Annotated in this window: 49 protein-coding genes, 3 tRNA genes and 3 pseudogenes (1 of these 55 running past the window's edge); 19 read left to right on the top strand and 36 right to left on the bottom strand. The window is 54.4% G+C overall.

What is annotated here, in order from left to right:
• Positions 1–901, bottom strand: partial view of a dicarboxylate/amino acid:cation symporter gene (locus PLU01S_RS16180; protein WP_010794754.1) — the 5' portion only. 431 nt of this gene lie to the left of the window's left edge; the window shows 901 of its 1,332 coding nt (coding positions 1–901); it begins with the start codon at positions 899–901; its stop codon lies beyond the left edge, outside the window.
• A 385-nt stretch (positions 902–1,286) separates the two neighbouring features.
• Between PLU01S_RS16180 and PLU01S_RS16175 the strand changes: the two genes are divergently transcribed.
• Positions 1,287–1,997: a 4'-phosphopantetheinyl transferase family protein gene (locus PLU01S_RS16175; RefSeq protein WP_074824129.1), complete on the top strand. Its 711-nt coding sequence runs from the start codon at positions 1,287–1,289 to the stop codon at positions 1,995–1,997.
• A 44-nt stretch (positions 1,998–2,041) separates the two neighbouring features.
• Here PLU01S_RS16175 and PLU01S_RS16170 read toward each other — a convergent pair whose 3' ends face one another.
• The 5 genes and pseudogenes from PLU01S_RS16170 to PLU01S_RS16155 form a co-directional block, all read right to left on the bottom strand.
• Complete coding sequence (locus tag PLU01S_RS16170) at positions 2,042–2,257, bottom strand: hypothetical protein (RefSeq protein WP_074824126.1); 216 nt, start codon at positions 2,255–2,257, stop codon at positions 2,042–2,044.
• A gap of 192 nt (positions 2,258–2,449) precedes the next feature.
• Positions 2,450–3,061: a tRNA-uridine aminocarboxypropyltransferase gene (locus PLU01S_RS16165; RefSeq protein WP_074824124.1), complete on the bottom strand. Its 612-nt coding sequence runs from the start codon at positions 3,059–3,061 to the stop codon at positions 2,450–2,452.
• A 57-nt stretch (positions 3,062–3,118) separates the two neighbouring features.
• Positions 3,119–4,069: pseudogene (locus PLU01S_RS26630) on the bottom strand (methyl-accepting chemotaxis protein); the annotation flags it as partial.
• Between the two features lie 333 nt (positions 4,070–4,402).
• Positions 4,403–4,684, bottom strand: a pseudogene (locus tag PLU01S_RS26625) (PAS domain-containing protein); the annotation flags it as partial.
• Positions 4,685–4,779: 95 nt separating this feature from the next.
• The gene (locus PLU01S_RS16155; RefSeq protein WP_074824118.1) at positions 4,780–5,679 is read right to left on the bottom strand and encodes a LysR family transcriptional regulator; all 900 of its coding nucleotides are present in this window, start codon (positions 5,677–5,679) and stop codon (positions 4,780–4,782) included.
• Positions 5,680–5,818: 139 nt separating this feature from the next.
• Between PLU01S_RS16155 and speB the strand changes: the two genes are divergently transcribed.
• From speB to PLU01S_RS16130, 5 genes are all read left to right on the top strand, one after another.
• Positions 5,819–6,769, top strand: coding sequence for an agmatinase (gene speB / locus PLU01S_RS16150; protein ID WP_074824114.1), 951 nt, complete (start codon positions 5,819–5,821; stop codon positions 6,767–6,769).
• A gap of 192 nt (positions 6,770–6,961) precedes the next feature.
• Positions 6,962–8,470 (top strand): purine-cytosine permease family protein, encoded by a 1,509-nt coding sequence (locus PLU01S_RS16145; RefSeq protein WP_074824408.1) that lies wholly within the window; start codon positions 6,962–6,964, stop codon positions 8,468–8,470.
• A gap of 17 nt (positions 8,471–8,487) precedes the next feature.
• The gene (locus PLU01S_RS16140) at positions 8,488–9,213 is read left to right on the top strand and encodes an MBL fold metallo-hydrolase (RefSeq protein ID WP_074824110.1); all 726 of its coding nucleotides are present in this window, start codon (positions 8,488–8,490) and stop codon (positions 9,211–9,213) included.
• 50 nt (positions 9,214–9,263) lie between these two features.
• The gene (locus tag PLU01S_RS16135) at positions 9,264–10,661 is read left to right on the top strand and encodes a sodium:solute symporter family protein (protein WP_074824107.1); all 1,398 of its coding nucleotides are present in this window, start codon (positions 9,264–9,266) and stop codon (positions 10,659–10,661) included.
• Between the two features lies 1 nt (position 10,662).
• The gene (locus PLU01S_RS16130; RefSeq protein ID WP_074824101.1) at positions 10,663–12,267 is read left to right on the top strand and encodes a 5-guanidino-2-oxopentanoate decarboxylase; all 1,605 of its coding nucleotides are present in this window, start codon (positions 10,663–10,665) and stop codon (positions 12,265–12,267) included.
• Positions 12,268–12,289: 22 nt separating this feature from the next.
• Here the strand turns inward: PLU01S_RS16130 and PLU01S_RS16125 are convergent, their stop codons facing one another.
• From PLU01S_RS16125 to PLU01S_RS16110, 4 genes are read right to left on the bottom strand one after another with little or no spacing between them, the layout of a single operon-like run.
• Positions 12,290–13,471, bottom strand: a complete 1,182-nt coding sequence (locus tag PLU01S_RS16125; protein WP_074824099.1) for a vWA domain-containing protein — start codon at positions 13,469–13,471, stop codon at positions 12,290–12,292.
• Positions 13,472–13,495: 24 nt separating this feature from the next.
• On the bottom strand, positions 13,496–13,870 hold the full coding sequence (locus tag PLU01S_RS16120; protein WP_074824094.1) for a GFA family protein: 375 nt from the start codon (positions 13,868–13,870) through the stop codon (positions 13,496–13,498).
• 13 nt (positions 13,871–13,883) lie between these two features.
• The gene (locus PLU01S_RS16115) at positions 13,884–14,732 is read right to left on the bottom strand and encodes an AAA family ATPase (RefSeq protein ID WP_074824092.1); all 849 of its coding nucleotides are present in this window, start codon (positions 14,730–14,732) and stop codon (positions 13,884–13,886) included.
• A gap of 60 nt (positions 14,733–14,792) precedes the next feature.
• Complete coding sequence (locus PLU01S_RS16110) at positions 14,793–15,857, bottom strand: AsmA family protein (RefSeq protein ID WP_074824089.1); 1,065 nt, start codon at positions 15,855–15,857, stop codon at positions 14,793–14,795.
• 127 nt (positions 15,858–15,984) lie between these two features.
• On the opposite strand from PLU01S_RS16110, the gene cysK reads away from it, so the two are divergent.
• Complete coding sequence (cysK, locus tag PLU01S_RS16105; RefSeq protein ID WP_074824086.1) at positions 15,985–16,959, top strand: cysteine synthase A; 975 nt, start codon at positions 15,985–15,987, stop codon at positions 16,957–16,959.
• Between the two features lie 126 nt (positions 16,960–17,085).
• Entirely contained in the window at positions 17,086–18,369 is a 1,284-nt protein-coding gene (locus PLU01S_RS16100; RefSeq protein ID WP_074824083.1) for an NAD(P)/FAD-dependent oxidoreductase, read from the top strand.
• Positions 18,370–18,417: 48 nt separating this feature from the next.
• On the opposite strand, the gene PLU01S_RS16095 is transcribed toward PLU01S_RS16100, so the two are convergent.
• From PLU01S_RS16095 to PLU01S_RS16055, 9 genes are all read right to left on the bottom strand, one after another.
• Positions 18,418–20,280 carry a SurA N-terminal domain-containing protein gene (locus PLU01S_RS16095; RefSeq protein ID WP_074824080.1) on the bottom strand — a complete coding sequence of 621 codons (1,863 nt, stop codon included), beginning with the start codon at positions 20,278–20,280 and terminating at the stop codon, positions 18,418–18,420.
• A 194-nt stretch (positions 20,281–20,474) separates the two neighbouring features.
• Positions 20,475–20,747 carry an HU family DNA-binding protein gene (locus PLU01S_RS16090; RefSeq protein ID WP_010794772.1) on the bottom strand — a complete coding sequence of 91 codons (273 nt, stop codon included), beginning with the start codon at positions 20,745–20,747 and terminating at the stop codon, positions 20,475–20,477.
• Positions 20,748–20,880: 133 nt separating this feature from the next.
• Positions 20,881–23,280, bottom strand: coding sequence for an endopeptidase La (lon, locus tag PLU01S_RS16085; RefSeq protein ID WP_019365214.1), 2,400 nt, complete (start codon positions 23,278–23,280; stop codon positions 20,881–20,883).
• Positions 23,281–23,408: 128 nt separating this feature from the next.
• Positions 23,409–24,689 (bottom strand): ATP-dependent Clp protease ATP-binding subunit ClpX, encoded by a 1,281-nt coding sequence (gene clpX / locus PLU01S_RS16080; protein ID WP_010794774.1) that lies wholly within the window; start codon positions 24,687–24,689, stop codon positions 23,409–23,411.
• A gap of 104 nt (positions 24,690–24,793) precedes the next feature.
• Positions 24,794–25,435, bottom strand: coding sequence for an ATP-dependent Clp endopeptidase proteolytic subunit ClpP (gene clpP, locus PLU01S_RS16075; RefSeq protein WP_010794775.1), 642 nt, complete (start codon positions 25,433–25,435; stop codon positions 24,794–24,796).
• Between the two features lie 90 nt (positions 25,436–25,525).
• Complete coding sequence (gene tig, locus PLU01S_RS16070) at positions 25,526–26,836, bottom strand: trigger factor (RefSeq protein WP_074824076.1); 1,311 nt, start codon at positions 26,834–26,836, stop codon at positions 25,526–25,528.
• 215 nt (positions 26,837–27,051) lie between these two features.
• Positions 27,052–27,136 (bottom strand) — tRNA-Leu (locus PLU01S_RS16065).
• 51 nt (positions 27,137–27,187) lie between these two features.
• A tRNA-His gene (locus PLU01S_RS16060) sits at positions 27,188–27,263 on the bottom strand.
• Between the two features lie 30 nt (positions 27,264–27,293).
• Positions 27,294–27,370 (bottom strand) — tRNA-Arg (locus tag PLU01S_RS16055).
• Positions 27,371–27,621: 251 nt separating this feature from the next.
• Between PLU01S_RS16055 and folD the strand changes: the two genes are divergently transcribed.
• Positions 27,622–28,479: a bifunctional methylenetetrahydrofolate dehydrogenase/methenyltetrahydrofolate cyclohydrolase FolD gene (folD, locus tag PLU01S_RS16050; protein ID WP_026003862.1), complete on the top strand. Its 858-nt coding sequence runs from the start codon at positions 27,622–27,624 to the stop codon at positions 28,477–28,479.
• A 55-nt stretch (positions 28,480–28,534) separates the two neighbouring features.
• Here folD and cysS read toward each other — a convergent pair whose 3' ends face one another.
• Both cysS and PLU01S_RS16040 read right to left on the bottom strand, forming a co-directional pair.
• The gene (gene cysS / locus PLU01S_RS16045; protein ID WP_074824074.1) at positions 28,535–29,920 is read right to left on the bottom strand and encodes a cysteine--tRNA ligase; all 1,386 of its coding nucleotides are present in this window, start codon (positions 29,918–29,920) and stop codon (positions 28,535–28,537) included.
• A complete protein-coding gene (locus PLU01S_RS16040) occupies positions 29,920–31,590 on the bottom strand; it encodes a glutamine--tRNA ligase/YqeY domain fusion protein (protein ID WP_074824071.1) in 1,671 nt (556 codons plus the stop codon). Before PLU01S_RS16040 ends, cysS begins: the two co-directional genes overlap by 1 nt.
• A gap of 119 nt (positions 31,591–31,709) precedes the next feature.
• On the opposite strand from PLU01S_RS16040, the gene PLU01S_RS16035 reads away from it, so the two are divergent.
• Both PLU01S_RS16035 and PLU01S_RS16030 read left to right on the top strand, forming a co-directional pair.
• Complete coding sequence (locus PLU01S_RS16035; RefSeq protein ID WP_010794780.1) at positions 31,710–32,204, top strand: peptidylprolyl isomerase; 495 nt, start codon at positions 31,710–31,712, stop codon at positions 32,202–32,204.
• A complete protein-coding gene (locus PLU01S_RS16030; RefSeq protein WP_010794781.1) occupies positions 32,201–32,923 on the top strand; it encodes a UDP-2,3-diacylglucosamine diphosphatase in 723 nt (240 codons plus the stop codon). Before PLU01S_RS16035 ends, PLU01S_RS16030 begins: the two co-directional genes overlap by 4 nt.
• 23 nt (positions 32,924–32,946) lie before the next feature.
• On the opposite strand, the gene PLU01S_RS16025 is transcribed toward PLU01S_RS16030, so the two are convergent.
• Positions 32,947–33,555 (bottom strand): MiaE family protein, encoded by a 609-nt coding sequence (locus tag PLU01S_RS16025; RefSeq protein ID WP_010794782.1) that lies wholly within the window; start codon positions 33,553–33,555, stop codon positions 32,947–32,949.
• Between the two features lie 112 nt (positions 33,556–33,667).
• Positions 33,668–34,144: a DUF1289 domain-containing protein gene (locus PLU01S_RS16020; RefSeq protein ID WP_019365221.1), complete on the bottom strand. Its 477-nt coding sequence runs from the start codon at positions 34,142–34,144 to the stop codon at positions 33,668–33,670.
• 394 nt (positions 34,145–34,538) lie between these two features.
• Here PLU01S_RS16020 and acnB point away from each other — a divergent pair, with 394 nt between their 5' ends.
• Positions 34,539–37,142 carry a bifunctional aconitate hydratase 2/2-methylisocitrate dehydratase gene (gene acnB, locus PLU01S_RS16015; RefSeq protein ID WP_010794784.1) on the top strand — a complete coding sequence of 868 codons (2,604 nt, stop codon included), beginning with the start codon at positions 34,539–34,541 and terminating at the stop codon, positions 37,140–37,142.
• 53 nt (positions 37,143–37,195) lie between these two features.
• Here the strand turns inward: acnB and PLU01S_RS16010 are convergent, their stop codons facing one another.
• Both PLU01S_RS16010 and PLU01S_RS16005 read right to left on the bottom strand, forming a co-directional pair.
• On the bottom strand, positions 37,196–37,804 hold the full coding sequence (locus tag PLU01S_RS16010) for an START domain-containing protein (RefSeq protein WP_074824069.1): 609 nt from the start codon (positions 37,802–37,804) through the stop codon (positions 37,196–37,198).
• A gap of 51 nt (positions 37,805–37,855) precedes the next feature.
• Complete coding sequence (locus PLU01S_RS16005) at positions 37,856–38,110, bottom strand: YkgJ family cysteine cluster protein (RefSeq protein ID WP_010794786.1); 255 nt, start codon at positions 38,108–38,110, stop codon at positions 37,856–37,858.
• A gap of 285 nt (positions 38,111–38,395) precedes the next feature.
• On the opposite strand from PLU01S_RS16005, the gene PLU01S_RS16000 reads away from it, so the two are divergent.
• From PLU01S_RS16000 to PLU01S_RS25745, 3 genes are all read left to right on the top strand, one after another.
• Positions 38,396–38,935, top strand: a complete 540-nt coding sequence (locus tag PLU01S_RS16000; RefSeq protein ID WP_010794787.1) for a 3'-5' exonuclease — start codon at positions 38,396–38,398, stop codon at positions 38,933–38,935.
• 70 nt (positions 38,936–39,005) lie between these two features.
• Positions 39,006–39,287, top strand: a complete 282-nt coding sequence (gene ppnP / locus PLU01S_RS15995) for a pyrimidine/purine nucleoside phosphorylase (protein WP_074824066.1) — start codon at positions 39,006–39,008, stop codon at positions 39,285–39,287.
• A 117-nt stretch (positions 39,288–39,404) separates the two neighbouring features.
• Positions 39,405–39,572 carry a PA1571 family protein gene (locus PLU01S_RS25745; protein ID WP_162842011.1) on the top strand — a complete coding sequence of 56 codons (168 nt, stop codon included), beginning with the start codon at positions 39,405–39,407 and terminating at the stop codon, positions 39,570–39,572.
• On the opposite strand, the gene pdxB is transcribed toward PLU01S_RS25745, so the two are convergent.
• Positions 39,573–40,712 (bottom strand): 4-phosphoerythronate dehydrogenase PdxB, encoded by a 1,140-nt coding sequence (gene pdxB, locus PLU01S_RS15990; protein WP_074824063.1) that lies wholly within the window; start codon positions 40,710–40,712, stop codon positions 39,573–39,575.
• Between the two features lie 50 nt (positions 40,713–40,762).
• Between pdxB and PLU01S_RS15985 the strand changes: the two genes are divergently transcribed.
• Positions 40,763–42,205, top strand: a complete 1,443-nt coding sequence (locus PLU01S_RS15985) for an MATE family efflux transporter (RefSeq protein ID WP_233432128.1) — start codon at positions 40,763–40,765, stop codon at positions 42,203–42,205.
• A gap of 1 nt (position 42,206) precedes the next feature.
• Here the strand turns inward: PLU01S_RS15985 and tusA are convergent, their stop codons facing one another.
• Complete coding sequence (tusA, locus tag PLU01S_RS15980; protein ID WP_019365227.1) at positions 42,207–42,446, bottom strand: sulfurtransferase TusA; 240 nt, start codon at positions 42,444–42,446, stop codon at positions 42,207–42,209.
• An 86-nt stretch (positions 42,447–42,532) separates the two neighbouring features.
• Positions 42,533–43,588, bottom strand: a complete 1,056-nt coding sequence (rlmM, locus tag PLU01S_RS15975; protein WP_074824060.1) for a 23S rRNA (cytidine(2498)-2'-O)-methyltransferase RlmM — start codon at positions 43,586–43,588, stop codon at positions 42,533–42,535.
• 343 nt (positions 43,589–43,931) lie between these two features.
• Between rlmM and acnA the strand changes: the two genes are divergently transcribed.
• The gene (gene acnA, locus PLU01S_RS15970) at positions 43,932–46,670 is read left to right on the top strand and encodes an aconitate hydratase AcnA (RefSeq protein WP_074824058.1); all 2,739 of its coding nucleotides are present in this window, start codon (positions 43,932–43,934) and stop codon (positions 46,668–46,670) included.
• 37 nt (positions 46,671–46,707) lie between these two features.
• On the opposite strand, the gene PLU01S_RS15965 is transcribed toward acnA, so the two are convergent.
• Positions 46,708–47,364 (bottom strand): alpha/beta family hydrolase, encoded by a 657-nt coding sequence (locus PLU01S_RS15965; RefSeq protein ID WP_083397854.1) that lies wholly within the window; start codon positions 47,362–47,364, stop codon positions 46,708–46,710.
• Between the two features lie 185 nt (positions 47,365–47,549).
• On the opposite strand from PLU01S_RS15965, the gene hemN reads away from it, so the two are divergent.
• Positions 47,550–48,932 (top strand): oxygen-independent coproporphyrinogen III oxidase, encoded by a 1,383-nt coding sequence (gene hemN, locus PLU01S_RS15960; RefSeq protein WP_074824053.1) that lies wholly within the window; start codon positions 47,550–47,552, stop codon positions 48,930–48,932.
• A 74-nt stretch (positions 48,933–49,006) separates the two neighbouring features.
• Entirely contained in the window at positions 49,007–49,744 is a 738-nt protein-coding gene (fnr, locus tag PLU01S_RS15955) for a fumarate/nitrate reduction transcriptional regulator Fnr (protein WP_026003866.1), read from the top strand.
• Between the two features lie 61 nt (positions 49,745–49,805).
• On the opposite strand, the gene PLU01S_RS15950 is transcribed toward fnr, so the two are convergent.
• The 7 genes and pseudogenes from PLU01S_RS15950 to PLU01S_RS15920 all read right to left on the bottom strand — a co-directional run.
• Positions 49,806–52,265: a TonB-dependent siderophore receptor gene (locus PLU01S_RS15950; protein WP_074824050.1), complete on the bottom strand. Its 2,460-nt coding sequence runs from the start codon at positions 52,263–52,265 to the stop codon at positions 49,806–49,808.
• Positions 52,266–52,374: 109 nt separating this feature from the next.
• Positions 52,375–53,349 (bottom strand): FecR domain-containing protein, encoded by a 975-nt coding sequence (locus PLU01S_RS15945; protein WP_233432127.1) that lies wholly within the window; start codon positions 53,347–53,349, stop codon positions 52,375–52,377.
• Positions 53,350–53,352: 3 nt separating this feature from the next.
• The gene (locus tag PLU01S_RS15940) at positions 53,353–53,865 is read right to left on the bottom strand and encodes a sigma-70 family RNA polymerase sigma factor (protein ID WP_019365234.1); all 513 of its coding nucleotides are present in this window, start codon (positions 53,863–53,865) and stop codon (positions 53,353–53,355) included.
• Positions 53,866–53,960: 95 nt separating this feature from the next.
• Positions 53,961–54,560 carry a recombination mediator RecR gene (gene recR / locus PLU01S_RS15935; protein ID WP_026003868.1) on the bottom strand — a complete coding sequence of 200 codons (600 nt, stop codon included), beginning with the start codon at positions 54,558–54,560 and terminating at the stop codon, positions 53,961–53,963.
• Positions 54,561–54,673: 113 nt separating this feature from the next.
• Entirely contained in the window at positions 54,674–55,000 is a 327-nt protein-coding gene (locus tag PLU01S_RS15930; protein ID WP_010794802.1) for a YbaB/EbfC family nucleoid-associated protein, read from the bottom strand.
• Positions 55,001–55,032: 32 nt separating this feature from the next.
• Positions 55,033–57,048, bottom strand: a complete 2,016-nt coding sequence (gene dnaX, locus PLU01S_RS15925) for a DNA polymerase III subunit gamma/tau (protein WP_010794803.1) — start codon at positions 57,046–57,048, stop codon at positions 55,033–55,035.
• Positions 57,049–57,262: 214 nt separating this feature from the next.
• Positions 57,263–57,671 (bottom strand): annotated as a pseudogene (locus PLU01S_RS15920) (dihydroxy-acid dehydratase); the annotation flags it as partial.

Genomic DNA, 57,671 nt, shown 5'->3' with positions numbered 1-57,671 from the left:
ACTTCTGAGCGCCCAGTTTTTCCATCTTGGTCAACATGCGTGGCAGTGCAGACTCGGAGGAAGACGTACCCAGCACGATCAGCAGTTCTTCACGGATGTACTTGATGAACTTGAGAATGCTGAAACCGTGGGCACGGCAAATGGCGCCTAGCACGATAAGCACGAACAACACGCAGGTTATGTAGAAGCACAGCATCAACTGGCCGAGCTGAACCAGCGAGCCCACACCGTATTTGCCAATCGTGAAGGCCATGGCACCAAAGGCACCGATTGGAGCCAGCTTCATGATGACATTGATGATATTGAAGAATACGTGAGAGATGCGATCGATGAAGTTGAAGATCAGCTCGCCCTTCTCGCCCAAACGATGCAGGGCATAGCCGAACAAGACAGCAAAGAACAGCACCTGAAGAATTTCACCCTGGGCGAACGCATTAACCACCGTCGACGGGATGATGTTCATCAGGAACTCAATGGTGCTCTGCTTTTCACCAGCAGCCGCGTAAGCAGCAATACCCTTGGTATCCAGAGTGGCAGGGTCAACGTTCATGCCAGCGCCCGGCTGGACAACGTTTACAACAATCAGACCAATGATCAGGGCAATGGTCGACACGATTTCAAAATACAGCAGCGCATAACCGCCGGTCTTGCCGACGGCCTTCATGCTCTGCATGCCGGCAATCCCTGTTACAACGGTACAGAAGATGATCGGCGCGATCACCATCTTGATCAGCTTGACGAAACCATCACCTAGCGGCTTCAGGGCAGCACCGGTATCCGGGTAGAAGTGACCAATCAAGATACCGATGGCAATAGCCACCAGAACCTGAACATACAAGGACTTATACAACGGGGGTTTTGCAGCAAGAGGCACTGCGGTTGCTTCAATTTTAGCTGTCATGGGAGTGATTCCATGGTGCTTACGCTCACATCCTTGCGATACGTCAAGCCAATCGCGTTCTGCCCCTCATCCAGGGAGCTTTTGTTGTGGATTAAGGCCATGCCTTGATCTTGCCATATACAATGCAAGCCATGTGCCACCCCAAAACAAAAGACAAAACTCCATATTTTTCATAGCCTTAGCTACTGAGAAGCATGAATAAAGAGGCTCAAGAGGCGGATATTCGCCCAAGGTGGCGGTTTTCCCCCTGAGGTATTTGGGGGAAAATCGCCGCAGTAGAGGTTGGCATTGCCGATAAAAAGCTGATCATGCAACACCTGTCTGATGCCAATGACTGACTGTAGCGTCGCTTGGCGGATGAGATACAGCGCGGCAGAATGCTTTCATGACTACTCTCTATCCTGGCGATATTCTTCCAACCTTGTACTGGCCGTTTCCAGTTGAGCGACTGGGCGTGGCTCTATACTCCACGCGCTTTATCCCTACCTTGTTAACCGCCGCGGATTTCGACTGCCTTGACATGGCGCTGCCTCCGTCACTGCTAAAGGCCGTGCCGAAGCGGCAGACCGAATTTCTGGCTGGACGATTGTGCGCACGAGCATCGTTAGCTGAAACAACAGGAGCCGTGCAAACGCCACACGTAGGGAAAGATCATGCACCTATGTGGCCGAGAGGCTTCTGCGGCTCCATTACTCACAGTCACGGCTGGGCAGGAGCAGCAACTGCGGCAACCAGGCACTGGCAAAGTATCGGACTGGACGCCGAGACGCTCCTGGCTCCAGGACGTGCAGCGAGGCTGGCCAGTGAAGTGCTGACGCCCCGTGAACATGAAAGCCCTGATGCTGAAACCGCCTTTTATGTCACTGCAGTCTTTTCGCTCAAGGAGAGCCTCTTCAAGGCGCTTTATCCGCTGACTGGCGTTCGCTTTTATTTCCAGGATGCCGAACTGGTCGAATGGGATCCATCCGGCTATGCCCGGTTACGTCTCGCCAAGACGCTTTCACCCTGCTGGCAAAAGGGGCGGGAGCTTGAGGCCGTGCATGTGCTTGAAGAGCAGCGCTTTCTGAGCATGATCAGAGTGCCTGCGGGAATCTAATAAAAAGCGGAGCCTAAGCTCCGCTTTTCGTCACGACTTGCCTTTCACATCATCATGCTGCGGGCATCGGCTACAGGTGCCGGTGGAATGGGATCAGGTACGGTGGGCTCGCCAGGCTCAATGGGTTGCGATGGCGGAGAAATAGGCTCAGTCGGAACACCAGGCTCAATAGGCTGATCTCCACCCATCCATACTGGAATGAAGGCCAGAATGGTTTCTTCCTCTTCCACCTGTCGTACTACTTGGATACTCAAGGTCATAGCTTGCTCTCCTACTCGACCGGTCTTACCGGATTCATCCGGGCTGTAATGAATAGAGCCTAATACGGCCAAGAAATTCATAATTTCCGGTAAGTGGTCGCTTTTGACTGTTTAAAGAGCCCGCACGCTTTGAACGCTTCAGAGCTTCCTTAAAAAGAGCATGCCTAAACGGTATGTCGGGCTCATGACAGCCTAATGATGATGTCTTTTCAGCGCGTGGTTTTTTGCAAATACCTCTTCACCCATTGCCTCGATCTGGCGCTCGATTAACCTCTCGAAAGGCGCAAGCAGCGCATCGAAACGCTTGGGCGTCTCTAATATGTTCAAGGCTGTGACAATCGCCTCGATGGTCGAGACAGCCCCAGCGACAGGAGCTTTTCGAAGGCGATAACGCGACGAAAGACCGGTCGGCAAGCTGACTCGTGGTAACGCTGCCACGCACGGATTAAGGTACAGCAGCTTGCGTGCCTTTCGCCATGTGCCGTCAGGTATGACAAGCATAGCCTTGCCAGAAGGCTCAGCTTTGGCCTTTATATGCTCAAGGCTTTCAGCCTGCTCGTCAGGAAACAACAACCAGGGCGTATACCCTTCCCAACGGGCTTCGAGCCCTTCGAACTGCTCACCAACAAGCAACTCGCTGTTTACCAAACCTAATGCGGCCAGGCGCGCCGTGTTCAGCGCATGCTGGGTTTCGTCAGGGTGTTGCAGGATCAACAGGCGAGTCGCACTGGAAAGCCTGGGAACAAGCGCGCACAAGCAATGGCTTTCAGGACGCTGGCATGCAGCACAACGTGGGCGTGACATACAACCTCTAGGTAGACCAATAGCAGGTAACAGCCATCAGTCTACCTCAAGCGTTGCCTAGCGATTGAAGCGCGCTGCCAGATCACGCAGATAGACTGCCATCTGCTCAAGCTCACCACTGAGCACGGCACCTTGCTGTGACTGCTGAGTGCTGTGATCGGACAACTCGGCAATGCGGGTAATTTGCTGATTGATGTCCTCTGCCACATGGCTCTGCTCTTCTACTGCCGTAGCCATCTGTTGGCTCATGGCCGTGATTCGCATGACCGCCTGGCTGATTCCCTCCAGTGCCTCGCGTACAGCTGCCGTGTGTTCCTCACTCTGCCGTGAGGCCTCTTCGCCCTTGGCTGCTGTGGCAACGGCGCGTTGTGCGCCTGAGCGCAGGTTCTCGATGATCTGGTGAATCTGCTGGGTAGAATCACGCGTACGTGAAGCCAGCGAGCGCACCTCGTCTGCGACCACGGCAAATCCGCGACCAGCCTCACCTGCCCTCGCCGCTTCAATCGCAGCATTAAGCGCCAGTAGATTGGTCTGCTCGGCAATCGAAGTAATCACATCGGCAACACTGCCGATCGACTGGGTGGAATCGGCAAGCTCACCCACCGCCTGTCCAATTTCACTCACGGCGCCAGCCAGCTGCCTCATGGAGGCTAAACTCTCATCCGCCACGTCACGACCATGCAGGGCCAGCGACTCCGCCTCGCCAGCAGCCTGAGCCGTCTGGTTAACGTTTTGAGAAACCTCCTGAATGGTGGCAGACATTTCATTGATTGCGGTGGCTGACTGGTCGGTCTCATGGCGCTGACGATCAAGCAACTCGGCTTGAGCACGTGCAAGACGCGACGACTCTGCTGCCTTGCTCTGCACGTTGTTGCCGGTATCCACCAGGCGAGTCAGTGCCGTTTGCAAACGTGACTCCTGGCTTTGCAAGGCGAGGTCCATCTGGCCTGCCGCGCCAAACTGGTTACTGTACGTAGGCGCAACGATGGCGCTGGTAAACATCTTCGGATTGGCCTCGAAGATCTTTTCAATGGTCCAGCGCTGACGCTTGAACTGCCAGAAGGTAATGCCTAGTGCACTGGCAACAATCACACCCGCCTGGGCAAGGTCGTTGAAATAGAAATGACCGCCAAAGATAACGGCACCGCTGAAAAGCGTAGGCCATGCAATTTTGACAGAATGCCTGATGGCTTCTGTCACTGGTACTGCACGCTTGCCTTCACGCAGCCGTGCATACATGACATCGGCCCGCCGGATCTGATCCGCGGTAGGCAGCACACGTACGGACTCATAGCCCACCATCTGGCCATTTTCCCAGATAGGTGTGACGTATGCGTTCACCCAATAATAGTCGCCGTTCTTGCAGCGGTTTTTGACGATACCCATCCAGGCTTTGCCCTGTTTTAGGGTATCCCACATATGGCCGAATACGCCCTCCGGCATATCTGGATGACGAACCAGATTATGTGGACTGCCAATAAGCTCTTCTCGCTTAAAACCACTTATTGTGGCGAAAGCGTCATTGCAATAAGTAATTTGTCCCTTGAGATTCGTCGTTGAGATAAGACGCTCACTTTCCCTGAATGTACGAGCCTGTTGTGTCACTGGCAGGTTTTTGCGCATGGCGGAGAAGCCTTCTTGATTTCCAAATAAGCGGACGTTCACTTAAATGATGGCAAATAGCACTCCTGTTAGTTGTCATCATTTTTTAACGTCAGCTACTTATCGGCACGCCGCATATGAGCTTTAAGAATTCTTTGAAAAGTCTGTATTAGACTTTCGCGATTACGGCCTCGGCGAAATATGAGCGAAAATGGCGCTTGATAGCCAAACATTGCTGGCTGTAAAGCACGTAATCGCCCTTGATTAACCCACGCATGAACATAATGCTCAGGTAGATAACCTATATAAGCTCCTGAAAGAATTAATATTAACTGAGCCTCCATACTTTCAACTGTTGCCGCACTTTCCTTGAACCCATGCCGAGCCAGTTCGGCCTGACTCCAATAGCCTCTTCGGACCATTCTTTGTTGAGTAATAAGTTCTTCGGGAATATGTCTTTCCTTGAATAAAGGATGGCGGTCGCTGCAATACAACCAATGTTGTTCACGATAAAGTGGCTGGTACGTTACCCCATTCATTCGCGCAGAAAACGCACCGATGGCCAAGTCCAAACGGTTTTCAAGAATGGCCAGTTGAAGGTCATAAGGACTCATGACCGTCAGATGAATGTGGACTGAGGGGTATTCACCTGTATAAGCACCGATAACATCCGCCAATGACAAGGCAGGCTCATTGGCTAACGAGTCCAGCATCCCCAGCTTGAGCGTACCGCTCAGCTCGCCCTTGAGCGCGGCTGCATATCGCTCAAAGCCTTCGATCTCTCCCAGGATTCTCAACGTCTCCTGATAAAACATCTCACCCTTGCTGGTCAGCCCAAACCCGCCGCGCCCACGATGACACAAGGTAATGCCCAATTGGCTTTCCAACTGGCTCATATAGGTGCTGATGGCTGACGTTGACAGATTCAGTTCACGCTGTGCCGCCGCAAAGCCCTGGCTCTGGACAACAGTCGCGAAAATTCTGAGTAGACGAATATCGTGCAGCGCATTGGTCATGGACAGGATCCGTTGTCTTATTTTTTTAGCCTATCCGATAGTTTAGAAATCTCTGAACTGATTTTTTGCACGTGCCGATTTTTCAGGCGCTGTTTCCTTCGCACAATCGGGCCATCGTTTCGCAGGCAGGAGATCGATTGTGGAGAAAAAACTTCATCAACCGCTGGGTGGTAACGAGATGCCACGCTTTGGGGGCATCGCGACCATGCTGCGCTTGCCTCACCTCGAGTCGCCTGCCGGGCTGGACGCCGCCTTCGTTGGTGTGCCATTGGATATTGGAACATCACTGCGCTCCGGCACCCGCTTTGGTCCACGCGAAATTCGGGCCGAATCCGTCATGATCCGCCCCTACAACATGGCAACCGGCGCCGCGCCATTCGATTCGCTCTCGGTGGCCGATATTGGCGATGTAGCCATCAATACCTTCAACCTTCTTGATGCCGTACGGATTATTGAAGAGGCCTATGACGGCATTCTTGAGCACAATGTCATTCCGCTCACCCTTGGAGGTGACCATACGATCACCCTGCCCATTCTCAGAGCCATGAAGAAGAGATATGGCAAGGTTGGGCTGGTTCATGTCGACGCCCATGCCGATGTGAACGATCACATGTTTGGCGAGAAGATTGCCCATGGCACCACCTTTCGCCGGGCAGTTGAAGAAGGCCTGCTGGACTGCAATCGCGTCGCGCAGATCGGACTACGTGCCCAGGGTTATACGGCAGACGATTTCAACTGGAGCCGTGAGCAGGGATTTCGCGTCGTGCAGGCGGAAGAATGCTGGCACACATCGCTCTCTCCTCTGATGGCGGAAGTCCGGGCAAAAGTGCAAGGCGGCCCTGTTTACCTGTCGTTTGACATCGACGGTATTGACCCCGCCTGGGCTCCAGGAACCGGCACCCCTGAAATAGGTGGACTGACCACCATTCAGGCGCTGGAAATTATCCGCGGCTGCCACGGGCTTGATCTAGTGGGAGGCGATCTTGTGGAGGTATCTCCCCCATACGACACTACAGGCAACACCTCTCTACTGGGCGCCAACCTGCTTTATGAAATGTTGTGTGTACTGCCTGGGGTGGTACGCCGATAGCCGCTGTAACGATAAATAAATCCGAGGAGTCCGCAAAGACTCCCGTTTGAGGCAGGTCCAGAACTTGCCTCAGGCAATCAGCCTTCCGGCCTTGCCGTACTGCCGAACACCAACCCGCGAGCGCAGTGCCTGCGGGGATAACAAAAGAAGCCATCGCTCAGTGCAGTGGCCTATAACCGTGTCGAGGCGACCATGGATAACCCTAACGGTATCACCCGTATCGAAACCTTTGGCGTCGAAAAAATCCCGGACGCCGAGCGCAATGCCACTCCTTTCGATTTGTTTCGCATGATTTTTGGTGGAGCGAATACCTTCGCTACCGCCGTGCTGGGCAGTTTTCCTATTCTTTTTGGCTTGTCTTTCGAGGCAGGCGTCTGGGCGATTCTTCTGGGCGTCATGACCGGCGCGGTTATCCTTGCGCCCATGGGCTTATTTGGCCCTATAAACGGCACGAACAATGCCGTCTCGTCCGGGGCTCATTTCGGTGTACATGGTCGCATTGTAGGCTCGTTCCTTTCCCTGCTGACCGCTATCGCGTTCTTTTCACTTTCCGTATGGAGTTCAGGCGATGCCCTGATCGGAGGTGCCAAGCGCCTGATCGGTCTTCCTGAAACAGACCTGACGCTCGGACTGGCCTACGGCGTATTTGCCATACTGGTTTTGACGGTCTGCCTGTATGGCTTCCGCTTCCTGCTCTGGGTGAACAAGGTCGCGGTCGTTAGCGCCAGCGTGCTGTTCATGCTGGGAATCGCAGCCTTTGCAGGGCCGTTCGACGCAAGTTATGCCGGCACGCTCAATCCCGGCACAGAAGGCTTTTGGGCAGCGTTCATAGGCTCGGCGCTGGTTGCCATGAGTAACCCGGTCTCCTTCGGCGCCTTCCTGGGTGACTGGGCACGCTATATTCCTCGCCAGACATCTAAACTGCACATCATGCTGGCCGTGGTACTTTCCCAGGTCGCAACGCTGATACCCTTCCTGTTCGGTCTGGCCACGGCCAGCATCGTGGCCGTAAAAGCGCCTCAATACATCGCTGAGAATAACTATGTGGGCGGCTTATTAGCCATCTCCCCCAGCTGGTTCTTTTTGCCCGTCTGCCTGATTGCCACCATTGGTGGAATGTCTACCGGCACCACCTCGCTCTATGGAACAGGGCTGGATATGTCCAGCGTCTTCCCTCGTGTACTGACGCGAGTACGTGCCACGCTCCTCATTGGTGTTGCGGCCATTGTATTCATCTTTATCGGCCGCTTCGCCGCCAATCTGGTTCAGAGCGTGTCGACATTTGCAGTGCTGATCATTACCTGCACCAGCCCCTGGATGATCATCATGATCATCGGACTGATCAATCGGCGCGGTTTTTACTGCCCTGACGATCTGCAGGTCTTTACTCGCGGCGAACGTGGCGGACGCTACTGGTTCCACCACGGCTGGAACTGGCGGAGCCTGAGTGCCTGGATTCCCAGCGCAGTGGTTGGGTTGCTATTCGTCAACCTGCCCGGTCAGTTCGTAGGCCCCTTAGGCGAGCTGGCAGGCGGAATCGATATCAGCCTGCCCATCACGCTAGGCATGGCCGCCCTGCTCTACAGCCTGCTGCTCCGGCTTTTTCCAGAACCGATCGAAGTCTATGGCCCTGCCCGGCTCAACGCATCTGCAACGCGCAGCGGTCCTGCGCTGATCCGCTCCAACGCCAGCCTATCCTGACCTCTGGAGTAACGCCTATGAACATTGTCAGCCGAGATCAGTGGTTCGAGGTAAAGCGTGGCGCCGATGGGATCAGTCTGATCCACGAACCTTACATTCGGCCCTTTTATCGCTGCAACCTCTGGCACATTCAAGGACGAAACCGTGATGTTTTGATCGATAGCGGCTCGGGTGTCGTCAGCCTGCGGGAGCAACTTCCCTGGCTGACCGAGCGTCCCTTGATGGCCGTGGCAAGCCATACGCATTTCGATCATATCGCTGGGCATCATGAGTTCGATGAGCGTCTGGCGCACCCTGCTGAAGCCGATATTCTCGCCCATCCCACCCGCGAGAATACCCTGGCGGCCGGATACGTCACGGACGCCATGTTCGAGGCACACCCTGATTGCCCGCTGTGCTATGCCGAATACCGCGTCAAAGCTGCTCCAGCGACTCGCCTGATCGAGGAAGGCGACATTCTTGACCTCGGCGATCGCCACCTGGAGATCCTGCATACACCCGGGCATTCGCCTGGCGGCATCAGCCTATGGGAAGCCGCCACCGCAACGCTATTCAGCGGCGACATTATTTACGACGGGCCGCTGGTCGAGGATGCCTACCACTCGAATCTGGAAGCCTATGCCTTAAGTCTGGAGCGGCTTCGACAGATGCCTATCCGCACGGTACACGGCGGGCATTTCCCCAGTTTTTCCGGTGAACGCCTGCGGTACCTGATCGAGGGCTGGCTCAAGGCACATGCCTGAAGCCTCTCGTTGCCCGGTTCCTTATTCAACTGATTCTAAAGGAGGCCTTCATGGCCCTGGATATCCTTGTGGTCCTCGCCTATGTAGCTGCCATGCTTTTACTAGGTTGGATCGGCATGCGCCGCGCCAAATCCCATGATGAGTTTCTAGTGGCGGGTCGCAACCTCGGCCCCACATTTTACATGGGCACTATGGCGGCTACTGTATTGGGCGGCGCCAGCACGGTAGGTACAGTGCGCCTGGGCTATGTACACGGTATCTCCGGGTTCTGGCTGTGTGCGGCGCTGGGGCTTGGCATCATTATCCTGAATCTGTTTTTGGCCAAACCGCTCCTTAAACTTCGCATCTTTACCGTGACTCAGGTACTGGAACGGCGTTACAACACAACCGCACGCCAAGCCAGCGCCGTCATCATGGTGGCCTATGCACTTATGCTGGCAGCGACCTCGACCATTGCCATCGGTACAGTCATGCAGGTGGTTTTTGGCATTCCCTTCTGGCTGGCCATCGTGATCGGCGGCGGCGTGGTAGTGGTGTATTCCGCAATCGGAGGAATGTGGTCCCTGACACTGACGGATATCGTCCAGTTCGTCATAAAGACCGTAGGTCTGATGTTCATCCTCCTGCCGATCTGCCTGTACAGGATTGGCGGCTGGGATGAACTCGTTGCCAAGCTGCCTGCCTCCAGCTTCAGCTTTACCGCCATTGGCTGGAGCACGATCGTGACGTACTTCGTCATCTATTTCTTTGGCGTCCTGATCGGACAGGATATCTGGCAGCGGGTATTTACTGCCCGAAATGAGCGCGTCGCCCGCTATGCAGGTACTACCGCAGGCATTTATTGCGTGTTGTACGGACTAGGTGGAGCCCTGATTGGCATGACAGCCAAGGTGCTCTTACCGGACCTGGACAATGCCAACAATGCCTTTGCCGCAATCGTTCAGGCAGCCCTGCCGGATGGCATCCGGGGCCTGGTGATCGCTGCCGCGCTGGCGGCCATGATGTCTACCGCCAGCGCGGCCCTGCTGGCTGCTTCCACAGTTTTAACGGAAGACCTGATTCCGGTATTGCGTCAGGGAAGGCCGCTGACCAATCTCTCGCTCAACCGTCTGTTTACCTTGCTCGTCGGACTCATCGTATTGGGTATTGCCCTGGCAGTAGACGATGTACTCAACGCGCTGACGTGCGCCTATAACCTGCTGGTTGGCGGCATGTTGATTCCCCTGATCGGCGCCATCTATTGGAAGCGAGCAACCACACCTGCCGCGATCACCAGCATGTTGTTGGGCTGTCTGACGGCACTGATCTTCATGTTCAAGGATGGCCTGGAAGCCAACACGCCCATTTATTTCAGTCTGGCGGTCAGTCTGAGCAGCTTCGTATTGCTGAGCCTTCTGGCTCGCTCCGCTCAACATGCCCTGGCAACAACCGCGCCTGAGGAGATTTAGCATGGTTACCTGCGGCCAATTTCTGGTTCGACAACTTGAAGCCTGGGGCGTGGATACGGTATTTGGCATTCCCGGTGTTCATACCGTTGAGCTTTACCGAGGCTTACCAGACAGCAGCATTCGCCATATCACGCCTCGCCATGAGCAAGGTGCAGGCTTCATGGCGGACGGTTACGCTCGCGCCAGCGGCAAGCCCGGGGTCTGCTTTGTCATTACCGGCCCCGGCGTAACCAATATCCTGACTGCCATGGCTCAAGCCTATGCAGACTCCATCCCCATGCTGGTCATTTCAAGCGTAACTACGCGGGCTCGCCTGGGGCGGAACGGTGGCTATCTGCATGAGCTGACCGATCAGCGCGCCATGACCGCCGGGGTGACAGCCTTCAGTCATACGCTGCTGGATGTCGACCAGCTGCCTGCGGTCCTGACCCAAGCCTTTGCAGTATTCGAAAGCCAAAGGCCTCGACCTGTACACATTGAACTTCCCCTCGACGTCATTACCGCGCCCGCCGATCACTTGTCCCTTGTATGCCAACCCTGCTTCAGCCGCCCGGCACCTGACCCGCAGCAGCTCGACCTGGCCGCCAAGCGACTCGGAAACGCCAAACATCCATTGGTACTACTGGGAGGCGGCTGTATTGCCGCAGCCAGCGAAGCCAGGATTCTTGTCGATAGACTCGCAGCGCCTGCCGCTACCACTATTAATGCCAAAGGAGTACTGCCTGACCACCATCCACTGGCATTGGGGTGCAACCAGTCATTGCCCGCCGTCAGGCAACTGGCAAAAGAGGCGGATGTCATTCTGGCTATCGGGACAGAACTGGGCGAGACGGATTACGACGTGGTTTTCGATGGTGGATTCGAACTGAGTGGTGACCTGATCCGAATCGATATAGACCCTGATCAACTTACCCGTAACTACCAGCCCTGGCTGGGTATTGTCTCGGATGCAAGGACGGCTATCCAAGAGCTTCTGAACAGATTGCCTCCTGGCATTTTTCAAGCAACCGGTAGCGGTCGCGAGCGTGTGACCAAGGCCCGGCGTGAGCTAGCCGACACACTGGCACCACTCAGCCACTTCCGTACACTGTTCGATACGCTTAGCCGAGCCTGTCCCGATGCCTGTTATGTAGGTGATTCAACACAGCCGGTTTATGCAGGTAACCATATCATCGAGCTGTGCTCGCCACGTCGCTGGTTCAATGCCTCTACGGGCTACGGCACCTTGGGCTATGCCTTGCCAGCCGCCATTGGAGCCAAGCTGGCCTGTCCAGATCGGCCGGTTATCTGTCTGATCGGTGACGGCGGTATCCAATTTACCCTGCCGGAGCTGGCCAGCGCCGTAGAGGCGCGTGTCGGAATCATCGTTCTCTTGTGGAATAACCAGGGATACGGTGAGATCAAGCGATACATGAAGCAGCGCACCATTACACCGCTGGGTGTAGACATTTATACACCCGACTTTATAACGCTAGCTCAAGGCTTTGGCTGCGCAGCCGCAAAAGCCTCTGATCATCAACATCTGGAACAGCTACTCCTCGATGCGCCACCCGATAGGCCCTTCCTGATAGAAATTACCGAGGCCCCTCCTTTCGCTCCAGGCTAATAGAAGGCTTGCCCTGCAAGCCTCACCCACGTGCGAGGTAACGCATCCCCTCTTCCAAGCCTTCAAGGGTCAATGGGTACATATGCCCCTCAACCAATTCCTGGATGATCTGAACAGAGGATGTGTACTCCCAAGCCCGCTGCGGATAGGGATTAAGCCAGATGATCTTTCGAAATTTGGCCTTGAATCGCTCCATCCAGACTGAGCCTGCTTCTTCGTTCCAGTGCTCGACACTACCGCCAGGCTGAAGTACCTCGTAGGGTGCCATGGACGCATCGCCAACAAATACCACTTTGTAGTCCTCGCCGTAGCGATGCAATAGATCAAGCGTAGACGTCAGCTCGCTCATCCGGCGCTGGTTGTCCTTCCAGACTGATTCATAGATGAAGTTATGGAAGTAGAAATACTCCAGATGCTTGAATTCAGTGCGGCAGGCCGAAAACAGTTCCTCACAGACCTGCACATGCATGTCCATCGACCCGCCGATATCCAGCAACAGCAAAAGCTTGACCGCATTGTGGCGCTCGGGCCGCATCTGGATATTCAGCAGTCCAGCATCGCGGGCGGTATGATCGATAGTGCCTTCGATATCAAACTCTTCCGCTGCCCCCTCCCGGGCAAACTTACGTAGACGCCGAAGAGCAACATTGATATTCCGGCGCCCGAGCTCCGCCTGATCGTCCAGGTTACGGTACTCACGTTGCTCCCAGACCTTGACGGCCTTTCCCTGCCTTTCACCTGCCTCGCCGACACGAATGCCTTCAGGGTTATACCCCCCTGAGCCGAAGGGGCTGGTGCCGCCCGTACCAATCCACTTGTTGCCACCAGCATGCTTACTTTTTTGCTCAGCCAAACGCTGCTTGAAGGTTTCAATGAGCTTGTCCAGACCACCCAATGACTGAATCTGCGCACGCTCCTCGGGCGTTAATGAGCGCTCAAAGGCTTTACGCAACCACTCATCCGGGATCAATACTTTCAGCGCCTCGTCGAGTGATTGAAGCCCGTCAAAATACGCTGAAAATGCCCTGTCGAAGCGATCAAAATGACGTTCGTCCTTGACCAGGATAGTACGTGCCAGAAAGTAAAAGGCGTCCATGTCTGCAAACACGACACCTGTCAGTAGCGCTTCATGCAGATCCAGCAACTCCCGCAGGGAAACGGGAATTCGAGCAGAACGCAACTCATGAAAAAGACTCAGCAGCATCGGCTATTCCCGGCTGGAGAACGATCAGTCATGACGCACCGGCGCTTGATACCACGACGGCTGGGCCTCGGTAAAAATCTCATCGACAGGCAAGGCACCAAGCGCGGAATCCAATGATCCTAGCGCCAACCCCAGCGTATCCCGGCCATCCCGCAAGAACTGTAGATTCGACCCGCACCGCCGGCAGAACGTACGAACCACCTCTGGAGACGAACGGTAGGCTGCAACATCTGCTTCACCGGTCGTGAAACGAAAGCTTTTCTTAGACACAGTCGTATACGTAGCAAAGGCCGCACCATGGGCCTTGCGGCACATCGAGCAGTGGCAGTGGGTGGCTTTTTCAAGCGAAGTATCGACCTCATAAGTCACCGCACCGCACAGACAGCTACCCTTGAGCATAGGACCTCCTTGATTATCGATAGCCGTTTCGCCGCGTCATGAAAGCCAAGCGCTCAAGCAGCTGAACATCCTGCTCGTTTTTGACCAAGGCCCCGGCAAGCGGCGGAATAGCCTTGCGAGGGTCTCGTTCACGCAGAACCGACTCACCGACATCATCGGCCATCAACAGCTTCAACCAATCGACCAGCTCTGACGTGGAAGGCTTTTTCTTGAGTCCAGGCACCTGACGGATATCAAAGAACACCTCCAGCGCCTCATTGACCAGCGTCTGCCTGATATTCGGAAAATGCACCTCCACAATACGCTTTAACGTATCGCGGTCAGGAAACGCAATGTAATGGAAGAAGCAGCGCCGCAGAAAGGCATCAGGTAGCTCCTTCTCGTTATTGGACGTAATGATAATGATGGGACGATGCTGGGCACGAACCGTTTCGCCTGTTTCATATACATAGAACTCCATGCGATCCAGCTCTTGCAGCAGATCGTTTGGAAACTCAATGTCCGCCTTGTCGATCTCGTCAATCAACAGAACGACCCGCTCCTGCGCATCGAATGCCTCCCAAAGCTTGCCTTTCTTGATGTAGTTGGCAACGTCATGAACCTTGTCGACACCCAACTGGGAATCGCGCAGCCGGCTGACGGCATCGTATTCGTACCGCCCTTGATGCGCTTTCGTAGTGGACTTGATATGCCAGGTGATCAATTGTGTACCAAGAGCCTGCGCCAGCTGCTCAGCCAACAGCGTCTTGCCAGTACCAGGCTCCCCTTTTATCAGCAGCGGACGCTGCAAGGTGATGGCTGCGTTTACAGCCAATTGGAGATCAGCGGTTGCTACGTAATCCGCCGTACCTTCAAATTTCATGGGCAACCCTCGGGATTGATCAACAGGACGTGATAATAGGCATAAAGCACAGGCGATACACTAACCCCGATCCTCATACTGAGCGCTGAATGCCTGAATGAAAGCATTCCGCAGGATGGAAAAGAACGCCTGTAGAGGACTGATATCCTGCTGCTTGACGCTGCCCTGCAATTCAACTCGAGTCGCGAACTGATCCTTGCGCTGATTTTTCAAAAGGGTTTGACTTCCTCCTACCACGGCTTCCCACAGCCCGCGGAAAAATCCTTTGTCTTTATTCTCTACATCCTGACGCCAATCGAAGACGTCGACATTCTTGAACAAGGGTTTGATGTAGCCGCTGAGCTGTCCATTATCAGCCCTGGCATCAATGACCAGATCACCACTACCGGACTTGAAGTCAAACTTGCCATACGCCTTGGCAAAGTCATTTATTTTGGGCAGGTCTACCTGCGTTACCCTCAGCCGAAACAGGAAGTCACTAAAGTCGCTGAAGGGGTCGAATTCTGCCGAGGTTTCCAGCGGTGCATTATCCAGCACAGTGGCCTTGCCTTCGAAACGTGCCACCCGCTTGCCTTGCGCATCGGCGGCATTGGTCAGGTTGTAAAGGCTGGCGTTTACCTGGGTCGCCTGCAGATTGACGGGGGGTGACGAATTGAAATTACGGAAACTGAGCTTGCCATCCTCTACACGCACCTCATTTAAGGTGATCGAGATGATCTTCTCCAGCTGAGCACGCCAGTCCGTACCCTCACCTGTCTGGGAGGACTGCGGATCATCGCCGCCGTCGACAAAGTTAAGTTCGGGGCGCTCGAAAATAATCCGCCCGACAATGGCGTGATCTTCCCATAACGCTCTTCCGCTCACGGCAATGTCGATGCTGGGCGCGTCCAGAAACGGTACGGGCACCTTGCCTGTCACCTTTTCGATCTTGAGTCCATCGATACGGTAGGCGCCCCGCCACCACGCCAGATCGACATCGGCAATATGTCCCCGATAATCGCCCATGTCCGCTAACTTGGTATTGAGGTAATGTCGTATGACATAAGGCATGGCGAGCTGCACGACAACCAACAGGGCAACTATGCTCAAGATGACAAGTGCAGGCGTTTTATAGCGCAGTTTCATGACTCGGTTCCCTCTGGCATGTCTTTCATGGACCGACCATGCCAGTGGCAGTTTCCTTGGACTGGACGCCTTGACGCCATAGCCTTAGGCTGAACTCATATTTGTTGACCCATGCAGGGATCTTTAGATGAGCCGAATTTTCGCTGATAACGCACAATCCATTGGTAACACACCTCTGGTTTACATCAATCGCCTTGGGCCAAAAGGGGTAACCATTCTGGCCAAGATCGAAGGCCGTAACCCGGGCTATTCAGTGAAATGCCGAATCGGCGCCAACCTTATCTGGGATGCCGAGGCCAACGGCAAGCTCAAGCCCGGCATGACCCTGATCGAACCTACGTCCGGCAATACCGGCATTGGTCTCGCTTATGTTGCAGCAGCTCGTGGATACAAGCTCATCCTGACCATGCCCGCCTCGATGAGCCTGGAGCGTCGCAAGGTTCTCAAGGCACTAGGTGCCGAGCTGGTACTGACAGAGCCCGCCAAAGGCATGAAGGGCGCGATTGAAAAAGCCAAAGAAATTGCGGAAAGCGATCCTTCTCGCTACTTCTTGCCCCAGCAATTCGAAAACCCGGCCAACCCAGCCATTCATGAAAAAACCACTGGCCCCGAAATCTGGAACGACACCGATGGCGCTGTGGATGTCCTGGTGGCGGGTGTTGGTACCGGCGGCACACTGACCGGTATTTCCCGCTTTATTAAAAACACCAAGGGCAAGCCTATCCTGTCAGTAGCGGTAGAGCCCGAGAGTTCGCCTGTTATCACTCAGACCATGGCCGGCCAGGAAGTCAAACCCAGCCCTCACAAGATCCAGGGGATCGGCGCTGGCTTCGTACCGAAAAATCTGGATCTTTCCATGGTGGATCGAGTGGAACGCGTCAGTGACGATGAGTCCAAGACCATGGCCCAACGGCTTATGCGTGAGGAAGGTATCCTCTGTGGCATCTCGTGTGGAGCCGCCATGGCGGCGGCCGTACGCCTTGCCCGTGAACCCGCCATGCAGGGAAAGACAATTGTTGTCATCCTACCTGACTCCGGTGAACGCTATCTGTCCACCATGCTGTTTGACGGCTTGTTCAGCGAACAGGAAACCGTCCAGTAACCTCATTCGGCCCGCCACCGGCGGGCCTTTTCGTTTCTCCCTGCCCTACTTTCGGCTGCTAGAACGGCACTGGCAGCTGAGCTACTATCGCGTTAGAGCGTAAAAAATTTCACACAGGGAATGAATATGCCGAACACATCCTATCCGAACTCCTACTATGCGGCCTCTGCTCATCCTGCTCCCAAGCGCCCCATGCTTGAAGGTGAACGCATTGCTGACGTTTGTATTGTCGGCGCTGGCTATACCGGTCTTTCCACTGCCATTGCACTGCTTGAGCGAGGCTACAGCGTTGTAATTCTCGAGGCCGCCAGGGTAGGTTTTGGTGCATCCGGCCGCAACGGCGGCCAGATCGTCAACAGCTACAGCCGGGATATTGATGTTATCGAGCGAACCTTGCCTGCCCGTGAAGCGCAACTGATCGGTCAAATGGCCTTCGAAGGCGGACGTATCATCAGAGAACGAGTCAACCGTTATGGTATTAAGTGCGACCTGAAGAACGGTGGCGTTTTCGCGGCTTTCAACGCCCGACAGATGCAACATCTGGAAGCTCAGCAAGCCCTTTGGGCTCGCCATGGGCATCATGAACTAGAAATGCTGGATAAAAGAGCCATTGAGCAAGTCGTAGGCACCCATCGATATGCCGGGGGTATGCTGGATCGTAGCGGCGGTCATATCCACCCCCTTAATCTCGCTCTAGGAGAAGCAGACGCCGTTGAGTCATTGGGCGGGACTATTTACGAACAGACACCTGCCGTACGCATCGAGCGTGGCCCTAAGCCTGTTGTACATACTCCACAAGGTTGTGTAAGAGCGACGTATGTTGTGGTAGCCGGTAATGCTTATCTGGGTAATCTCATTCCAGAGCTGGCAGCCAAATCCATGCCTTGTGGAACGCAAGTGATTGCAACCGAACCCCTCTCTGAGGAAACGGCAAAACGATTACTTCCTCAAGACTATTGTGTCGAGGATTGCAACTACCTTCTAGATTATTATCGCCTCTCGGCTGATCGTCGACTCATATATGGCGGTGGCGTTATATACGGCGCACGTGATCCTGCCGATGTGGAAAAAATCATACGCCCTAAGATGGCAAAAACCTTTCCAGAACTGGCCAACGTCAGGATTGCTTATGCCTGGACCGGTAATTTCCTATTGACTCTGTCCCGCCTCCCTCAGGTAGGCCGCCTGGGCGACAATATCTATTATTCGCAAGGTTGCAGCGGACATGGCGTTACGTTTACCCATCTGATCGGTACCGTGCTTGGTGAGGCACTGGCAGGGCACGCTGAGCGCTTTGATGCATTCGCCCAGCTACCCCACTACCCCTTCCCTGGCGGTCGTCTTTTCCGCGTTCCATTTACCGCCCTGGGCGCCTGGTACTACGATATTCGCGACAAATTTAATGTTTAAACAAGAAACCCCGCCGAAGCGGGGTTTCTTTTACTTACCTGTCAGAAATCAAAGATTCTTGATTTCTGCCTTGGACTCCAATGCACGGCGGTAAGCCGCAAAGTCCTCTTGGCCACTGCGTGAAGAGAGGAAACGGCGATACATAGCCTTTTCTTCGTCAGTAAAGGTGCCCTGCGGAACGCTGACACCCGTCAAGCGAATAACCATGTAGGTCCCATCAGCCAGATTGACTCCTGCATAAGTCGGCTTGGAATTGTCTCCAGGCTTATTCATGCGGAACACCTGTTGGAGTACTACCGGGTCAACGCCCTCCTGATTACGTGTAGCAGCCTCGACGACTTTCCAGTCCTTGATCGTATTGGCCTTGCTTGCCTTCAGGTCAGCAATCAACGTCTCGCCCTGCTGACGAGCAGTCTCAGCTATCTTCTGCTTGGTCAGCGTGCTGCGGATATTGTCTTTGACATCATGAAAGCTCTGCTGAGCAGGCTTGCGATGCTCCTTAACGCGCAGGATGACAGCCGTTTCATCGTCCAACTGGATAGCATTGCTATTGGCACCATCCTCCAGCACTTCGGGACTGAAAGCAGCCTGGACAACCTGACGATTGGCAATAAACCCTTCTTCGCCGCCCTCACGTCCGAATGGCTTGCTGGTTTGCACTTTCAAGCCTTGCTCTTGAGCAGGCTGACTAAGATCTGAAGCTTCAAACGCTGCGCTTTCAAGATTGCGGATAGCATCTACAAAAAGGCGATCAGCCTCGCGAGCCTTGAGCTCAGCCTCAAGACGCGGCTTCATGCTCTCCAACGAAGGTACTTTGGCTTCCTGAACGCCAAGCAGCTTGATCAGATGCCATCCAAATGTCGAATGTACGGGAGCAGAAACGTCTTCCTTGTTCAAACCATACAAGGCTTCTTCAAAGGCAGGGTCATACACCCCTCGCCCAGCATAACCGAGCTCACCGCCCTTGTTGGCCGAACCAGGATCCTGAGAGAACTTCTTGGCTAGCGCAGCAAAATCCTCGCCCTTGTCCAGACGAGCCTTGATTTCATCAATCTTGGCCTTGGCCTGCTCGTCATTCACCTTGTCGTTCACTTCAATCAGGATATGAGCGGCGTTACGCTGTTCGGAAAGGTTAGCGGTTTCCGACTGATAAAGGGCCTGAAGGTCTTCTTGCTTGACCTGCGCCTTATCGGCAAAAGCGCTTTTCTTTAGCTCGATATAATCAATGACCACCTGATCAGGCGTCATGAATTCGCTACGATGATCGTCATAGTAGCCTTGTAATTCATCATTGGTGACTGCAACTTTCGAAGCATCCGCTTTAACCACATGGGTTGCGAAGTCTCGAGTTTGCCGTTCCAAAGCTGCGAATGCATTCAATTCGGCATCGGTTACAAAACCGGTACCTGCAATACCCGCCCTGAGTTGCCCCATGAGCATCTCCTGCTTCAGCATCTCGCGAAACTGAAGACGTGAGTAACCCATCTGGGCAATGGTCTGGTCAAAACGCTGGGCATTGAATTGCCCATCAACCTGGAACTCAGGTGTTTGAAGTATGAGCTGGTCCAAAGCCGCTTCAGAAAAAGCAAACTTGTTCGACTTGGCATCCTGAAGCAATAGCTCGCGCTCGATCAGGGCCTTTAGAGCCGCGTCGCGTAACCGTTTTTCATCCAGAAGAGCAGGATCGAAATTAGGGCCCAGACGCTGCGCCAGAGAGCGACGTTGCATCTCCACAGCCTGATTGAGATCGGTCTGGCGTATTTCCTCACCATTTACCAGTGCTACGGCACCTTGGTGGCTACCGGCGCGAATGATCGCCTCGAATCCGGTCAATGCCATCAGCAAGATAATGACGCCAATGATGACCTTGGCTATCCAGCCTTGTGAATGTTCCCTGATGTTCTGCAGCATGCGCCCCCCAAAACGGCTGCATCTGGCCAAAGGCTAGGCAGCATGGGTGAATTGCGAATAGAGAAAAGGCGCATCAGAGGATGCGCCTTCTGTTAAACGGGGCTTTGGCGAGTCTTCGTGCGGAATGAACCAAACGGTATCACGTGCTAGAACTCAACAGACAGACGTCTATTGAAACCAAAACCCTTAAGCACTCAGTTCACAGCATCCTTGAGCGCTTTGCCGGGCTTGAAACCAGGGATCTTGGCAGCTTCGATTTCGATCGGCTTGCCAGTCTGCGGATTGCGGCCAGTGCGTGCTGCACGCTCTTTGACAGCGAAAGTGCCGAAACCGACAAGCACAACCGGATCACCGCTCTTCAGGGCACCAGTAATAGATTCGATCACTGCGTCCAAAGCGCGCCCAGCTACAGCTTTCGGGATATCAGCAGATGCAGCAACGGCATCGATCAGTTCCGACTTGTTCACTCTAAGTCCCCTTGTTCATTTCTGATAAGAATATATTACGTGTGTAGGCAAAAATGGATGCTGTGAGGCATGCCTGACACTTGAAGAGCCGCTTTATATCAAGGGCTCAAAAAAAGTGTCAAGGAAGCTCTGGCTAGTGCGTGCTGATTCTTTCTTTTGAATCCTGCTCGCGCTTTTCTTCATTCGTGACTATTTCAGGAGCCGCATCTGGCAAGGGCTCCGGCGCATATTGCAGCGCAACCTGAAGGACCTCGTCAATCCATTTGACAGGCTTAATCACCAAATCGGCCTTAATATTATCCGGAATGTCGCGCAGATCGCGTACATTCTCCTCCGGAATGACCACCGTACGGATTCCCCCACGATGTGCCGCCAGTAATTTCTCCTTCAAACCACCAATGGCCAGTACCTGGCCACGCAGCGTAATCTCACCTGTCATGGCTACATCAGCACGCACTGGGATCCGGGTAGCAGCCGACACCAGCGCGGTGCACATACCGATACCAGCACTTGGACCATCTTTGGGTGTAGCGCCTTCTGGTACGTGAATGTGGATATCGTGCTTCTCATGGAAGTCCTTGGGAATACCAAGGCTCTTACCACGGCTACGCACAACCGTCAGTGCTGCAGTAATGGATTCCGCCATTACATCGCCCAGCGAACCGGTTTTGATCAACTGCCCTTTCCCCGGCACAACAGCCGCTTCAATAGTCAGAAGCTCGCCGCCAACCTGCGTCCAGGCTAGCCCTGTGACCTGGCCGATCTGGTCCTGCTGTTCAGCCAAACCATAACGGAACTTACGTACACCCAGGTAGTGCTCGAGGCTTTCACTGGTGACAGCAGCCTGTTGAGCCGCTTTTTCCTTGGCGTGCTCCTTGACAATCTTGCGGCAAACCTTGGCAACCTGACGTTCAAGGCTACGTACCCCCGCCTCGCGGGTGTAGTAACGCACCATGTCTCTTAGAGCAGCCTCGTCAAAGGTCACTTCGGTCTTCTTCAAACCGTTTGCCTTGACCTGCTTGGGTATCAGGTACTTGGTAGCGATATTGACCTTTTCGTCTTCCGTATAGCCAGGCAGACGAATCACTTCCATACGATCCAGCAACGGTGCCGGAATATTCATGGAGTTGGCCGTACAAAGAAACATAACATCCGACAGATCGTAATCAACTTCCAGATAGTGATCATTGAAGTTGTGGTTCTGTTCTGGATCCAGCACCTCGAGCAGAGCGGAGGCCGGATCACCACGCATGTCGTTACCCATCTTGTCGATTTCATCGAGCAGGAACAATGGGTTACGCACGCCAACCTTGGTCATCTTTTGAATCAAACGACCAGGCATGGAGCCGATATACGTACGACGATGGCCACGAATCTCAGCCTCATCACGCACACCACCCAGGGCCATACGAACGAACTTGCGGCCGGTGGAGCGCGCGATGGACTCAGCCAGAGACGTCTTACCTACCCCAGGCGGACCAACCAGGCACAATACCGGGCCACGTACTTTCTTGACTCGTTTCTGGACAGCGAGATACTCCAGAATCCGATCTTTGACTTCCTCAAGACCGTAGTGATCTTCATCAAGAATGTCCTCGGCCTTGCTCAGATCCAAACGGACCTTGCTTTCCGCCTTCCATGGGACATTCACAAGCCAGTCAATGTAGGAACGTACTACTGTGGCCTCGGCAGACATGGGAGACATCTGCTTGAGCTTGTTCAGCTCTGCATTGGCCTTAGCCAACGCTTCCTTGGTCAGACCAGCATTGTCGATGCGCTTTTTCAGGTCATCGATTTCACTGTGGCCTTCGTCGATGTCGCCCAGCTCTTTCTGAATGGCCTTCATCTGCTCATTCAGATAATACTCGCGCTGGCTACGCTCCATCTGCTTCTTGACGCGACCACGGATCCGCTTCTCGACCTGCAACAGATCGATTTCTGCGTCCAGCAACGCCAGAACGTGCTCGACTCGCTCAGCAAGATCTACGATCTCAAGGATTTCCTGCTTCTGCTCAAGCTTAAGCGCCATATGGGCTGCCATCGTATCGACCAGGCGACCTGGATCGTCGATACCATTAAGTGAAGACAGCACCTCTGCTGGCACTTTCTTGCCCAGCTGGACATATTGCTCGAACTGGCTCATCAGGCTACGAACAAAGACTTCCGACTCGCGGTCTGCCGCTTCGGTATCCTCGATCAGCTGAACCTCAGCGCGAGAATAACCCTTGGCCTCAACAAAACGCTCAATGTTGCCGCGCTGCTCACCCTCTACCAGCACTTTAACAGTGCCATCAGGAAGTTTGAGCAGTTGCAAGACAGTGGCAACGGTACCCATGCGGTACAGGCCATCGGAGTCTGGATCATCGTCGGTAGGATTCTTTTGCGCAAGCAGTAGGATCTGCTTGTCGCTGGCCATGGCAGCTTCCAGGGCCTCAACAGATTTTTCACGCCCAACAAAGAGCGGAATTACCATGTGCGGATACACCACTACATCACGCAGTGGTAAAAGAGGCAATTCAATCGTTTTATTCATGGTTTCAGCTCTTGGCATTCGACTGGCCGCATAGAAACGACCGTATGGCATGTTTTTCTAACATGCGGCCTGATCGATCAGAAAACAAGGCTAATTAATGCGAAGGGCCCCGCAGGGCCCCTTTTTATTTATGCATCCGGTGCCGCTTTGACCGGGTCGTTGTTTTCGTAAATCAACAACGGTTGGGAAGTACCCTCAATGACGCTCTCATCGATGACGACTTTGCTGACCTCCTTCTGAGAAGGAATCTCATACATCGTATCGAGCAGAACGCCCTCGAGTATGGACCGTAGACCACGTGCGCCTGTTTTACGTTCCAATGCCTTGCGGGCCACTGCCTTCAAAGCGTCTGGACGGAACTCGAGATCCACCTCTTCCATTTCGAAGAGTTTGCCATACTGCTTGGTCAGTGCATTCTTGGGCTCGGTCAGAATCTGCATGAGCGCCGCTTCGTCAAGTTCATCTAGCGTTGCGATTACAGGCAAACGACCAACGAACTCTGGGATAAGACCAAACTTGACCAGATCTTCAGGCTCGGCATCACGAAGTGACTCACCGATTTTCTTGCCCAATTCCTGGCTACGGACTTCGGCATTGAAACCAATTCCGCCCGCCTTGGTAGAACGGCTCTGGATGACCTTTTCCAATCCGGCAAATGCACCGCCACAGATAAACAGGATGTTACGCGTATCCACCTGCAGGAACTCCTGCTGAGGATGCTTGCGTCCGCCCTGCGGGGGTACTGAGGCTACCGTACCTTCAATCAGCTTGAGCAGAGCCTGCTGCACGCCCTCACCCGATACATCTCGAGTAATAGAGGGGTTATCAGACTTGCGCGAAATCTTGTCGATCTCATCGATATAGACGATGCCCATCTGGGCTTTTTCAACATCGTAATCGCACTTCTGCAAAAGCTTCTGAATAATATTTTCAACGTCCTCACCCACGTAACCTGCTTCGGTTAACGTAGTGGCGTCCGCAATGGTAAACGGTACGTTCAACAGACGTGCCAGCGTTTCAGCCAGCAAAGTCTTACCGGAACCTGTCGGTCCAATAAGCAGAATATTACTCTTGCCCAACTCAACGTCATCTTTCTTCTCACGTTGGTTGAGACGCTTGTAGTGGTTGTATACCGCTACAGCCAATACTTTCTTGGCACGTTCCTGACCAATCACGTACTGATCAAGAATCGTACTGATTTCTTTAGGTGCTGGAAGTTTATGTGCACTGTTTTCGGCCTGGGCTTCCTGTACTTCCTCACGGATGATGTCATTGCACAGGTCGACACATTCATCGCAAATAAAGACTGAGGGACCGGCAATCAACTTACGCACTTCATGCTGGCTCTTGCCGCAGAAAGAGCAATACAACAGCTTGCCGTTGTCGTCACCGTTGCGAGTATCTGTCATTCGATCAATCCAATCGGGTTACTTACAGGAACAAGATGAAGGCAAATCTATGCATTTTCAAGCCTGCCACTCAGTAATCATGACTTAGTGGCAGGCTTGCCGGCTCAAGCGGGAATATTGCGCTTTTCCAACACCTTGTCGATCAAGCCGTATTTCACAGCCTCATCACCGCTCATGAAGTTATCGCGATCGGTATCACGGGCGATAACATCCATGGGTTGACCCGTATGATGGGCCAACACTTTGTTTAGACGCTCACGGATCGTCAAAATTTCACGCGCGTGAATTTCGATGTCCGATGCCTGACCCTGAAAGCCACCCAAGGGCTGGTGGATCATCATACGAGAGTGAGGCAGACAGTAGCGTTTGCCGGCAGTACCACCTGCCAGCAGCAAGGCACCCATACTGCACGCCTGGCCTACGCAGATTGTCGAGACATCGGGCTTAATGAACTGCATGGTGTCATAGATAGACATACCAGCTGTCACCGAACCACCAGGTGAGTTGATGTAGAGGTGAATATCCTTGTCAGGGTTCTCCGCTTCCAGAAACAGAAGCTGAGCGACCACCAGGTTGGCCATATAGTCTTCGACCTGGCCTACCAGGAAAATCACCCGCTCCTTGAGCAGACGCGAGTAGATATCATACGCGCGCTCGCCACGAGCAGATTGTTCGACCACCATGGGCACCAGGCCGCCAGCGGCTTGAACTTCGGGCATTGTTTGCATGAACGAATTGCGGGACATGTCCTGCGATCACTCCCTATCAGGATGGTCTTGCCTTAAGACGCATAAGCCAGCACGAGGCTGGCTTATGTGATTCGAGGCGGGTAAAGATCAGGCTGCTTGCGGGGCCTCGGCCGGTTTGACCGCGTCCTCGTAGGAAACCTGCTTATCGGTCACTTTAGCCTTTTCAAGAACAGTATCTACGACTTGTTCTTCGAGTACAACCGAACGCACTTCGTTCAATTGCTGCTCGTTCTGGTAGTACCAGGCAACGACCTGCTCAGGCTCCTGGTAGGCAGAGGCCATTTCCTCGATCAGTGCACGTACACGCTCGTCGTCAGGCTTGAGCTCAAACTGCTTGACCATTTCCGCAATGATCAGACCCAGAACAACACGGCGCTTAGCCTGCTCGGTAAACAGCTCAGCCGGCAGTTGATCGGGCTTGATGTTGCCACCGAACTGCTGAACAGCCTGAACACGCAGACGATCAACTTCGCTGTTGATCAGAGCGGCTGGAACTTCGATCGGGTTAGCAGCAATAAGGCCATCCATAACTTGGTTCTTGACCTTGTTCTTGATCGCCTGACGCAGCTCACGGTCCATGTTCTTGCGAACTTCAGCACGGAAGCCTTCCAGAGTAGACTCCTGAACGCCGAACTGAGCAAAGAACTCTTCGTTCATTTCAGGTAGCTGCGGAGCAGAAACCTTGGTTACCTTCACACTGAACTCGGCAGTCTTGCCAGCCAGATCCAGGTTCTGATAATCCTCCGGGAAGGTCAGATTAAGCACACGCTCTTCGCCCGCCTTTGCACCCACCAGGCCTTCCTCGAAGCCCGGAATCATGCGGCCGGAGCCCAGCACCAGCTGAGTACCGTTTGCAGAGCCGCCCTGGAAGGCTTCACCGTCGATCTTGCCTACGAAATCGATAGTGACCTGATCATCGTTGGCCGCTTCGCGGTCGACTTCCTCATAACGAGTGTTCTGCTTACGCAAAATCTCAAGCATGTTATCCAGATCGCTATCAGCGACTTCGGACTGCAGACGCTCAACCTGAATGTCTTCCAGGCCTTTCACTTCAAACTCAGGGAATACTTCGAATGTAGCGACGTATTCAAGGTCTTTGCCTTTTTCGTAAGCCTTGGGCTCAACAGAAGGCGCACCTGCCGGGTTCAGTTTTTCCTGAACGATGGCTTCGTAGAATGTTTCTTGAATCAGATCACCAAAGGCTTCCTGACGAGCGCTGGCTTCGTAGCGCTGACGAATGACACTCATCGGCACCTTACCAGGACGGAAACCAGGCACTTTAACGCGGCGAGCAGTTTGCTGCAGACGCTTGGCGACTTCGGTCTCGATACGCTCGGCCGGCACGCCTACGGTCATTCGGCGCTCAAGAGCGGAGGTGCTTTCAACAGAAACTTGCATGGATAATCCTCATGGCACAGACATAGGCCGGCCGTTCCGGCCCCCAGAAACAGGGCAAGCATTCTAGAGGTAGAGGATACGGAAGTCATCCTGCATAAAGCAGGTATTGGTCACCAAGCATGAAAAAAGCCTGCAACCCCTCTCGCTCATACCCGAAACATGCCAGCCATTTTCAAGGCAAAAAAAAACCGACATCGCTGTCGGCTTTTTCACTATGGTGCGGACGGAGAGACTCGAACTCTCACACCTTGCGGCGCTGGAACCTAAATCCAGTGTGTCTACCAATTCCACCACATCCGCGTAACACTTAAAACGAACATCAGGCATTAATAATACCTGATGTTCTCAATATGGGGTGGACGATGGGAATCGAACCCACGACACCAGGAGCCACAATCCTGTGCTCTACCAACTGAGCTACGCCCACCATATTGCATTGCTTGCGCCGAACCGCCAATGGCGCGCCCGGCAGGACTCGAACCTGCGACCATCCGCTTAGAAGGCGGATGCTCTATCCAGCTGAGCTACGGGCGCTTTATTGCGCAGCAACCGTTGCTTACGAAACAGCCTCCTAAGAAGCTGAGCCGGTTCGCATCGCCTTCTCATTTCGTTTCAGGCTGTGCTCGGCAAGCGGGGCGTATATTACGAATGACTCGACCACTCGTCAACAATTTTTTTAAAAAAATTAAGAAGATAGGTTCACTACCCTCTCACCAAGGCTTCTTCCTTTAGTGCGTACATGCGAAAATAAGCATCCTTCCTCCATTAGCAAGACCTATCTGCATATGACTGCTCAACTGATCGACGGTAAAGCGATCGCCGCTTCTCTCCGCCAAGAAATTGCCCAACGCGTTGCCCAGCGGCGTCAACACGGGTTACGCGCCCCTGGCCTGGCAGTCATTCTGGTAGGTGACGACCCAGCTTCCACGGTATACGTTACTCACAAAAGAAAGGACTGCGAGGAAGTAGGCTTTGTATCCAGGGCGTACGACCTTCCCAGCACCACCACACAGCAGGAGTTGGAAGCGCTGATTGACTCACTGAACGCAGATGCTGCAGTTGACGGCATCCTGCTTCAGCTTCCCCTACCCGCTCACCTTGATGCTTCCAATCTGCTTGAGCGCATCAGTCCCGACAAGGATGTTGATGGTTTCCATCCGTTCAATATAGGTCGACTCGCTCAACGCATACCCCTGCTCCGCCCCTGTACGCCCAAGGGCATCATGCGTCTACTGGAAAGTATAGGGGCAGACCTGTACGGCATGAATGCAGTGGTGGTAGGCGCCTCCAACATTGTCGGTCGCCCCATGGCGCTGGAGCTACTCTTGGGCGGCTGTACAGTAACAGTTACTCATCGTTTCACCCGTGATCTGGCCGCTCATGTCAGCCAGGCCGACCTGGTGGTGGTGGCGGCAGGCAAACCAGGCCTAGTGAAGGGCGAGTGGATCAAGAAAGGCGCTATCGTCATTGACGTAGGCATCAACCGCCAGGCAGATGGAAAACTGGTTGGCGATGTCGAATATGAAACAGCTTTGGAACGCGCCAGCTGGATCACGCCTGTTCCTGGCGGTGTTGGCCCCATGACGCGTGCCTGCCTACTGGAGAACACGCTCTATGCAGCTGAACAGCTGCATGCCGAATAAAAATATCTCCCCATAAAAAAGGCCGCTAACGCGGCCTTTTTTATATCAGGTGAACTCAGTTGGCCAAACGCCACGTCGTTCCACCTTTACCATCCTCAAGCACGACACCCATGGCTGTCAGCTCATCGCGAATACGATCCGACTCCGCCCAGTTCTTTGCTGCTCGCGCATCCAGACGCGCCTGAATCAGGCGATCTACGGCCGCTTCGTCAACCTTGCCCTCCGCACCTGCGCGTAGATACTCATCCGGCTCCAGCTGTAGAACACCCAGCACTTCAGCCATCTGCTTGAGTCGAGAAGCAAGGCCAGCGGCAGCTTGAATATCCTGATCTCGCAGACGATTGACCTCACGGACCATTTCAAACAGGACCGCGCAGGCCTCTGGCGTGTTGAAGTCGTCATCCATTGCGGCCGCGAAACGCTCCACATAGGGCTCACCGCCAGCAGGCGATGCCTGCGGTAGACCTTTCAAGGCGTGATAGAAGCGATCCAACGCGCCGCGTGCTTCACGGAGGCTTTCTTCAGAATAATTGATCGGGCTGCGGTAATGACTGGAAACCAGCAAATAACGAACGACTTCCGGGTGGTATTTCTCCAGCACCTCGCGGATGGTGAAGAAGTTGCCCAGGGACTTGGACATCTTTTCGCCATCCACCCGTACAGCCCCAGCATGCATCCAGGATGCCGCATATGTTTTTCCCGTAGCGGCCTCACTCTGAGCGATTTCGTTTTCATGATGGGGGAAAACGAGGTCAGGGCCTCCGCCGTGAATATCAAACGTATCACCCAGGCAGCATGTAGACATGACCGAGCATTCAATATGCCAACCGGGACGACCCGCCCCCCAGGGTGATTCCCAACTCGGCTCACCCGGCTTGGCAGCTTTCCACAGGACGAAATCCAGAGGATCTTCCTTGGACTCATCCACCTCAATACGGGCCCCAATGCGGAGATCTTCAATCTTTTTGCGTGACAGTTTGCCGTATCCCGCAAAACGCCCTACACGGTAATACACATCTCCGTTTCCAGGCGCATAGGCATAACCTTTGTCTATCAAGGTCTGGATCATAGTGAACATGCCAGGAATATGATCAGTCGCACAAGGCTCAACGTCTGGACGCTGAACACCCAGGCGGGTTTCATCCTGATGCATCGCTTCGATCATACGTCCAGTCAGGTCTTTGAACGTTTCGCCATTTTCCTGCGCACGGCGAATGATCTTGTCGTCAATGTCTGTAATGTTGCGTACGTAGGTCAGGTTGTAACCTGACTTGCGCAGCCATCGAGCCACGACGTCAAATGCCACCATCACACGTGCATGACCAATATGACAGAAGTCATAGACTGTCATACCGCACACGTACATACGGACATTATTGCCCTCGAGCGGCTTGAACGTTTCCTTGGTCTTGGTGAGCGTGTTGTAGATCGCAAGTGGCATTATTGCCCCCAGGAGTCGCGTAAGGTGACGGTACGATTGAAGACCGGAGCACCCGGCTTTGAGTCTTTCAGATCGACACAGAAGTAACCTTCACGCTCGAACTGAAAACGGTCCTCTGGCTGGGCCTGCGCAAGCGATGGCTCAGCACGGCACCCAGTCAGCACCTGCAGCGATTCCGGATTGATATTATCCAGGAAGGTCTGCCCCTCTTCCGCTTTCTCAGGTTGCGGCGAACGGAACAGACGATCGTACAGGCGAACCTCACACTGAACACTGCCTTCGGCAGGCACCCAGTGAATGACACCCTTTACCTTGCGGCCTTCAGGGTTCTTCCCGAGGGTTTCAGGATCATACGAGCAACGCAGTTCGACGATATTGCCCGCCTCATCCTTGATAACCTCATCGGCGCGAACAACATAACTTCCCCGTAGACGAACTTCGCCATTTGGCTCAAGGCGCTTGTACCCCTTGGGCGGATCGATCATGAAGTCATCGCGGTCGATGTAGAGCTCACGTGTAAACGGTAGCGTACGCATCCCCATGTTTTCCTTCGGATGACGTGGCAGCTCCAACTGCTCCACTTTGCCCTCAGGATAATTGGTAATGACAACCTTGAGCGGCCGCAGTACACACATGGCCCGAGGCGCATTTCGGTCCAGATCTTCCCGGATGCTGAACTCAAGCATGGCGATATCGACTACACCATTGGAGCGAGCAACGCCTACCATCTCGCAGAAATTACGAATGGAGGCCGGTGTATAACCGCGACGGCGATAGCCAGACAGCGTAGACATGCGCGGATCATCCCAGCCGTTTACATGCCGCTCATCAACCAGCTGCTTCAGCTTACGCTTACTGGTTACGGTGTAGTTCAAATTCAGGCGGGCGAACTCGTACTGACGCGGTTGCGCCGGCACAGGCAGATTTGCCAGGAACCACTCGTACAGCGGGCGATGATCCTCGAATTCGAGTGTGCAAATAGAGTGAGTGATTCCCTCGATTGCATCCGACTGGCCATGTGTAAAGTCATAGCTCGGGTAGATGCACCACTTGTCACCCGTCTGGTGATGATGGGCGTGGCGGATACGATACAAAATCGGATCGCGCAAATTCATGTTTGGCGAGGCCATGTCGATTTTGGCACGTAGCGCCTTTTCACCATCCCTGAACTCGCCCGCCTTCATGCGTGCAAAGAGATCCAGGTTTTCTTCAACGGAGCGGTCACGGAAAGGACTGTTCTTGCCCGGCTCGGTCAATGTGCCACGATACTCACGCGCCTGCTCGGGCGTGAGATCATCAACATAGGCTTTACCCGTCTTGATCAGGTGTATCGCCCAGTCATAGAGCTGATCGAAATAATTGGAGGCATAGCGCTCCTCACCTGCCCATTTGAAGCCCAGCCACTCGACATCACTTTTGATGGCATCGATGTACTCCTGATCTTCCTTGGCTGGGTTCGTATCGTCAAAGCGCAGATTGCACTCGCCGCCAAACTCTTGAGCCAGCCCGAAGTTCAGGCAAATCGACTTGGCGTGGCCAATGTGGAGATAACCGTTAGGCTCTGGCGGAAAGCGTGTCACAATCTTTGTGTGCTTGCCGGCATCCAGATCAGCCTGGACGATCTGACGAAGAAAATTCGCTGGAGTAGCGGGAGTTTCTGGCTTGCTCATGGGGTCCTTAATACTGTGTTGTTCGGCTTAAGGGTAGGCCGACTAAATCAAAGTCCGTATCATAGCCGAACCCGTCAAGACCCTGACAAACTTCCTATCTGACCACGGACATAAATTCCATGATCAAATTGCATACAAACCACGGCGTCATCACTCTTGAACTGTTTGAAGATAAGGCTCCTGAAACAGCAGCCAACTTCAAAGAGTATGTAAAGAGCGGTCACTATGACGGCACTATCTTTCATCGCGTGATCAATGGCTTCATGGTCCAGGGCGGCGGTTTTGAGCCTGGCATGAAGCAAAAGTCCACCCGTGCACCGATCAAGAACGAAGCGAACAACGGTGTCTCCAACCGCAATGGCACGGTCGCCATGGCACGTACCATGGACCCGCACTCAGCGTCCGCACAGTTCTTCATCAACGTGTCGGATAATACCTTCCTGGACCACACCGCCCCGACTACACAAGGCTGGGGTTATGCTGTATTCGGTCAGGTTGTTGAAGGCATGGATGTCGTCAATGCCATCAAGGGTGTAGCGACTACATCCCGCGCCGGCCATCAGGATGTCCCGGCTGAAGATGTCATTATCGAGCGTGCCGAGATCGTTGAGTGATACTGCTGATCTCTGATCTGCATCTCGAACCTGAACGCCCGGATATTTCCCGGGCGTTTTTGCGTTTTCTTGAGACAGAAGCTGTTCACGCCGATGCCTTGTATATTCTAGGCGACTTTTTTGAGGTATGGATCGGCGATGACGCCATGGATGAGTTTCAAAAAGGCATCGCACGAGCCCTAAAGACCTTATCTCAAGGCGGCACACGTATTTTTCTGATGCATGGCAATCGCGATTTCTTGATCGGAAAGGAGTTTTGCCGACTGGCAGGATGTACCCTACTGGCCGACCCGACCGTTATCGAAGCCGAAGGCAAGCGCCTTCTGCTGATGCATGGCGACAGTCTGTGCACACGGGACGAAGCCTACATGCGATTACGCCGCTGGCTTCGCAATCCGGTTTCATTGTGGATCCTGCGCCATCTTCCTCTAAAGAAGCGTCGCGAGCTGGCCAGGAAATTACGCAACGAGAGCAAGGTGCAGACCCGGCAAAAAGCCATGGATATTGTAGACGTCACACCTGAAGAGGTTGAGGGCATCATGCGGCGCACCCGCACTCAGACCCTGATTCACGGGCACACACATCGTCCTGCCACACATGAATTCATGCTTGATGACAGCGCTGCAACGCGAATTGTGTTGGGTGACTGGGACCGTTACGGCTGGGTCCTGAAGATTTCCCGTGACCGACTGGAGCAGGAACGCTTCGAGCTGGCGTGATACGGCTCGAAGCGTAATGGCTATTACGCTGCGCGCGGCACACCGCTATGAAAGCGCATCTCCGTATCCGCTGAGGCAATAAGCTCGGCTTCTAGCGCTCTGATCTCCTGAATCTTGGCGGTCACATCCTGCTCGTCACCATATAGATAGGCCAGCTTCAGGTAATCCTGATAATGACGCGCTTCCGACTTGAGCAAACCGCTGTAAAACTTGCTCAATTCTTCATCCAGATGCGGAGCAATTGCAGAGAAGCGCTCGCATGAACGGCACTCGATAAAGGCTCCTACGACAAGCGAGTCCGTTAGTCGGTACGGCTCATGATTACGGCACAGCTTACGCATGGCACCGGCATAGCGGGCCGACGTTACGTTTTCATGCGCAATGCCACGCTTCTTCATGATTTGGAGCACCTGCTCGAAATGTCGCAACTCTTCACGGGCAATCCGTGACATCTTGTTTACCAGATCCAGCTTATTGCTGTAAGTAAACAGGTAATGAAACGCAGCGCCCGCTGCTTTCTTTTCATTATTGGCATGATCGATCAAGAGGGTAGGAAGATCCTGCAAAGCAGCTTCCACCCAAGCTTCCGGCGTTTTACAAGCCAGGAATTCGTCCATTTCGGGCAACAACATAACGCAAATCCTTTAATCAACAGGCGGCTAACCATCTGTTCCAGAATCAAGGGAAGCACATCCGCCTGAAGCGATTGCACTGGAATATGAGGTGATTATACGGTGTGCGGTGTCAGACTCGAACGTCCATTCCTTCAAGCAGGAAACGTGGCGCAATGTAGCGTTCATAGTGAGCTTCGGAGAGGATGAAAAACTCTTGGTCGATGGCATCACGCAGCTCCATCAGCGGGCGCTCCCTGAATTCAGGAAAAATATGTATGCCATAAGCATCGACCTGCTGAATATGGCGCGCGCCGCGTGAAATCAGCTGATAGGCCCAGCAATATTCGGACTGCTCAGGAATGAAGCGAATCTTCCGTTGCTGTAGCTGTTCCTTCAGGCGTAGCGGATCAAACACCTCGAGCTTTGCAGAAACCACCTGGGTCAGGAGCACCTCAAGACGGGCCCAGACAGCCCGCTTTTCCTCATCGTTATACGCATTCCAGTTCACGATCTCGTGATGAAATCGCTTGCAGCCCCGGCAAACCTGGTCACCGAATACCGTTGAGCAAAGTCCGACGCAGGGCGTCTTTATGCGCTGGTTGGACATAGTCGTTCCGATCAAGCAAAAGCCTATTTTAGCCTTTCGTCTAACCAAGGTCAGCGTCGTTTAGTCGCATGTTCAGCTTAACTTTAGCGAAACCTTGGAGTAGAATCCGTACGCCCTAAGGGGCGCCATGTCCGATACGAAGCTGTTTTCAAAGCGTCACGAACACAATTATCCGGCAGGTTCCCGGTCAGGGTGCAGCGTACTCATCACACGTCTGCATTCTGGCCCACGTGTAATACCGCTGGCGTAAAACTTTGAAAACAGCTTCGCACCGGAGCCTGAATGACGTCGCATTGGCTCCTGCCTCTTGCTAGCGATTGCTATTTCGTCATCCGGGCTCATGGGGTCGCCAGATCCCGGACGTCATTACTGGACCACTGATGAGGGTCATATTGTGCTTGAAGCCTATCGTAAACACGTAGAAGAGCGTGCCGCGCAGGGTATCGTTGCCCAGCCGCTTAACGCCGAACAGACTGCAGGTTTGGTCGAACTTCTGAAAAACCCGCCGGCCGGCGAAGAAGAATTTCTCGTTGACCTGATCACCAATCGTGTACCGCCGGGTGTTGACGAAGCCGCCTATGTCAAGGCTGGCTTCCTTTCTGCTGTCGCCAAAGGCGAAACCAGCTCCCCGCTGATCTCCAAGCAGCGCGCGGTCGAGCTTCTGGGAACCATGCAGGGTGGCTATAATATTGCCACGCTGGTCGAACTGCTGGATGACGCCGAGCTTGGCACCATAGCCGCCGGACAACTCAAGCATACGCTTCTGATGTTCGATGCCTTCCATGATGTCGCCGAAAAGGCCAAGGCTGGAAATGCCAACGCTCAGTCCGTTCTGCAATCCTGGGCAGACGGTGAATGGTTCAAGGCTCGCCCGGCTGTTCCAGAAAAGGTCACCCTGACCGTTTTCAAGGTACCTGGCGAAACCAACACCGACGATCTCTCCCCTGCGCCTGACGCCTGGTCGCGTCCTGACATCCCGCTGCACGCCCTGGCCATGCTGAAGATGGCCCGTGACGGTATCGTACCGGAGCAGCAAGGCAGCATCGGCCCGCTGAAGCAGATCGAAGAAGTTCGCGCCAAAGGCTTCCCGGTTGCCTATGTGGGTGACGTGGTAGGCACGGGTTCTTCCCGCAAATCCGCTACCAACTCGGTACTGTGGTTCTTCGGTGACGACATCCCCTACGTTCCAAACAAGCGCGCTGGCGGCTTCTGCTTTGGTAGCAAGATTGCTCCGATCTTCTATAACACCATGGAAGATGCGGGCGCTCTGCCAATCGAGTTCGACGTTTCCGCGCTGGAAATGGGCGACGTGATCGATGTTTATCCCTATGCAGGCAAAGTGACCCGTCACGGTAGCGATGACGTGGTTGCCACGTTTGAGCTGAAAACGCCGGTTCTGCTGGATGAGGTTCGTGCAGGTGGTCGTATTCCTCTGATCGTGGGCCGTGGCTTGACTGAAAAAGCTCGCGCCGAACTCGGCCTGGAACACTCCGACCTGTTCAAGAAGCCCGAGCAGCCTGTTGATACCGGTAAGGGTTATACCCTGGCTCAGAAGATGGTTGGCAAGGCCTGTGGCGTGGCCGGCGTTCGTCCGGGCACCTACTGCGAGCCGAAGATGACTACTGTCGGCTCCCAGGACACGACCGGCCCGATGACTCGCGACGAGCTGAAAGACCTGGCATGCCTGGGCTTTTCCGCTGACCTCGTGATGCAGTCCTTCTGCCACACAGCCGCCTATCCCAAGCCAATCGATGTCAAGACTCACCACACCCTGCCGGATTTCATCCGTACCCGTGGCGGTGTTTCTCTACGTCCGGGCGATGGCATCATCCACAGCTGGCTGAACCGCATGTTGCTGCCGGATACCGTTGGCACTGGCGGCGACTCCCACACCCGCTTCCCGATTGGCATCTCCTTCCCAGCAGGTTCCGGCCTGGTAGCGTTCGCCGCTGCAACAGGCGTTATGCCGCTGGATATGCCCGAGTCGGTACTGGTTCGCTTCAAAGGCAAGATGCAGCCGGGAATCACGCTACGTGATCTCGTGCATGCCATCCCCTACTATGCGATCCAGAAAGGTCTGCTGACCGTCGAGAAGAAAGGCAAGAAGAACATCTTCTCTGGCCGCATCCTCGAGATCGAAGGCCTGCCGGATCTGACCGTCGAGCAAGCCTTCGAGCTGTCCGATGCCTCGGCCGAGCGTTCCGCTGCTGGCTGCACCATCAAGCTGTCGAAGGAATCCATTGCTGAGTATCTGCAGTCCAACATCACGCTGCTGCGCTGGATGATCAGCGAAGGCTACGGTGATGCCCGTACTCTGGAGCGCCGTGCTCAGGCGATGGAAGCCTGGCTGGCCAATCCAGAGCTGATGGAAGCTGATGCCGATGCCGAGTACACCGAAGTCATCGAAATCGATCTGGCTGAAGTGACCGAGCCGATCCTGTGCGCGCCAAACGACCCGGACGATGCTCGCCTGTTGTCTCAAGTGGCTGGCGACAAGATCGATGAAGTCTTCATCGGCTCCTGCATGACCAACATCGGCCACTTCCGCGCGGCTGGCAAGCTGCTCGACAAGGTCAAGGGCGCCATTCCGACCCGCCTGTGGCTGTCCCCGCCAACCAAGATGGACCAGCATCAGCTGACCGAGGAAGGCTATTACGGCATCTATGGCAAGGCTGGCGCTCGCATGGAGATGCCAGGCTGCTCACTGTGCATGGGTAACCAGGCACGTGTGGCCTCCAACTCGACTGTAGTCTCGACGTCGACTCGTAACTTCCCGAACCGTCTGGGCGATGGTGCCAATGTGTACCTAGCCTCTGCGGAGCTGGCGGCCGTTGCCTCCATCCTGGGCAAGCTCCCGTCGACAGAAGAGTACATGCAGTACGCCAAGGACATCGACAGCATGGCGTCGGATGTCTACCGCTACCTGAGCTTCGATCAGATCGCCGAGTTCCGCGAAAGCGCAGCCAAGGCTAAGATCGATGCGGTTGAGATCGCTTGATCTGATTGGTAGATAAAAAGCGCCCCGGCTAACCCGGGGCGTTTTTATTTGGGTTAACGGCTCTCCGCCGCCTTACGAAGACCTTGCAAGGTGTTGAACGGCGCATCAACGACAAAGCTATTAGCCAACCAAGACGGTATGCTTCCGCCCGGTTCGCTTTGGGCTTCGTACGTCACCTCCACAGATCCTGTCGCCTTTGGCAGCACCTGCCATTTACCGTCGAAACTGCTAACTCGCACGTAGCCGTCTGCAGGAGGTGTGTAAGTGGGCTCCCCTTTTAAATGACGAACGAAACCTCCATTGCCGGCTTGCTCCGTTGTGATATGTAGCACCACATCACGCGCCGTGACCGGCCAGGGCATTTCAATGCGCATATAGGTCCAGGTGTCCTGCCCCTGCTGCTTGAGCACCTTGAGCTGCTGGCAACGATAGAGCCACTTGCAGGAGCTGGCGGTATCCTCCTGAAGTTGCTCGATACGCTCAGGAGTAGCCTTAATCGTAACAACACCACGGTAGGCCTTGTATTTAGACCCCTCCACGCTACGGGTGTAGACCTTTACCCCATCTTCATCCTTTGCAAGTTTCCATTCGTCGGCGTAGGCGCCAGAACACAACGTCGCGAACAGAGCCGTTAAAACAGTTGTTTTAAAAAAAGTACGCATTGAACCTTCCTTTTCTTGTTATGAGCATAAAGTGTGTATGGTGGGGTTAAATCAGGCGGCAGTCACATCTTCCAGATACGCTATCAGCATAAGTGCCTCATCACGGCTGTCACCACAGACAAAAGGCTCTGCCGAAAATGCGCTGCACACCGGCGGTCGTTCCGGCTTTCCAAACAACTCACATAAATCGGTTTCGCTTAGATGTGCACATCGCACACCTGCAGGCTTGCCCTGTGGCATCGCAGGCAATGGCGTGGAAATAGAAGGCGCAATGCAACATGCACCACAGCCGGCACGGCATTCCATAACGTATAGACCTGAGTAGTAGATACAAAAAGCATAAGGGGGATTGGCCCCAACGCCAAGCGTCACTCAAACGTTTGTCCAAGCAGCTGATACCTGGCGTCCAACTTAATAGTCGGCACTGGCATGGATTCAGTCACACCCTTCGTCAGAAGAGCCTCAAAATATACTTAGCTCTGTGTTTAAGCCTGAAACTTGCCTATCTTGATACAGGTCTCTGCCTGTGGGCGCCGGTCCGTTACCAGGATGCCTTCTCCTCTTACTTACAAGAAGCTCTTTGGAGGCACGATGAAGCGTTGGCTGGTCATCGATCTGGAAGCGACCACTGATGAAGGCGGATGGCCTGTCGAGGAGATGGAGATCATCGAGATCGGCGCCGTGTTGATCGATAGCACCGGACAAGAGCTTGATCACTTCCAGAGCTATGTAAGGCCCCTGCATCGACCTCTGCTGACCGCGTTCTGCAAATCGCTTACGCACATCACCCAAGACGATGTAGACAGCGCAGCGCCTTTATATACGGTCTGGCAACACTTTGAGCAATGGCTGAGTAGCCATGAAGCGCATTTGGCGGGCTGGTGCAGCTGGGGTGACTATGATCGCCGTCAGCTACAGCGTGATTGGCGTGAGCACAGAATCAGCACACTCCTGGCACGCACTCCCCACATGAATCTCAAGCAGCGCTTTGCGAAGTCCAGGCAACTGCCCCGCCCTGTCAGCCTAGGCTCGGCCCTGAGCCTTGCCGGATACTGCTTTCATGGTCAGCCGCACAGGGCCTTGGAGGACGCGCGTAACACAGCAAGACTATTGCCCATAACCGTGCACTAATGGCTTAGTGGCGGCAGCGTAAAGGTTTCGGCATACTGGCTTAACGTTTAAAACAATCCTAAGGAAAGCCATGTTCAAGGTTAACGAATATTTTGACGGCACCGTTAAATCCATCGCCTTCAATCTGAGCAGTAAGCCAGCCACCATTGGTGTCATGGCGCCAGGGGAATACGAATTCGGAACGAGCCAATTGGAAATCATGAACGTGGTAGCAGGTGCCCTGACGGTCAAACTACCTGGCAGTGATGGTTGGGAAACTTTTGAGGCAGGCCAGAAATTCACCGTTCCGGCCAACAGCAAATTCCAGCTCAAAGTCAGCGTGGAAACGGCTTATCTTTGCGAATATCACTGACAGGCCAAGTGCATAGCGAACGCTATGCACCCTTGCGGCACTTTTGGACGCTCTAGGTTGTCATATCTTCTTAACCTGTCTTGGCTAGGTTGGACTCATATGGCAAAGGAGACTGAAATGACCGTTCAGAACACTTCTCAGCACACAACCTCCGATCATGCTCAACGCCTGGGTGGCGCCCTCATCGATGAAAAGGGTCGCGAGATCCCGATTACCGAGGCCATGATTCAAAAGGCATGTCGTGAGCCAGACGACTCTCTCAAGACGCCTACATGCCCTGAGTAATCACAGACGTGTAGCGCCTAATGCTTCTACGATTCGGGAAGTTGCCGGGCTTGCATCTGTATAAACGCGAAGTCCGGTAATTTCCCGACGCTGGGGATAATGCTTTCTAAGTAGATCAAACCCGTTACGCCGCGTTTGAGTATCACCTTTGAGTGATAATCGAAAAGCGGCGTCATCATTGCGCGGATCATAAACGGCCCGACACAGAAGTCTCAGTGCCTGTTCAGGCGTAGCGCTGGCCGAAAGCTCGATCTTTGATAGCCACTGTTCAGGTAGAAAGTCCTCCAAGGCTTTTTCTGGCCTCTGTTCCTGCCAGGCGCAAAAGGCAGCGTAAATCATTGCAGTACCGCGCCACTTGCCTTCAAGGCTATGGCCAGCAATATGAGGTGTCGCCAGGCGGCATCGCTTGGCCAGCTCTACATCGACCTCAGGCTCACTCTCCCAAACATCCAGAACAACCTCCAGATCGGCACCTTCAACCAGACATTTACGAAGCGCCTGATTGTCGATAACTTCCCCACGGCACGCATTGATGAGCCATGTTCCAGCCTTCAATTCAGCCAGGCGCTCAGCATCAAAAAGGTGATACGTCGCGTCAGGCCCGGAACGTACCAGCGGTGCGTGCAGAGAAATGACATCACATTTCTCCATCACGGTTTCAAGCGAGACAAAATCATCGGGTGCGGATAGCGCACGTGGTGGATCACACACCAGAACATTCAGATTCAACCCTTTCAGCACCTCCACCAGACGGCCACCAACCTGTCCGGCGCCTACAACCCCATAGGTGCGCTCACTCAGCGAGACTCCGCGGGCGTCGCTCAAGGCAAGAAGCGCACCCAGAACGTAATCGACAACGCCGCGTGCATTGCACCCCGGCGCACTGCTCCAGGCAATGCCAGCCGATTCCAGATAATCAATGTCCAGATGGTCCGTACCGATGGTGCACGTCCCCACGAAACGGACCGGTGAGCCTTCCAGCAATGCCCGAGTTACAGGTGTTATGGACCGTACGATGAGAACATCAGCCTCGCCCACGGCAGCCCTATCCATGGCGCGGCCTGGCATTCGCCTGATCGATCCAAAGGCACCAAAAAATTCATCCAGAAGGGGGATATTTTCATCTGCGAGGATGCGCATCTTGAACTCCAATCAGCGAGACATACATTTTATCAGGCCCAAGACGTGTGATGGATTTCTCGGCATCCGAAAAGCGTCGTACACTGACCAACTTTTCCTTACCTGATAATCTCGTGGACACAAGACCTACCCGGCGGCAGCGGATCCGTCATGAGCTAACGGCCCTGCTCGCACTGGCAGCGCCTATTATCATTGCGCAGTTATCGCACTCTGCCATGGGGTTCGTCGATGCCGTCATGGCCGGGCGTGTCGGTCCGTTGGACCTGGCAGCCGTTGCGCTAGGCAATTCCGTCTGGGTGCCGGTCTTTCTTCTGATGACCGGAACGCTGCTGGCCACTACGCCAAACGTGGCGCAGCATCATGGCGCCAGGCAACCGGAGAAGATTGGTCCGCTTGTTCGACAGGCGCTCTGGTTGGCCGTGGTCATCGGCTTGATAGCCAGCGCTCTTTTATGCTCAGCGAAGCCTTTACTGATTGCCATGCATGTCAGTCCGGAGCTGATTCAGCCAACCATGACCTATCTGCATGGCATCGCCATGGGTATCCCCGCGGTTGCACTGTATTACGTGCTGCGCTGCTTCAGCGACGGGCTTGGACGCACCCGGCCCAGCATGATCATTGGTCTGGTTGGTCTGACACTCAACGTTCCGCTAAATGATCTGTTCATCCATGGTCGCCTTGGCTTGCCAGCGATGGGCGGACCAGGTTGCGGATTTGCCAGTGGCGTGGCGATGTGGTTGATGTTCCTGGGCATGTTCGCATGGGTGCGACGCGCCAAGATCTACCACGCATGCGGTATCTTCAGCCGCTTCGACGCTCCCCAATGGCCAGTGATTCGTCGCCTGCTCTCTGTGGGTGCGCCTATTGGAATCGCGGTATTTGCGGAGTCCAGCATCTTCTCGGTCATTGCCCTGTTGATCGGTGAGCTAGGCGCAACGGTGGTAGCAGGCCATCAGATTGCTCTCAACTTTGCCTCACTCACCTTCATGATCCCCTTGTCGATCGGCATGGCCATCACTGTACGGGTTGGACAGTCCCTGGGACGCGGCGAGCCTCGGCAAGCGCGGTTTTCGGCAGGCACGGGAGTGGCCGTTGGCCTATCCTGGGCCTGTATTTCTGCCAGTATCATGCTGCTTTTCCGCGCACCGATCGCAACGCTTTATACACAGGACCCGGCTGTGGTGAGCCTGGCGGCGTCGCTGATTGTATTTGCCGCTCTCTTCCAGTTTTCAGATGCGGTACAGGTGACAGCGGCCGGGGGACTCAGGGGGTATCAGGATACACGGGCCACAATGGTGATCACACTGCTCGCCTATTGGGGTATCGGTCTGCCAGTAGGTTATGTACTAGGCCTGACCGATTGGGTTGGGCAGGCCCGCGGACCGGCGGGCCTTTGGCAAGGTCTGGTGGTGGGGCTTACCTGTGCAGCGGTATTGCTTGCCATACGCCTTGCACGTAGCGCACGCCGCAGGATAAGAAATGCAGCCCACTAGGTTATTCGACTTTCTTGCGTATCCAATAAAGGTACTTGCCGCCCTCTTCCTCCTTCTGCACCAGCTCATGTCCTAGAAACATGCAGAATTTGGGGATGTCCCGCTGCGTAGAGGGATCAGTTGCAATGACCTTGAGCAGGCTACCACCTGCCAGGTCTCGCACCTTGTTGTGCAGCATCATGACAGGTTCAGGGCAATTCAGCCCGCTGGCGTCAAGTGTCGCGTCAACGGTAAGAGTCATGCTTTTCTCCATTCGGTAGCAGCCGCGCCTTTGACATAGGCACCGGCTGCATCAGTACGTTTCGAGCCGTAAATGTTCTGCTTTGGTTATTTCAAGCGACGGAGGTGACAGGTGACCTCTTCGCGATCGTGGTAGAGCTGTTTGCAGGCAACGGAAACTGACATTCCCTTACTACCAAAATAGCTTTTCAATCGATCCAGAATGCGCCTGACTTCAGCATAGCGCTGCTTCATTGGCAGCTTCAGGTTCACGACAGCCTCCCTGCACCAGCGCTCGCCGATCCAGTTTTCCATGAGCGCGGCTGTGCGGGCTGGTTTTTCGACGATATCGCATACCATCCAGTCGACTTCCTTACGTGGACGAAAGGCATAGCCATCGACTTGCAGATGCTCGATAAGGCCTGACTCCATCAGGGACTCTGCCATCGGCCCGTTATCCACGGCGGTCACGAGCATATCCCGGTTGACCAGTTGCCATGTCCAGCCTCCAGGTGCTGCCCCTAGGTCTACGGCGTGCATACCCGAGGCAAGGCGCTCATCCCACTGCGCACGAGGAATAAACTGATGCCAGGCCTCTTCCAGTTTAAGCGTAGAGCGGCTGGGCGCTTCACGGGGAAACTTGAGTCGGGGTATACCCATCGGCCAGAACGCAGCGTTACGCGGCTCGGCCACGCCAATGAACACATCCGTTCCTGTTCGAAAGGTCAATTGCAGCCGTGGCAAGGCAGAGTCTTCCTTCAGACGGCCGGCCTTGGTCAGTGCAGCCCTCAGAGGCTTTTCGAATTTCTTGCAGAATGTCGACAGCGCTTTGCCGTCATTGGTATCCAATACCTCGAACCACAGGCTCCCGCAGACCGGATAGCTCTGTAGCTCCTGCAGGATGGCTCCTACACGGTCCTGCTCAGGTAACGTGACAAAACCTGTGCCTCGCGCCCATTGGCGCGGAAAGATCAGGTCGGCAAAGCGCAGGCGCTTCATGAGGCGATCTGCACCCTCTGCCTCACTGCAAATGAACTCGGCAAAGGCGCTGGCTGGCTTGCCCCGCGCGTAGCCTGAAATTTCCAGCTGTGCAGCCAGATCGCCAAGCTCGGCACACACCTCGCCTTCAAAACCAGGTCGGCAATGTAACAACAACGTATTCATCAAAACTCCAGCCCTGTGATGCGGCCTTGCAATAAGCCGCGCACTATACCCGAGCCAGCCGGATTGAGCGGAACAGGGAACGTAAAAGCCGTCAATCGGTCCAGTATTGGAGAACAAGCGCAAGACGACGCTTGGTCGACAGGCTGGCGCCGGATGTCCGCCGCTGTTGATACCGATCAGGCCCCATTGATGCTCGGCCCAGAATCTTCGTGCCGAGAGGCAGTGTTGGCAGACTTTTCGGTATTTCCTCGGAGTGGGCCTGAGCCGGGATTAGCGAAGGTCACGTCGTCTTGCACAAGGCCGAACCATCGTGCCGTCCCAAGCCGAGAGGAGATTCATCGTCATGCCTGCACTGGATAGTCTGAAATGTCGTCGTACCCTAGAGGTCGATGGCCGTACGTATCACTACTATAGCCTTCCCGAAGCCGCCAAGAGCCTGGGTGATATTTCGCGCTTGCCTGTATCGCTAAAGGTCCTGCTCGAAAATCTGCTGCGCTGGGAAGACAATAAAACCGTTTACCGTGAAGACCTGCAGGCACTGGTTGACTGGCTCAAGGAACGCACCTCTGACCGCGAGATTCAATACCGTCCGGCGCGCGTTCTGATGCAGGACTTTACCGGGGTACCCGCAGTCGTGGACTTGGCAGCCATGCGTGATGCCATGGCCAAGGCAGGAGGCGATCCTGAAAAAATCAATCCCCTCTCTCCTGTCGATCTGGTGATTGACCACTCGGTAATGGTCGACCGTTACGCCTCCGAACACGCCTATGAGGAAAACGTAGCCATTGAAATGCAGCGCAACGGTGAACGTTACGAATTCTTGCGCTGGGGTCAACAAGCTTTCGACAACTTTAGCGTAGTGCCACCGGGCACCGGCATCTGTCACCAGGTAAACCTTGAATACCTAGGCCGTACAGTTTGGACTCGCGAAGAAAACGGCGAGACTTACGCTTTCCCGGATACCCTGGTAGGCACCGACTCGCATACGACGATGATCAACGGCCTGGGTGTACTAGGCTGGGGCGTAGGCGGCATTGAAGCTGAGGCCGCCATGCTGGGCCAGCCGGTTTCCATGCTCATACCTGAGGTCATCGGCTTCAAGCTGACAGGCAAGCTGCGCGAAGGCATTACCGCTACTGACCTGGTGTTGACCGTAACCCAGATGTTACGCAAGAAAGGCGTAGTGGGTAAGTTCGTTGAGTTCTATGGAGACGGCTTGGCTGATCTGCCACTGGCGGACCGCGCTACCATCGGCAATATGGCTCCGGAATACGGCGCCACTTGCGGCTTCTTCCCGGTTGACCAGGTCACTGTGGACTTTCTGCGCTTCTCGGGCCGCCCCGAAGAAACAGTCAAGCTGGTTGAGGCCTACGCCAAAGCTCAGGGTATGTGGCGTGAGGCCGGTGACGAACCAAGCTTCACCGACACCCTGCATCTGGACTTGGGCGATGTCGAATCCAGCCTGGCAGGCCCCAAGCGTCCGCAGGATCGTGTTTCGCTATCCAAGGTCAGCGAAGCATTTGATCAGTTCATGAGTCTGCAACTCAAGCCTACTGCGCCTAAGGGTAATGGACATCCCGTTACACCCGGTGGGCTGGACGACTCGGTTAAAGGCGAACCCAAGGCGGACGGCATCGAGTATGAGCTTGACGGCCAGAAATACTGCTTACAAAACGGCGCAGTTGTAATTGCCGCCATTACCTCCTGTACCAACACCTCCAACCCCAGCGTCATGATGGCTGCCGGTCTACTGGCGAAAAAAGCCGTTGAAAAAGGGCTGGAGCGCAAACCCTGGGTCAAGAGTTCATTGGCGCCTGGCTCCAAGGTCGTAACCGAATATTATAAGGCTGCCGGCCTTATGACCTCGCTAGACAAGTTGGGCTTTAACCTTGTGGGATACGGTTGCACCACATGCATCGGCAATTCCGGGCCGCTGCTCGAACCGATTGAAAAAGCGATTCAGGAAGGCGATCTGACCGTGGCATCAGTGCTCTCGGGCAACCGCAACTTCGAAGGCCGCGTACATCCCTTTGTCAAAACGAACTGGCTGGCTTCACCACCACTGGTAGTCGCTTATGCCTTGGCAGGCAGCGTCAAGGTTGATCTGTCTAAAGATCCTTTGGGTACAGACAAGAACGGCCAGCCGGTCTATCTGAAGGATATCTGGCCCACCCAACAGGAAGTGGCTGACGCCATCGAGAAAGTCAACTCGGCGATGTTCCGCAAGGAATACGCAGCGGTCTTCGAGGGCGATGAGAACTGGAAGGCCATTCAGGTTCCAGCCTCCAAGACCTATACCTGGAGAAACGATTCGACCTATATCCAGAATCCTCCCTTCTTCGAGAACATTGGCGGCAACCCACCTCGTGTATCAGATATTCATGATGCGCGAATTCTCGCCTTACTGGGCGACTCAGTCACAACAGACCATATCTCCCCGGCTGGTAACATCAAAAAGGATAGCCCGGCGGGCCGCTACCTCACCGAACATGGTGTTGCCTATGAGGACTTCAACTCGTACGGCTCCCGCCGTGGCAACCATGAAGTCATGATGCGCGGCACTTTTGCCAACATTCGTATCCGTAACGAAATGCTGGGTGGCGAGGAAGGTGGCAATACGCTGCATGTTCCAACCGGTGAGAAAATGGCCATCTATGACGCTGCCATGCGGTATCAGATAGATAGCACTCCACTGGTCATTATTGCAGGCAAGGAATATGGCACAGGTTCATCCCGTGACTGGGCAGCCAAGGGAACCAACCTGCTCGGTGTCAAGGCAGTGATTACCGAAAGCTTCGAGCGCATCCACCGCTCCAACCTGGTAGGCATGGGCGTCCTTCCGCTTCAGTTCCAGAACGGAGTGGATCGCAAGTCGCTAGGTCTAACCGGTAAGGAGAAAATCAGCATTTTCGGACTGGATGGCGTCGAACTGCGGCCACGTATGCCACTGACCATGGAAATCACTCGTGAAGATGGCAGCATGGAAACGGTAGAGCTTCTCTGCCGAATCGATACCCTCAACGAAGTGGAATACTTCAAGGCGGGTGGCATTCTGCACTATGTATTGCGCAGTCTAATGTAAGCGCTCCCATAAAAAAGCCCGCCGCAGTGCGGGCTTTTTATGCCCGAAGGGCGGCCAAAAAGCGCACTATCGATAACGCACTCTTCTCAATGCTTTGTGAGTGACTCAAGCCTGAGCGTTTGAGTGGCTTAAGGTCATGGTTGGCTGTCAGTACCCACTCGATTCGGACCTGGTCAGACAGTGTGTAATGCTCAACCGTCTCCCGATCTCCCAGAGCATCACGCTCGCCCTGGATGATCAACGTAGGCGTTTGCAGATCAACGAGATGGTCGACCCGCGGCTTTTCCGGGCGGCCTGCCGCATAGAATGGATACCCAAGGCACACCAATGCGCTAACCCGCTCCTCATCAGCGACCAGGCTGGCCATTCGGCCTCCCATTGATTTGCCGCCAATGGCAAGCGGTCCTGGGGTTGTTTGCCTGACCAGATCAATGACCTGCTTCCAGGTAGCAAGCAACTGCGCCTTAGGAGATGGAGGCCTTTTCCTTCCTGAGATTCGTCGCTCAGCCATATAAGGAAATTCAAACCGTACTACTTCGATACGCTGGGCTACCAGCGCCCTGGTCATTTGATCCATGAACGGACTGTCCATGGGAGCCCCTGCTCCATGGGCCAGAACAAGCGTGGCCATTTTCTGATCGCACCTGCTCCAAAGAAGCGAAACTTCCTTCTGATTGACGTGGTTGTTTTGCACGAAACCTCCTAATGAATCTAATAACACTCTTTATGGGCTGGTATTACATACAAAATTAGCTCAACAGAATCCATCGTACCTTTTATCGCCTCTCTGGCCTTCACGTTGTCGCTATTGATGCAGGTCAAGATGCCACTACCTACTTGCTTCTAGACTCTGCTTCATAGTTTTACGGGAGTATGGTCATGCTCGACGCCATCGATTGGAAACCAGAATTAATCCAGCGCTACGACATGGCAGGGCCTCGCTATACCTCTTATCCAACTGCAGTGCAGTTTCATGATCAGATAGGCGCGTTCGATCTGATGCATGCACTAAGGGATAGCCGCACTGCCAAGCGGCCGCTGTCGCTGTATGTCCATGTGCCCTTCTGCGCACATATTTGCTACTACTGCGCCTGTAATAAAGTCATTACCAAGGACCGCAGCCGCAGCGTGCCTTATCTGGCCAGCCTGACAAGGGAAATTCAGCTGATCAGTCGTCATGTAGGCGCAGACCAGAAGGTAGAGCAATTGCATTTTGGCGGCGGCACGCCGACTTTTCTCAACCCTGAACAGCTACGGCAGCTGATGTCCGAGCTGCGTCAGCGCTTCAGCCTGCTGGATGATGACTCTGGGGATTATTCGATCGAGATCGATCCACGCGAAGCGGACTGGGCCACGATGGGCCTGTTGCGTGAGCTGGGTTTCAATCGGGTTAGCCTCGGTGTCCAAGACATCGATACGAATGTGCAGTTGGCTGTGAATCGCCTGCAAAGCCTCAACGAGACGCGGGCCATCATCGATGCAGCCCGTACGCTCAGTTATCGTTCAATCAATATCGACCTGATTTATGGTCTTCCCCGGCAAACGCCGGAAAGCTTCGCCAAAACCGTCGAGGCAGTAATTGATCTGCAACCGCATCGCTTGTCTGTATTCAATTACGCGCACCTCCCCACCCGTTTTCCACCACAGCGGCGGATTGAGGCTGCTGAGCTGCCAAGCCCCGCACAAAAGCTGGAGATGCTTCAAAGGACAACTGAGCAGCTAATGGCTGCCGGTTATCGTTACATCGGGATGGACCACTTCGCCCTGCCCGACGACGAATTGGCGATTGCTCAGGAAGATGGTTCGCTGCAGCGTAACTTTCAGGGCTATACGACCCATGGCCATTGTGACCTGATTGGGCTGGGGGTATCGGCCATTAGCCAGATAAATGAGCTTTACTCTCAAAACACAGTGGATATTTCCGAATACCAGACTAGTCTGGATAACGGTCAACTTGCTGTACGCCGGGGTTTGCACTGTGAACGGGACGACTTGATTCGTCGCGCGGTAATCCAGCAGCTAATTTGTCACTTCCAGCTCGACTTTGCTGAAACAGGCCGAGCACTGGGAATTGATTTCAAGGATTACTTTGCCGATGTCATGCCTGACCTTGAGCGTATGGCGACTGATGAGCTTATTCGCCTGGATGAAAAAGGCATTGATATCTTGCCGGCCGGGAGGTTACTCGTGCGATCAGTTTGTATGTTGTTTGATCGTTATTTGCCCCAACAGAACACACAACGGTTTTCACGGGTCATCTAATAAATTCACTAACAGCTTTCATCATCATGCGTGCAGTAATACCCTTGGCTTACTAATGGAATAAATCGAAAGCCATGTCCGAGACTTTGAAAATGCGTGTCACCTCGCCGCAAGCCCACTGTAAAGATTGCAGCCTGGCACCCTTATGCTTGCCATTGTCGTTGAACCTTGAGGATCTGGATGAGCTTGATCGGATCGTCAAGCGCGGCCGTCCACTCAAGAAAGGCGACTATCTGTTCCGACAGGGTGACAGTTTTGGCTCCGTCTTTGCCGTCCGCTCAGGCGCGCTTAAAACCTTTAGCGTGACCGATAACGGTGAAGAGCAGATTACCGGCTTTCACCTACCCAGCGAGCTGGTTGGCTTGTCCGGTATGGATACGGAGCTGCATCCGGTTTCTGCACAGGCGCTGGAAACCACATCGGTATGCGAGATCCCCTTCGAGCATCTTGATGAGCTGGCCGATCAGCTTCCCCAGCTGCGTCGCCAGCTGATGCGTGTGATGAGCCGCGAGATTCGGGATGATCAGCAGATGATGCTGCTCTTGTCCAAAAAAAGCGCAGACGAGCGTATCGCGACGTTTCTTGTGAATCTGTCTGCACGTTTCCGCGCTCGTGGCTTCTCCGCCCAGCAGTTCCGCCTGTCCATGTCCCGTAATGAGATCGGTAACTATCTGGGCCTTGCAGTGGAGACAGTTTCTCGTGTGTTCACGCGCTTCCAGCAGAGCGGCATCATCGAGGCCGAAGGCAAGGAAGTGCATATCCTCGACTCGATTCAGCTCTGCGCCCTGGCGGGCGGCCAGCTGGAAGGTTGAAACAAAACGGGCGGCCCTGAAGCCGCCCGTTTTACTTGAAAAGCTTTATCGCTTTTGATTGTTAGAACTTGTAACTGACCGTGGCGGTGACGTTACGCTCTTCGCCGTAATAGCAATACAACAGGCTATTACATGCAGCGACGTATTTTTTATCGGTTAGGTTATTGGCGTTGACACGTACATCTACACCTTTGAGTCCCACATTACTCAAGTCATAACCCACTGACGCATCAAACAGGGTGTATCCAGGAACGCGTTCGGTATTAGCTGGATCTGCCCAACTCTTACTAACTGCCCGTACCCCCGCTCCCAGACTCAAGCCCTGGAGCGATCCCTCTTTGAATGAGTAATCTCCCCAGACAGATGCCATATGACGAGGAGCAACGTTAGGCGTATTGCCTTCTGTACCGTCATCCGACTTAATGTATTCGACATCAGCAAACGTATAGCTGCCTAGTACACGGAAGTTATCAGTCACCTGCATGTGAGCTTCCAACTCTACGCCTTGGGAGCGTACCTTTCCTACCGGGCGGTAGTATTGTTCATTCGCCAGTTTGGTCGCCAAGTTTTCTTGGGTAATGTGGAAGACTGATGCCGTAAAGATATTGTCCGTACCCGGCGGCTGATACTTGATGCCAGCCTCCCACTGCTTGCCCTCAGTAGCCTTGAGCGGATCGCCGTTCTGGTCAGTAAAAGAGTTGGGATTGAAAGACTCTGAATAGCTAATGTAGGGCGCGATACCATTGTCGAAAAGATACAGTGCACCCACCCGCGGAGTAACCTTATTCTCCTTGTAGGTGTTTTTGCCTGCACCGTATAGCTCATCCTCGGAAGAGGTCTCTACCCAATCCTTACGCAGACCGAGCGAAAACCGCCATTTATCCAGGTCAATCAAGTCCTGCATGTACAGGCCAGTCTGCTCCATCCGACGCAAATCGCTGGTTTGCCATGTTTCCGTGACGCCCGGATTACCATAGACAGGGTCGAACGCATCAATGTTAGAAGCGGACCCGCCTGCGTAGTCGACCTTGGCCTTACGACGCTGATAATCCAACCCCATCAAAAGCGTATGTTTGGCTGACCCGGTATTAAATTCAGCCTGTGCCATGTTATCTACAATCCAGGCATGCAGACGCTCCTTGCCTTCAGTGGTTGCGCGCGCTAACTCGTTGGATCCTATGCTGGCCCAACCCGCAGCATAAGCCTGCCGCATATCCACCTTGCCATCCAGATAGCGGAAGTTCTGCCGTGCCGACCAGACATCATTGAAACGATGCTCAAACTGATAACCCACCATCTGCTGGGTACGTTCGAACTTGTCGAAATCGGAGTCGCCCTCAAAGAAATGCTTTGAGATGTATTGTCCATTGTGGCGATAGAGTGTGCCGTCTGCCGGGAGACCGCCGTGGTAACCGCCCTCGGGGTCATGTTGCATATACGCCTGCAGGGTTAGCGTCGTATTTTCATCAAAGTCGATGGCTACAGTGGGCGCAATGGCGTAGCGCTTCTCCTCGTTGTGATCAAACTGCGTATCGGACTTGTCCGCCAGACCTACCAGCCGATAGGCAATCGTCTGGTCTTCGTTAACCGGCCCACTAAAATCGAACCCCATACCCCGCTGGCCCTGGGTACCCACCGTGGCCTGGATTTCATGATAAGGCTCATAGAGTGGCTTCTTGCTGGTAAGCGCTACCAGGCCGCCAGGATTACTCCGTCCGTAGAGCACCGAAGACGGGCCTTTCAGGATATCGATGCGCTCAAGGAAATACGGATCTACCTGCATGCTGCTATAGGTACCGCTATCTCCCATGGTCTTGAGGCCATCAAGATAGATGTTATCTACCGAGCCGTCATTGAAACCACGCATGGCAACATAGTCATACCGGTGAGTTGCACCATATGGGTTGGTCATGACACCTGGGGTATAACGCAACGCCTGGGAAACTGTTTGCGAGCCCTGATCATCAATCTGGTCGCGCGTTACCACGGATACCGACTGAGAGGTCTCCAGGATCGACTTACTTGTCTTGGTTGCAATCTGGCTATGGGTGGCGTTATAGCCTTCCATGGTTCCAAGCGCATTGCCCAGTGCGAAATCGGTAACGGTAGTCGCAGAAAGCTCGGAAACATCACTGCCAACGCTTGCTGTTCCAGCCGCCAGCGAGTAGCTGCCGCTACCGGTGTTGACGATCTGCAAGCCGCTTCCTTTTAGCAGCGCTGCAAAACCTTCTTCAACACTGTACTGCCCCTTGAGACCTGGGCTCTGCTTGCCCTCCGTCAATGAGCCATCGGCAGATAGCATGACATTCGCTTCGCCAGCAAAACGACTCAATGCCGTCGACAGCGGGCCAGCCGGTATATCGTAACTGCGTACTGCCTGGGCCGCGGCAGCCGCTTCGGCGGCATTACCTGCAAGCGGCACAAGGGCGAGGCTCATCGGTATAGCGAGTGCAGCAGCATGCACAGCCTGACGCAGAGGGCTCCGCTTGAAAAAAGCCTGATACGAACGACGCGAATCCATTACTCATCCCTTTTTGTGTTCAACAGTGATGGCTTTCAGCCTGTTTGAGACTAAAGCCAGTCGAAACCAAGAAAAGGGAACCGCTAATGATAATATTTTTTATTAAGATTCAGACAGGACGCGCTGAAATAGACGTCCACCAAGGCAGCGGGCGATTGATGCGAATGGGCAGGCTTTGCTCCAAGGCTGTCAGCACCCGCTCCGTTTCCTTCAGCGGGTATGCACCGACCAGACGCAGATTCGCTACATCCGGATCACAGGCCAGATACCCGGAGCGATAACGCGATAACTCGTCAACAAAGTCGCTCAATCGCATATCATCGGCCAGAATCATCCCTTTGATCCAAGCCTGACGGCGTTGCTCACTCATCCGAGCAGTAGAAACCTCGTCAGTGCTAAAGCGCACCTGTTGTCCTGCCTTTACTGTGACGGACGCCGACGCCACAGGAGCAACCTGCACACTGCCGTTGAAAACTGCCAACTCGCCAAAGCCTCCTCGATCAAAAACACTAAACTGGGCTTCTTTGGCCAGTAACGCACCGAATGCCGTATCAAGCGTCAGCGGATAGTGAGCATCCTTGCCTCGAGACAGCATGGCCTCACCCTTGTAGAGTGCCAGATGCAAGCGGTCCGGTTCGTTCGAGACATCCATTGCCGTATCGGTGTTCAGCCAGAGATGCGAGCCATCAGCAAGCTGAAAATCCTTGATCTCTCCCACACGTGTTCGGTAGCTGGCATACCATTGTCTCCAGGACAAATGTGAAGAGGTAGTCCAGGCCAGAACACCGGTACTGCAAAGTACGGTCATCAGTTTTAATGTCTGACGCCGCGTTGGCCCTTTTTTCTGTAGCGCTTGTGTAGCGCCATGGCGTTGCTCGGAGGGTATGCGCTGAAAATGACGACTGATCAGCTCGACACGCTGCCACGCCTGGGCATGTTGCGGATTTTCTGCCAGCCAGAGCTGCCACTGCACACGCTCCTGATCGCTGACATCATCAGCACTGAGCACGGCAAACCATTCGGCCGCCTGCTCAAGCACCGCAAAGTCGCACTCTGTCTCGGACATCTGCTGGGCGGCCTGCATGGTCTATTCCACCTCAAGGGTCAGGCAGTGCAGCATGGCTTGGGCCATGTACTTTTTGACCATTCGCTCGGACACCCCTAGCACCTCACCAATGGCTGCATACGTCTGCCCTTCCAGTTGAGACATCAGGAAGGCTGAGCGCACCTTTTCAGGTAGACGGTCCAGCATGGCGTCGATTTGAACGAGACTTTCAATAATGATTTCACGCGCTTCTGGAGATGGCGCGTAATACTCGGAACGATCAGCCAGCGCCTCGAGATAGGTCCGTTCGATATCCTGACGCCGCCAGTGATTGACGAGTAATGAATGGGCGATGGTCGATAAGTAAGCGCGCGGCTCTCGAACGGACGGAAGATCGCGTCCTTTGGCTAACAGGCGAAGGAATGTATCCTGGGCCAGATCGGCTGCATTGAACGAGCATCCCAACCGTTTGCTCAGCCAGCCGTGCAGCCAGCCATGATGCTCGCTATACCAGTCATGCAAGGCGTTGGGTGATGACACTTCAGCCGCGCACATGTCAGAACCTATCGAGATGGCATTGAGATATCGCTAATGATAATGCTTCTCAAGAATAGATCTATGCTTTTTTACGTCAATTTGCGTACCGCCGATCAAAGCGTGATCGGCTTACGGCCTGCAAAGGCATGCGTAAGGGTGCCGTTGTCTACCAGATCAAGTTCACCACCCAGGGGGACACCATGGGCAATCCGGGAAATAGTTAAACCGCGCGGTTTCAATAGCTGCGCAATGTAATGGGACGTCGCCTCGCCTTCCACTGTCGGGTTGGTTGCAATAATGACTTCCTGGAAGGCACCTTGCTCGATACGCTCCATCAGCTCTGGAATGCCGATCGCCTCCGGGCCGAGACCATCCAGAGGAGACAGGTGCCCTTTCAGCACGAAATAACGCCCACGGAAGCCCGTCTGGTCAACGGCAAAGACATCCATTGGCGACTCAACCACGCAAAGCAGCTGGTCATCCCGATCCGGATCAGCGCACTGAGGGCACAGTTCGTTTTCCGTCAGGGTACGACAATGCTTGCAATGCCCTACTCCCTCCATGGCTGCCTGCAAGGCACTCGACAAGCGCAGGCCCCCGCTCCGGTCACGCTCAAGCATCTGCATGGCCATACGCTGGGCTGATTTCTGGCCCACCCCAGGCAAAATGCGTAGCGCGTCGATCAACTGTCGAATGAGAGGACTAAAACTCATGAAGAAATCTCGAGTGGAGATAGATAAAAGTATAGACAGGCTATCGTCTGTTAACGTGCCTGGATCGCCGCCAGCCAGAACGGCCAGCGGCGTGACCATAAGCCTTTAGATGCTTAGAAAGGCATCTTGAATCCAGGCGGCAGCTGCATGCCCGCAGTCATACCAGACATCTTTTCCTGGCTGTTCTGCTCGATCTTGCGAACGGCATCGTTCACCGCAGCCGCGATAAGGTCTTCCAGAATCTCCTTGTCTTCCTGCATCAGGCTGTCATCCAGCGATACACGCTTGACATCGTGGCGACCCGTCATGACGACGCTGACCAGCCCGGCGCCGGACTGACCGGTCACTTCGGCATTTGCCAGCTCTTCCTGCATCTTCTGCATTTTTTCCTGCATTTGCTGAGCCTGCTTCATCAGGCCGGCCATGCCACCTTTTAACATGTCTGTTTACCTCGTCTGGTTTGAGAACCCGGTCAGTCCTTGGAATTGACCGGCTCGATAGTGTCCGCGCGGACTACAGCCGCGAACTGCTCCATCATTTGCTGGATCAGCGGATCATTCTGTATGGACGCCTCAGCTTCCCGCTGACGCTCCGCACGTTTGCGAGCGGCAGCCTGTGCTGGCGTCTCCTGCTCGGGCGTCTGGAGTGTGATATCCAGCTTGATCGTACGCCCTTGGTATTGATTCAAGGCATCATTCAAACGGCGATGCTGGTTCGTGTTGAATAATGCGCTCTGATTTGGATCCAGATGAAGGTGCCATGCATCATTTTCAACCGACACCAGCGTACAGTTTGCCGCAATGCTTGCAGTCATGCCTCCTAAGCCTAGCTTAGGTAGCAATTCGATCCACTCGGCGGCAAGTCCGGTTGCAGGTTTGGCTGCCGGTACGGGCTCTGGGGCCGTCGCCGGCGCCTCGGCCAGTACGCCTTCGGTCAGTTCGTCCAGATAGCCGTAATCGGACTCGGCATTGTAATAATCATCGGCAGGCGGTGGCTCGTCGTCTGCCAAGCCTTCATTGTCCTGCTCGTCAACGACCCGCTCAATTACAGTGGCCTCCGACGTTTCGGTTGCCATCGGAACCACATGGGTTGGCTCTACCGGCGTTTTGATGGCCGTTGTAGGTTCATCCCAGGGTAGATCGACAGGCTCGCTTGTCTGAGAGGCCTCTGGCTCTTTCGCAACAGGCGATGCAGAAGCCGTTACCGGTTCCGGCCGAGGCTCGGACTTAACCGGAGCGGGACTGGGTTTCGCCACGGGCGCTGGGCGAGTGACTGGCGCAACAGGCAACTGAGCCGGCGTGGATGGTGCAGACGGAGCGGCCACCGGTTCTGGCTTGGAGTCAGTCGTGGCCTGACTGGCTCCCAACGTCTTTAACGCAGCCTTGGGTGTACTGCCGCCGCCCTCAGCCGGTCGGAAGGCCAGCATCCTCAGCAATACCATTTCAAAGCCGCCACGAGGATCAGGCGCCAACGGCAGATCTCGACGCCCAATCAACCCCATCTGGTAATAATATTGCACATCTTCGGCGGGTAGCGCCTGAGCCAAGGCCAAAACCTGCTCACGATCACCCTGACCGTTATCCACAGCCTCAGGCAACGCCTGGGCAATCGCCACACGGTGCAAAACATTCAGCATCTCGCCCAGCACACCTGCCCAATCAGGACCTTGCTCGGCAAGATGACGTACGGCCTCGAGCAGTGCGCGGGCATCGCCTTCCAGCAAGGCTTGCAATACACCATATACCTGCCCTTGATCCAACGTACCCAGCATGGCGCGTACATCGGCAGCCAGAACATGCCCTTCGCCAAAGGCAATCGCCTGATCGGTCAGGCTCATCGCATCGCGCATCGAGCCATCGGCAGCACGCCCCAGCAACCATAGGGCATCCTGTTCGAAAGGAATCTGCTCAGCGGTCAACACGTGGGTCAGGTGCTCAACCACACGCTCAGGCGGCATGTTCTTCAGCGAAAACTGCAGGCAGCGCGACAGAATGGTAACGGGGAGCTTTTGCGGATCGGTCGTTGCCAGCAGGAATTTAACGTGAGGCGGCGGCTCTTCCAATGTTTTCAACAGTGCGTTGAAACTATGGGTCGAGAGCATGTGGACTTCGTCGATGAGGTAAACCTTGTAACGACCACGCGTAGGGGCGTACTGCACGTTATCCAGTAGCTCCCGGGTATCCTCTACCTTAGTGCGGCTGGCAGCATCCACTTCGATCAGATCGACGAAACGACCTTCATCGATTTCCCGGCAGACCGAACACTCCCCGCAGGGGGTCGAGCTGATGCCGGTCTCGCAATTCAGGCACTTCGCCAGAATACGCGCAATGGTGGTTTTACCCACCCCACGCGTGCCGGTAAAGAGATAAGCGTGATGAAGGCGCTGGTTATCCAGGGCATTGATCAGGGCTTTAAGCACATGGGTCTGTCCGACCATTTCACGGAAAGAGCGCGGACGCCATTTGCGAGCGAGAACCTGATAACTCATCGATACCTGACACGGCGAAGAAAAAGAAGTCGGCTAATGCTAGCGAAGCAAGGGGTAAATTGCATCCAAAAGCCTATGACTCGCCTCATATTCCTATATCGAGTCATGTACGGGACACCCTTTAGCCAGACTCAAGAGATGGGGTCTAGGCCAGAGAAATCAAGGCATTCAGAAGATAACCCAGCCTGAAATGGCCGGGCTACCTTAAAGAAGATCAGTGCGAGTGCCTCGGCACCTCGGAGCCACGGCAGCCGACGAGGAAGTCAAAATCACAGCCCTCATCGGCCTGCAGCACGTGGTCCACGTACAGCTTGCGGTAACCACCACCGAGCAGGTTGGCGTTCGGGTCCTGCCAGTCCGCCAAGCGGGCCTGCAGCTCTTCATCGCTGATATCCAGATGCAGGCGGCCGTTCTCGCAGTCCAGCTCGATCATGTCACCGTCACGCACCACCGCCAGCGGACCACCTGCCGAAGCCTCCGGCGCTACGTGCAGCACCACCGTCCCGTAGGCCGTCCCACTCATGCGCGCATCGGAAATACGCACCATGTCGGTAATGCCCTTGGCCAGCAGCTTGGGTGGCAGACCCATGTTGCCCACCTCAGCCATGCCCGGATACCCTTTT

It is taken from the genome of Pseudomonas luteola NBRC 103146 (genome assembly GCF_002091675.1).
Taxonomy (GTDB): Bacteria; Pseudomonadota; Gammaproteobacteria; order Pseudomonadales; family Pseudomonadaceae; genus Chryseomonas; species Chryseomonas luteola.
Note: the sequence above shows the minus strand (reverse complement) of the source record. Positions and strands in the feature narration are given on the sequence as shown.

Coding starts and splice junctions, on each gene's coding strand:
- PLU01S_RS16175 (WP_074824129.1), top strand. CDS start 1,287: ATGACTACTCTCTATCCTGGCGATATTCTTCCAACCTTGTACTGGCCG.
- PLU01S_RS16170 (WP_074824126.1), bottom strand. CDS start 2,257: ATGACCTTGAGTATCCAAGTAGTACGACAGGTGGAAGAGGAAGAAACC.
- PLU01S_RS16165 (WP_074824124.1), bottom strand. CDS start 3,061: ATGTCACGCCCACGTTGTGCTGCATGCCAGCGTCCTGAAAGCCATTGC.
- PLU01S_RS16155 (WP_074824118.1), bottom strand. CDS start 5,679: ATGACCAATGCGCTGCACGATATTCGTCTACTCAGAATTTTCGCGACT.
- PLU01S_RS16145 (WP_074824408.1), top strand. CDS start 6,962: ATGGATAACCCTAACGGTATCACCCGTATCGAAACCTTTGGCGTCGAA.
- PLU01S_RS16140 (WP_074824110.1), top strand. CDS start 8,488: ATGAACATTGTCAGCCGAGATCAGTGGTTCGAGGTAAAGCGTGGCGCC.
- PLU01S_RS16135 (WP_074824107.1), top strand. CDS start 9,264: ATGGCCCTGGATATCCTTGTGGTCCTCGCCTATGTAGCTGCCATGCTT.
- PLU01S_RS16130 (WP_074824101.1), top strand. CDS start 10,663: ATGGTTACCTGCGGCCAATTTCTGGTTCGACAACTTGAAGCCTGGGGC.
- PLU01S_RS16125 (WP_074824099.1), bottom strand. CDS start 13,471: ATGCTGCTGAGTCTTTTTCATGAGTTGCGTTCTGCTCGAATTCCCGTT.
- PLU01S_RS16120 (WP_074824094.1), bottom strand. CDS start 13,870: ATGCTCAAGGGTAGCTGTCTGTGCGGTGCGGTGACTTATGAGGTCGAT.
- PLU01S_RS16115 (WP_074824092.1), bottom strand. CDS start 14,732: ATGAAATTTGAAGGTACGGCGGATTACGTAGCAACCGCTGATCTCCAA.
- PLU01S_RS16110 (WP_074824089.1), bottom strand. CDS start 15,857: ATGAAACTGCGCTATAAAACGCCTGCACTTGTCATCTTGAGCATAGTT.
- cysK (WP_074824086.1), top strand. CDS start 15,985: ATGAGCCGAATTTTCGCTGATAACGCACAATCCATTGGTAACACACCT.
- PLU01S_RS16100 (WP_074824083.1), top strand. CDS start 17,086: ATGCCGAACACATCCTATCCGAACTCCTACTATGCGGCCTCTGCTCAT.
- PLU01S_RS16095 (WP_074824080.1), bottom strand. CDS start 20,280: ATGCTGCAGAACATCAGGGAACATTCACAAGGCTGGATAGCCAAGGTC.
- lon (WP_019365214.1), bottom strand. CDS start 23,280: ATGAATAAAACGATTGAATTGCCTCTTTTACCACTGCGTGATGTAGTG.
- clpX (WP_010794774.1), bottom strand. CDS start 24,689: ATGACAGATACTCGCAACGGTGACGACAACGGCAAGCTGTTGTATTGC.
- clpP (WP_010794775.1), bottom strand. CDS start 25,435: ATGTCCCGCAATTCGTTCATGCAAACAATGCCCGAAGTTCAAGCCGCT.
- tig (WP_074824076.1), bottom strand. CDS start 26,836: ATGCAAGTTTCTGTTGAAAGCACCTCCGCTCTTGAGCGCCGAATGACC.
- folD (WP_026003862.1), top strand. CDS start 27,622: ATGACTGCTCAACTGATCGACGGTAAAGCGATCGCCGCTTCTCTCCGC.
- cysS (WP_074824074.1), bottom strand. CDS start 29,920: ATGCCACTTGCGATCTACAACACGCTCACCAAGACCAAGGAAACGTTC.
- PLU01S_RS16040 (WP_074824071.1), bottom strand. CDS start 31,590: ATGAGCAAGCCAGAAACTCCCGCTACTCCAGCGAATTTTCTTCGTCAG.
- PLU01S_RS16035 (WP_010794780.1), top strand. CDS start 31,710: ATGATCAAATTGCATACAAACCACGGCGTCATCACTCTTGAACTGTTT.
- PLU01S_RS16025 (WP_010794782.1), bottom strand. CDS start 33,555: ATGTTGTTGCCCGAAATGGACGAATTCCTGGCTTGTAAAACGCCGGAA.
- PLU01S_RS16020 (WP_019365221.1), bottom strand. CDS start 34,144: ATGTCCAACCAGCGCATAAAGACGCCCTGCGTCGGACTTTGCTCAACG.
- PLU01S_RS16010 (WP_074824069.1), bottom strand. CDS start 37,804: ATGCGTACTTTTTTTAAAACAACTGTTTTAACGGCTCTGTTCGCGACG.
- PLU01S_RS16005 (WP_010794786.1), bottom strand. CDS start 38,110: ATGGAATGCCGTGCCGGCTGTGGTGCATGTTGCATTGCGCCTTCTATT.
- PLU01S_RS16000 (WP_010794787.1), top strand. CDS start 38,396: ATGAAGCGTTGGCTGGTCATCGATCTGGAAGCGACCACTGATGAAGGC.
- ppnP (WP_074824066.1), top strand. CDS start 39,006: ATGTTCAAGGTTAACGAATATTTTGACGGCACCGTTAAATCCATCGCC.
- PLU01S_RS25745 (WP_162842011.1), top strand. CDS start 39,405: ATGACCGTTCAGAACACTTCTCAGCACACAACCTCCGATCATGCTCAA.
- pdxB (WP_074824063.1), bottom strand. CDS start 40,712: ATGCGCATCCTCGCAGATGAAAATATCCCCCTTCTGGATGAATTTTTT.
- PLU01S_RS15985 (WP_233432128.1), top strand. CDS start 40,763: ATGGATTTCTCGGCATCCGAAAAGCGTCGTACACTGACCAACTTTTCC.
- tusA (WP_019365227.1), bottom strand. CDS start 42,446: ATGACTCTTACCGTTGACGCGACACTTGACGCCAGCGGGCTGAATTGC.
- rlmM (WP_074824060.1), bottom strand. CDS start 43,588: ATGAATACGTTGTTGTTACATTGCCGACCTGGTTTTGAAGGCGAGGTG.
- acnA (WP_074824058.1), top strand. CDS start 43,932: ATGCCTGCACTGGATAGTCTGAAATGTCGTCGTACCCTAGAGGTCGAT.
- hemN (WP_074824053.1), top strand. CDS start 47,550: ATGCTCGACGCCATCGATTGGAAACCAGAATTAATCCAGCGCTACGAC.
- fnr (WP_026003866.1), top strand. CDS start 49,007: ATGTCCGAGACTTTGAAAATGCGTGTCACCTCGCCGCAAGCCCACTGT.
- PLU01S_RS15950 (WP_074824050.1), bottom strand. CDS start 52,265: ATGGATTCGCGTCGTTCGTATCAGGCTTTTTTCAAGCGGAGCCCTCTG.
- PLU01S_RS15945 (WP_233432127.1), bottom strand. CDS start 53,349: ATGCAGGCCGCCCAGCAGATGTCCGAGACAGAGTGCGACTTTGCGGTG.
- PLU01S_RS15940 (WP_019365234.1), bottom strand. CDS start 53,865: ATGTGCGCGGCTGAAGTGTCATCACCCAACGCCTTGCATGACTGGTAT.
- recR (WP_026003868.1), bottom strand. CDS start 54,560: ATGAGTTTTAGTCCTCTCATTCGACAGTTGATCGACGCGCTACGCATT.
- PLU01S_RS15930 (WP_010794802.1), bottom strand. CDS start 55,000: ATGTTAAAAGGTGGCATGGCCGGCCTGATGAAGCAGGCTCAGCAAATG.
- dnaX (WP_010794803.1), bottom strand. CDS start 57,048: ATGAGTTATCAGGTTCTCGCTCGCAAATGGCGTCCGCGCTCTTTCCGT.